The sequence below is a fragment of the Buttiauxella sp. JUb87 genome (assembly GCF_004361975.1).
Classification (GTDB): Bacteria; Pseudomonadota; Gammaproteobacteria; order Enterobacterales; family Enterobacteriaceae; genus Buttiauxella; species Buttiauxella ferragutiae.
On the sequence record NZ_SNVY01000012.1, the window covers coordinates 1 to 57,671 of the forward strand.

The window sequence follows — 57,671 nt, forward strand, 5'->3', positions numbered from 1 at the left end:
GGCGGCCACATCTGTCGCTAAAATACAAAACGCCCGATGAAGTTCATCGGGCGTTGTAAGGCCGAAAAGTGTCAACCTATAGCAGGACTAGTCATGCTTTTCAAATTCGCAATGTACTGCCCTTCACGAAGACCAGCGAGAAAGACTAGCCTTCCCCTCACTTTTATTTTTTATGCGCTCTGGATGCCCTGCAGAGAGCCTTTTTGTAGCGCTTCTTTATAATGCTTGCGGCAAACCGACACATAACGTTCATTGCCACCAATAACCACTTGCTCACCCTGGTTATATGGACGGCCTTCCTGATCAAGTCGCAACACCATACTGGCTTTGCGACCACAGAAACAAATAGTTTTTAATTCTACTAGCTTATCTGACCACGCTAATAAATAGCGGCTTCCGCCAAATAATTCGCCCTGAAAATCAGTACGTAATCCATAACACAGTACGGGAATATCTAATTCATCCACCACGTCTGATAACGCTAGTACTTGATCGCGTGTCAGGAACTGGCATTCATCCACCAGAACACAATGCACGGCATCACGCTGATGCTCTTCACTTATTTCATTGAATAATTGGGTTGAGCCATTGTAGAGCTTAGCGGGCGACGATAATCCAATACGTGAACTCACCTTCCCAGAGCCAAACCGGTTGTCAATTTCTGCGGTATACACCAGCGTACGCATCCCGCGCTCTTGATAGTTGTATGAGGATTGCAGTAATGCCGTGGATTTACCCGCATTCATTGCGGAATAGTAAAAGTAGAGTTGTGCCATTGGTCAGCTAGCCTGAGTTAAAATGTAAATATTATTAACACGGATTATATCATAAGCCGTTACAGAGTTATCGTTGCCTGAGGTTTGTAAGAAAAAATTCTGTATTGTTCTTCTGATATATAAGTAGTAGAGCAAAATGGTTGTTATGCACCTGATGTTTGAAGTTCGTCACGCTGCACTTAACTTACGGAGTTTTCAGCATTTTCATTGCTATACGATGGAACTCATTGAATCCCTAATAATAATTATCTATTAAGAATATCCACTGTTTTGGACAATAATACCAAAGGTTGATATTTCACCATTAATGCGGTCACACCTCAATTTAGAGCCTCAACAACCCCTGTTACTATCAGGGTTGTTGTTGAAAAAGTGAGTTATCCACGTTTTGTTTTCCCGCCGTATGAAGCAAAATTTAAGTTAATGTTCTTTTATAAATCGACAAAATATTATGGAATTTTGAATTCCTTACATTCCCGCCTATTGCAGAAGTTAATTTAAGCCTCTATTATTAGCCCATCAAGCCAACCATCAATATAAGATTGAGATTACTAAAATGAGCGAAGCACTTAAAATTCTGAACAACATCCGTACTCTTCGTGCACAAGCTAGAGAATGTACTCTGGAAACGCTGGAAGAAATGCTGGAAAAATTAGAAGTTGTTGTTAACGAACGTCGCGAAGAAGATAATGCTGCTGCTGCAGAAATTGAAGAGCGTACTCGTAAACTGCAACAATACCGTGAAATGCTGATCGCTGACGGCATTGATCCTAACGAATTACTGAATAGCATGGCTGCTGTTAAATCTGCAGGCAAAGCAAAACGCGCTGCGCGCCCAGCTAAATATCAGTACATCGACGAAAACGGCGAAAGCAAAACCTGGACTGGCCAGGGCCGTACTCCAGCAGTAATCAAAAAAGCAATGGAAGAACAAGGCAAGAAACTGGAAGACTTCCTGATTGCCTAATTTTCGCTTTTAGTGCTGCTTATTAAATCCCGCTTCGGCGGGATTTTTATTTGTGTGTAATGTTTTTTTAAATTATGCCGAAAGCAGTATCCACAAAAAAGGAAGCCTGAGCTTCCTTTTTCATTTTACAAACTAATCACGGTGTCAGCTGACTTTATAGAATGCCTTATACCAGTCTACAAAGTTCTGTACGCCATCGTTTACTGATGTCTGTGGCTTGAAGCCGATAACATCATACAGCGCCTGTGTATCCGCACTGGTCTCCAGCACGTCACCAGGCTGCATAGGAAGCATGTTCTTGTGCGCAACTTTACCCAGTGAGGTTTCCAGGGCCGTAATATAATCCATCAGCGTCACTGGGTTGCTATTACCGATGTTATATACACGATACGGCGCTGAGCTAGTTGCTGGCGTTCCCTCTTCTACCGTCCATTGTGCATCAGCTTGTGGAATGACGTCCTGTAAACGCACAATCGCCTCAGCAATATCATCGATATAAGTAAAATCACGACGCATTTGTCCGTGATTGTAAACATCAATACTCTTCCCTTCGACAATCGCACGAGTAAATTTAAATAACGCCATATCCGGGCGCCCCCACGGACCATAAACGGTAAAGAAACGCAAACCCGTCGTTGGCAATCCATATAAGTGCGAGTAGGTATGTGACATCAACTCGTTGGCTTTTTTAGTTGCCGCATATAAAGAAATTGGATGATCGACACTGTCATCCGTGGAGAACGGGAGTTTACGATTCAGGCCATATACTGAGCTTGAAGACGCATATAACAGATGCCCGACTTTATTATGGCGACAACCTTCGAGCACATTTAAATGCCCTACCAGATTTGAATCCGCATAAGCGTGAGGGTTATCGATTGAATAACGAACACCTGCTTGCGCAGCAAGATGAATCACACGATCGAATTTCTCAGTGGCAAATAATTGCGCCATACCATTACGATCGGCGAGGTCAATTTTTTCGAAACGGAATGATGAATGAGGAGCAAGGCGATCAAGACGAGCTTGTTTGAGATTGACGTCATAATAGTCGTTCAGGTTATCGATACCGATAACCTGGTGACCGGCGTTGAGCAGACGTTCACTAACATGGAATCCAATAAAGCCTGCGGCGCCGGTAACCAGAAATTTCATACAACCCTCATTTATTATGCAATATTGATGGACGCTCCGCGGCCGATTGCATAATAAACAAAGCCGCGCTTGCTGAGTCTCTCAGGATCATACAGGTTACGGCCGTCAAAGATAACCGGTTGCTTTAGTGATTTCTTAATTGCATCGAAATCAGGTGCACGGAAACTTTGCCACTCTGTACAAATAACCAGAGCATCTGCATCTTGTAATGCAGCTTCTTTGGTACCCATCAATTTCAGGTCTGAACGATGTCCGTAAATGCGCTGGGTTTCATCCATTGCTTCCGGGTCATACGCCTGCACCTGAGCACCGCGTTCCCAAAGCGCTTCCATCAGGACGCGGCTTGAGGCTTCACGCATATCGTCAGTATTCGGTTTGAAAGAGAGCCCCCACAGCGCGAAGGTCTTGCCTTTCAGGTCTTCACCAAAGTGACGAGAAATAAACTCAGGGAGTTTTAACTTCTGGTCGTGGTTTACCTCTTCTACTGCTTGCAGAATACGTGGCGTATAGCCAATCTGCTGAGCAGTACGAATCAGTGCCTGCACATCTTTAGGGAAGCAGGACCCACCATAACCGCAGCCAGGATAGATAAAGCTGTAACCGATGCGCGAGTCAGAACCGATACCCATACGCACTTTCTCGATATCCGCACCCAGACGTTCTGCCAGGTTAGAGATTTCGTTCATAAAGCTGATTTTAGTCGCCAGCATGCAGTTGGCTGCGTACTTGGTCAACTCGGCGCTACGGATATCCATCAGGATCATACGGTCATGATTGCGGTTGAACGGTTCATACAGTTCACGCAATAAATCGACCACATCATCGTTATCAGTACCGATAACAATACGCTCAGGGCGCATACAGTCAGAAACTGCGGCACCTTCCTTCAGGAATTCAGGGTTAGAAACTACATCGAATGGAATTTCTACGCCACGCGCTTTCAGTGTTTCTTCCATTACGCTGCGCACTCTGTCTGCGGTTCCGACTGGAACGGTAGACTTATCGAGCACAACTTTATGGGAAGTCATGTGCTGCGCGATGGTACGCGCCACAGCAGTGACATATTTCAGGTCAGCAGAGCCGTCTTCATCAGGCGGCGTGCCAACAGCAATAAATTGCATTTCACCATGATGAACCCCCATTTCAGCATCGGTGCTGAACTGCAAACGGCCTTCTTCATAGTTTTTCTTAACCAGTGGCGTTAAGCCAGGTTCAAAAATCGGGATCACGCCGTTTTTCAGATTTTCAACTTTCTTCGCATCGACATCTATGCACATCACTTCGTGACCGACTTCTGCAAGCACCGCAGCCTGCACAAGTCCAACATAGCCGATACCAAATACAGTAACTTTCATCTTTCTATCCTGCGTTGAAATGAATTACTTTTTCGCGCCAACAATCTCTTCTAACCAGGCTTTAAAATCTGGCCCCAGAGAACTATGACGGATACCGTATTCCACAAACGCCTGCATGTAGCCGAGTTTATTACCGCAGTCATGGCTAACGCCTTTCATGTGGTAGGCTTCAACAGTCTGTTTTTCCATCAACATAGCGATGGAGTCAGTCAGCTGAATTTCATCGCCAGCACCCGGAGGCGTTTTGGACAGCAGCGGCCAGATATCTGCCGTCAGGACATAACGCCCCACTACAGCAAGATTGGATGGCGCAACATTTGCTTTCGGCTTCTCAACGATACCCACCATTGGCACGCTATCGCCTGCGTTCAATTCAACGCCTTTGCAGTCAACAACACCATAAGCCGTCACATCTTCTACGGGCTCAACCATGATTTGGCTGTGGCCTGTAGCATCAAAACGTTTGATCATTTCAGCCAGGTTATCCTGGGAAAGATCAGATTCGAACTCATCAAGGATCACATCAGGCAGGATTACCGCAACTGGCTCATCACCCACAACCGGGTGAGCACACAACACGGCGTGACCAAGGCCTTTTGCCAGACCCTGTCGAACCTGCATAATCGTGACATGTGGAGGGCAGATAGCCTGAACTTCTTCCAACAACTGGCGCTTAACGCGTTTTTCCAGCATCGCTTCCAGTTCGAAACTGGTATCGAAATGGTTTTCGATGGAGTTTTTCGAAGAGTGAGTCACCAGAACAATTTCAGTAATACCTGCGGCGATACATTCGTTGACCACATACTGAATTAAAGGTTTATCAACCAAAGGCAACATCTCTTTAGGAATAGCCTTAGTAGCCGGTAACATACGCGTGCCTAATCCCGCGACAGGGATTACTGCTTTTCTTACTTTTGAATTAAGGGCAGCCATTGAAAAATCTCCTGGACTGTTCAAGTTTTCACTTGCAAGTCAATTAAAAAACGCCTCGAGTATATCAGCTTAAAAATGAAATCTACGGCTGTTTACCCGATGCGTTGGTAATTTAAGATAAATACGAATGAGTTAATTGCGATATTAACACCCACGCTGTCAGGGGAGAAAAACTAAATGTTTTCAGTCGTCCAGATGCTCATTCCGCAGACAACATCAGGCGTAATCGCCCGCCCGTACCCCAAACCTGGCACTGCCAGGATTCGCAGCGCTGGCTGATTTGGTTGAGGTAAGTATTGCCCAGGGTTCCTAACGGCACACCGTTGCTGACCTGGATTTGATGCTCGCCGGTATTTAAGGTGGCATTCAGCCCCGCCGAGACCAAAATCAGATTTTTGAGCTCGCTATGATAATAGCCCACCATCAACGGGAATTGGCCGGTCAAATTCGCCTGGCGTAATAACTGGTTCACTTGTTTAAGTAAATTCCCTAACTCTGGTAAGCGCTGGCGTTGCTGGGAAAGATGCTCTTGCAGTAAGCCATTAAATAACGCGCGTAATAACAACGCGGCTAATACACCGTTATCCCCGGCGCGGGTCACATCAAGACAATAAAATGCCAGATCGTTTTCTGAAAGCGGCGCGATATCCAGCACAAGCCCAGGCTGATTAAGGGTGATCAGTTGACGGTAATTGATGCGGCAGTGCGACATCACTTGTTGCACGGGAGGTTGCAACTCTTGCAATAATTTGGATGCTGCCTGCGGGTCGCTAACCAGCGCGTCCCAGTCTTTAAATAATCGCTCTTCTTCTTCGACACGAGAATTGAACATGTTGGGATAGAGGCAGGCGAACACCGTTTCACGCAGGCGGTTGAGATCTTTAATCGGTTTGAGCAAGACATCCTGCACACCAAAGCGTAATGCTTTGGCGATATCTGACATATTTTCGGTGGCCGAAATGACCAGTATCGGCGTTTGAATCCCTTCATTACGCAAATGCTCTACCAGTTTTAGCCCGTTCATGCGCGGCATAGCCAGATCGCAAATCAACAAATCAGGGGCTAAATGGCTCATTTTCTCCAGCGCATCAATGCCATCTGTGGCAACCGTAATTATCGCCCCTAAAGAGGTAAGGTAATTATCCAGCAAAGAGCGGAAAACGGGCTCATCCTCAACAATGAGGATGAGCTTTCCATCGAGTGGCTGTGTCATGTGCGCTCCCCTGACTGGCAATAATTAAATAGTGGCATGGTATGGCCTTGGTCGCCTGTCAGAATTGCCAGAAGTCATGTAAATCAGAAAATTCATTCATGGGTACGAACCAGTGGCAGCAACTCATCTATCTTTTTTTCAACCGCCAGGCTCCCGGCACTGATCGCCTCAGCGGCACGGTGGAAATCCAGAGTTGAAATCTGCGGGCAGAAAGGTTGCAGCAAAATATCTGGTGGGTCGCCCGCCATACGGTTGCGTTTCAGGCGGTTTTCCAACACTTGAATGGAAGTGGTCATGATTTCCATCGCCGTTGGCGTAGTACTGGCTCGTCGGGTGGTGATTTTACCCAGTTGCTCACGCAACCGTCCGCGCCAGCTATCAGGTTGCACCTGGTTGTCTGCCAATGGCGTCGTCATATTGACGGAAAGTAAATCTTGCTGCATCAGATGCGCGTCGTGCTGTAGATCGACTGCGATAACGATATCGGCCCCTAACGCTCGGGTTAGCGACACTGGCACAGGGTTGACCACCGCACCATCCACCAGCCAATAACCGTTGTATCCAACAGGCGACAACAACCCAGGCATGCTACAAGACGCACGAACCGCCTGATGCAGATCACCATCCGTGAACCATAGCTCGCGGCCAGTACTTAAATTGGTGGCAACGGAACCGAAGCGCAGCGCGCAGTCTTCAATATTTTCTTCGGTGATTATCTTGCGAATGTTATTGAACACTCTTTCGCCACGCAACAAACCGCCACGGCGCCAGGAAAGATCCATCAGTCGCAGAACATCCCAATAGCCGAACGAGCGCACCCAGCGTTCCATCATAGGCAAGCGATTACTGGCATAAGCGGCACCGACCAGTGCCCCTACGGAGCAACCTGCAACGATATCAATCTGAATGCCTGCACGTTTTAACGCATTAATGACACCAATATGCGCCCATCCTTTTGCTGCTCCCGACCCTAACGCCAGGCCGATCTTTACCTGTCTCATTCCGCCTCGGTCTTTGTTCCCCGGTATATCATCCGTGACGAAGTCGCCACTGCTCAGTTAACATATCAACCCCGCGTATTTACGCCGACTCTTTTTTTGTAACCAAGGAGATGCTGTGTCGCAACTTTGCCCATGTGGTAGCGGTCTGGAGTATAGCTTATGTTGCCAGCCTTACCTACGCGCAGACCGGTATGCGCCAACCCCGTCACAGCTTATGCGCTCACGTTATACCGCCTATGTGATGCAGGAAGCAGATTATTTGGTAACAAGCTGGTATCCGCAGACACGCAGCCCGACACTGAAAAGCGATATTTCGGGTAGTTTTGCAACGACACATTGGCTGGGTTTGACGGTGTATGAAACCGCTGACGGACGTGATGAGAACGAAGGTTTCGTCGCTTTCGTGGCGCGTTTTGAAGAGCAAGGCGTAGAAAGTGCCATCATCGAACGTTCGCGTTTCTTAAAGGAAAACGGTCAGTGGTACTATGCTGATGGGATGCGCCCACAGTTTGGCCGTAATGACCCCTGCCCTTGCGGCTCCGGGAAAAAATTTAAAAAGTGCTGTGGCCGATAACGAGCCGTGGCAGACATTGAAGCAAATACACGCACAACAGGACTTACCAAGCGATGCAAGCATTACAACGAAAAGTACTACGCACCATCTGCCCTGACGCAAAAGGGTTAATCGCCAAGATCACCAATATTTGTTACAAACACGAGCTAAACATTGTTCAGAACAATGAGTTTGTTGACCATCGCACCGGTCGCTTCTTTATGCGTACCGAGCTTGAAGGTATTTTCAACGACAACACCCTGTTGGCCGATTTAGATAGCGCATTGCCTGAAGGTTCGGTGCGTGAGTTAACGCCTGCTGGCCGTCGCCGCGTTGTCATTCTGGTGACCAAAGAAGCGCACTGCCTGGGCGATCTATTAATGAAAGCCAACTACGGCGGCCTGGATGTCGAAATTGCCGCGGTTATCGGCAATCACGAAACGCTGCGCACTCTGGTAGAACGTTTTGATATTCCGTTTGAGCTGGTGAGCCATGAAGGGCTGACTCGTGAAGATCACGATAAGCAGATGGCAGATGCCATTGAAGCGCACAAACCGGATTACGTGGTACTGGCAAAATATATGCGCGTATTGACGCCAGAATTTGTTTCACGCTTCCCGAACCAGATTATCAATATCCACCATTCGTTCCTGCCGGCGTTTATCGGCGCTCGTCCTTATCACCAGGCATACGAACGTGGCGTGAAGATCATCGGTGCCACCGCGCACTATGTGAATGACAATCTGGATGAAGGCCCAATCATCATGCAGGATGTAATTCACGTCGATCACACCTACACCGCAGAAGATATGATGCGCGCCGGGCGTGATGTTGAGAAAAACGTTTTAAGCCGCGCGTTATACCAGGTACTGGCGCAACGCGTGTTTGTTTATGGCAATCGCACCATCATTCTCTAGCTGTTGGCGTATGAATTGTTTAGCTTTACAACGTTACGTGTAAAAAAACGGCAAACGATTCATTTTCTTACAGTGAATGCTTTACAGCGGCGCTTCATTTGATATGATGCGCCCCGCTTCCAGACAAAGGACGCGAGCAAGAAAGCCAACAAAATGTAATACCCCTGGCGGGGTTCCCGAGCGGCCAAAGGGAGCAGACTGTAAATCTGCCGTCATCGACTTCGAAGGTTCGAATCCTTCCCCCGCCACCATCTTCAAGCTTCAAAAGCACGGCCTGTAATAGCAAACACCCCTGGCGGGGTTCCCGAGCGGCCAAAGGGAGCAGACTGTAAATCTGCCGTCATCGACTTCGAAGGTTCGAATCCTTCCCCCGCCACCATCTCTTTAGTACCTTCCTAAATTATCCAAATCGCACCATACTCAGCATTTCTTGTTGGATGACGCTTCGCTTATCCAACCTACAAAACTCAGCACTTCTTGTTGGATGACGCTTCGCTTATCCAACCTACAAAACCAAAATTCAAAACCAAAACCAAAACCAAAACCGAACCGTAGGTCGGATAAGCGCAGCGTCATCCGACACAGCCACGCCAACAAAAGCACAAAAAAATACCCGGCCTAAGCCAGGTATCTTCAAATTAAACAACAAAACTTAGCGACGAGCGCGAACCACCTGATACTTACGCGTCAAATACTCCACCGGCGCGCTCCATACATGCACCAGACGGGTGAATGGGAATAACAGGAACAGCGTCATACCCAATACCAAATGCACGCGGAAGATAAACGCCACGCCATCAAGGTGCTCAGATGCACCGCCCTGGAACGTCACCACTGCCTGCGCCCAGCCGACCAGTTTCATCATCTCGCTGCCATCCATATGTTGGGCAGAGAATGGAATGGTCAACAAGCCCAGTGCGCACTGAATCATCAATAGGCTAAGGATCAGTATATCCGCCGTCGTTGATGTCGCACGAATCCGCGGGTTAAACAGACGACGCTTAAGCAGCAACAAACCACCCACCAGCGTCATCACGCCACATGCACCACCGGCAATCATCGCCATTTTCTGCTTCACATCGATAGGCAGGAAAGACTCATACATCCAGTGCGGCGTTAACATCCCCAGTAAGTGACCAGCGAAAATCCCCAGAATCCCGATATGGAACAGGTTGGACGCCAGGTTCATCCCTTTGCGATCCAGCATCTGACTGGAACCGGCTTTCCAGGTGTACTGGCCGTAGTCGTAACGCAACCAACTGCCGAGCAGGAATACCGTGCCGCAAATGTACGGATAGATGTCGTAGAAGAACACATTGAGAAATTGCATGATTACTGTCCTCCGATATTCAGATACTGCGGAGCGACAGCCCCGGCAAAACGACGCTGATGGCTGCTGATTTCAGACTCGCCGCACCCTGCGTCAGCCACAAATTTCACCTGTTCTTCTTCCCAGACGGCGTCCAGTGCTTGCGGCGTATCATCACGTGCTTCATCAACGATTTGCTGGCTAACGCTTTCCACCGCCACATCGCTTTGCGAGATAGCCAACAGCACATCAAACAGCGCCGCATAATCGCTTTCACGCTGTTTCAGGCGTGCTGCCAGCAGAGCCAGAATCGGCGCCACATCCTGCAAACCGCCACGCGCCTCGCTTTCTTCCCGCTGCGACAGATATTCCAGATACAGCGGCAGATGGTCCGGCAGCTCACGGCTGTCAATTTCCATACCCGCCTGCTGATACTGGTTCATCAGGTTGACCATCGCCTGGCCACGGTCACGAGATTCGCCGTGAACATGTTCAAACAACAGCAATGAAGTGGCGCGCCCACGGTCAAACAGCTGGCTGTAACTGGCCTGCGCATCCAGCAAATCACGGCTGCACAGCGTCGTAATAAAGCCGTTGAGTTGAGCAGCCTGTTGCAAATTAAGCGCCTCGCCCTCGGCTAAAGCATCGCGTAGCTCTTGTTGATGCTGCCAAAGAGCATCATCCGGGTACTCAAGCAAACGGGAAATGATCAGCAGCTCAATCATGGTTTTGGCTCCGTTTTGCTCGACACATCAATCGCGTCGATACGTTTGCTGTTGAACAGGTTGAATTTGCTATCAGAACCGTGGCAACCGTCGCCAAAACTGAAGCCGCAGCCTTTGCTTTCAGGGAACGCATCCGCCGCCAGCTCGCGGTGGCTTGATGGCACCACGAAACGATCTTCGTAGTTAGCAATCGCCAGGTAGCGATACATTTCCTGCGCCTGCGCTTGCGTCAGCCCAACTTCTTCCAGTGCACGGGTATCGATAACGCCTTCGACCGTTTCAGCACGTTTGTAATGGCGCATCGCCATCATGCGTTTCAGCGCACGCAGCACCGGCGCGGTGTCGCCCGCCGTCAGCAAGTTCGCCAAGTATTCAACAGGAATACGCAGGCTTTCAACGTCAGGCAGAATGCCGGTATGCGGCAGTTCACCCGCGTCAGCCGCAGACTGAATTGGCGACAACGGCGGCACATACCAAACCATCGGCAGCGTGCGATATTCCGGATGCAGCGGCAGCGCCAGCTTCCAGTCGATCGCCATTTTGTACACTGGCGACTGCTGCGCGGCATCAATCACACTCTGCGGCACGCCATCTTTCAGCGCCTGTTCGATAACCGCCGGGTCGTTCGGGTTGAGGAAAATACTCAACTGGCGCTCGTAGAGATCTTTTTCGTTCTCGGTACTGGCGGCCTGTTCAATGGCATCGGCGTCATACAACACCACGCCGAGGTAACGAATACGTCCCACACAGGTTTCCGAACAGACTGTCGGCATCCCCGCTTCAATACGCGGATAACAGAAAATGCACTTCTCTGATTTGCCGGTTTTCCAGTTGAAGTAGATCTTTTTGTACGGGCAACCGGTGATACACATCCGCCAGCCGCGGCATTTGTCCTGGTCAATCAGCACAATGCCGTCTTCTTCACGCTTATAAATCGCCCCGCTTGGGCAAGTCGCGACACAGGCTGGATTCAGGCAGTGTTCGCACAAGCGCGGCAAATACATCATGAAGGTGTTTTCGAACTGGCCGTACATCGCCTTCTGCATGTTCTGGAAGTTCTGATCTTTGGCGCGTTTTTCAAATTCGCCACCGAGGATCTCTTCCCAGTTCGGGCCCGCTTCGATTTTATTCATCCGCTGGCCGGTAATCAGCGAGCGCGGGCGCGCAATCGGCTGGTGCTTGCCTTCCGGTGCGTTATGCAGATGCTGATAGTCGTAATCAAACGGCTCGTAATAATCGTCGATGCCCGGCAGATGCGGGTTAGCAAAGATTTTACCCAGCAACATGGCGCGGTTACCCATGCGTGGTTGCAGTTTGCCGTTGATTTTACGGATCCAACCGCCCTTCCATTTTTCCTGGTTTTCCCAGTCGTTCGGGTAGCCAATCCCCGGTTTGGTTTCGACGTTGTTAAACCACGCGTACTCCATCCCTTCGCGGCTGGTCCAGACGTTTTTGCAGGTCACAGAACAGGTGTGACAGCCGATGCACTTATCAAGATTCAGCACCATGCCGACTTGTGAACGAATTTTCATTTTACGCTCTCCTGTTTCTGGTCGTTGCCTTCACCGTCTAACCAGTTAATGTCTTTCATCTTGCGCACCACCACGAACTCATCACGATTGGAACCGACGGTGCCGTAGTAGTTAAAGCCGTAAGCCAGTTGCGCGTAACCGCCAATCATGTGCGTCGGTTTCGGGCTAATACGGGTGACCGAGTTATGAATCCCGCCACGCTGGCCGGTAATTTCAGAACCAGGCAAGTTCACAATGCGTTCCTGCGCGTGATACATCATGGTCATGCCTTCAGGCACACGCTGGCTGACCACTGCACGCGCCGTCAGCGCACCGTTTTTGTTGAACACTTCAATCCAGTCGTTATCTTCGATGCCCAAATCTTTGGCGTCGATTTCACTCATCCAGACAATCGGCCCGCCGCGTGACAGCGTCAGCATCAGCAAGTTGTCGCTATAAGTTGAGTGAATGCCCCATTTCTGGTGCGGCGTCAGGAAGTTCAGCGCTTTCTCCGGATTACCGTTGGATTTTTTACCCATCACGCCTTTGACGGAGCGGGTATCAATCGGTGGACGGTACACCAGCAGGCTTTCGCCAAAATCACGCATCCACTGATGATCCTGATACAGCTGCTGGCGGCCAGACAGGGTGCGCCATGGAATCAGCTCGTGAACGTTGGTGTAACCAGCGCTGTAAGAAACGTGTTCATCTTCCAGGCCCGACCAGGTTGGGCTGGAGATAATTTTGCGCGGCTGTGCCTGAATATCGCGGAAGCGAATCTTTTCATCTTCTTTATTGAGCGCCAGATGCGTATGGTCACGACCGGTAAATTCACTGAGCGCCGCCCAGGCTTTCACGGCTACCTGGCCGTTGGTTTCGGGTGCCAGGGTGAGGATCATTTCTGCGGCGTCGATAGCCGTGTTGAGAGTCGGCTGGCCTTTTGCCGGGCCTTCCGTTTTGGTGTAATTGAGCTTACGCAGCAGATCCATTTCAGACTGCGTGTTCCACGCGATACCTTTCCCGCCGTTGCCGATGGTTTCCATCAACGGACCAACCGAGGTGAAACGCTCGTAGGTCGCCGGGTAATCGCGTTCAACCGTCACCAGATGCGGTGCGGTTTTACCTGGAATCAGGTCGCATTCACCTTTTTTCCAGTCCATCACGCCAAACGGCTGCGCCAGTTCTGCTGCGGAATCATGCTGAATTGGCAGCGTTACCACGTCGGTTTCTTTGCCCAAATGGCCGACACACACTTCAGAGAATTTCTTAGCGATGGCTTTATAGATTTCCCAGTCGCTTTTTGAATCCCAGGCTGGGTCAACGGCTGCAGAAAGCGGGTGAATAAACGGATGCATATCCGAAGTATTCATATCGTCTTTCTCATACCAGGTGGCCGTTGGCAGCACGATATCGGAATACAAACAGGTGCTCGACAAACGGAAGTCCAGCGTTACAACCAGATCCAGTTTTCCATCGAGGCCGTTATCCACCCACTCGACTTCTTCCGGCATCACGCCGCCTTCTTTACCGAGGTCTTTGCCCTGAATACCGTTTTCGGTACCCAGCAGGTATTTGAGCATGTACTCGTGGCCCTTACCGGAAGAACCCAGCAGGTTTGAACGCCAGACGAACAAGTTGCGCGGATGGTTATTGCCGGCATCCGGTTGCTCGGCGGCAAAACGAATATCGCCACTTTTCAGCTGCTGAACGGTGTAATCCGCCGGGCTCATGCCTGCCGCTTTCGCCTGCTGTGCAATATGCAGCGGGTTAGTGTTGAGCTGAGGTGCTGACGGCAACCAGCCCATGCGTTCAGCACGCACGTTGAAGTCAATCAAATGGCCGCTATAACGGGATTTATCTGCCAGCGGAGAGAGCAGTTCTTCTGCGGTCAACGATTCATAGCGCCACTGGCTGGAGTGGTTGTAGAAGAATGACGTGCTGTTCATATGGCGCGGTGGGCGCTGCCAGTCGAGGGCGAACGCCAGCGGAGTCCAGCCGGTTTGTGGGCGCAGTTTTTCCTGGCCAACGTAGTGTGCCCAGCCGCCACCGCTTTGGCCGACGCAACCGCAGAAGATCAGCATGTTGATCAGGCCACGGTAGTTCATGTCCATGTGGAACCAGTGGTTCATACCGGCACCGACGATAATCATCGAGCGGCCATGGGTTTTATCTGCGTTGTCAGCAAACTCACGTGCGATGCGGATAATGTTCTGGCGAGAAACGCCGGTGATTTGCTCAGCCCACGCTGGGGTATACGCTTTAACATCGTCATAGCTTGCTGCGCAATTCGAGTCGTCCAGACCACGATCGAGGCCATAGTTGGCCAGCGTCAGGTCATAAACGGTGGTCACTAACGCGCTTGAACCATCAGCCAGTTGAAGTCGTTTAACCGGCAGTTTGTGCATCAGTACGTTATCGAGCTTCACGTTGCTGAAGTGTTCGGTGCTTTCACCACCAAAGTATGGGAAACCGACATCCGCCACTTCGTCGTGGCTACCCAACAGGCTCAGGCGCAGTTCAGCTTCTTCACCGCTGGTGCCATCGCGCTGCTCAAGGTTCCACTTGCCCTTCTCGCCCCAGCGGTAACCAATCGAACCATTCGGTGCCAGCAGTTCGCCGTTCCGGCTATCGATGGCCACGGTTTTCCACTGCGGGTTATTTTCCTGGCCGAGGCCATCCACCAGGTCAGATGCGCGCAGCATACGGCCTGCAGCGTAGAAACCGTCACGCTCTTCGAGCATCACCAGCATTGGCATGTCGGTGTAACGGCGAACGTAATCGGTGAAGTATTGGCTTGGGTTATCGAGGTGGAATTCACGCAACATCACGTGGCCCATCGCCAGCGCCATCGCCGCATCGGTACCTTGTTTCGGTGCCAGCCACTGGTCGCACAGTTTGGCGATTTCGGCGTAATCCGGCGTCACCGCCACAGTTTTGGTGCCTTTGTAACGCACTTCGGTAAAGAAGTGGGCATCAGGTGTACGCGTCTGCGGGACGTTAGAACCCCAGGCGATAATGTAGCTGGAGTTGTACCAGTCGGCAGATTCCGGGACGTCGGTTTGCTCGCCCCAGGTCATTGGTGAAGCCGGTGGTAAATCGCAGTACCAGTCGTAGAAGCTCAGACAGGTGCCGCCAATCAGTGAAAGATAGCGCGCGCCAGAAGCGTACGACACCATCGACATCGCTGGAATCGGTGAGAAACCCGCGATACGGTCAGGGCCGAAGGTTTTGGCAGTAAAGACGTTGGCGGCAGCAATCAGCTCATTCACCTCCTGCCAGCTCGAGCGCACAAAACCACCGCGACCACGGGCTTGTTTATAGCTTTTGGCTTTTTCCGCGTCGTTGATGATGGAAGCCCAGGCGTCGACCGGGTCAGCATGAAGGGTTTTGGCTTCACGCCACAGTTTGATCAGGCGCTTGCGCATCAAAGGATATTTCAGGCGGTTGGCGCTGTAGAGATACCAGGAGTAGCTTGCACCGCGTGGGCAGCCGCGTGGCTCATGGTTTGGCATATCAGGGCGGGTACGCGGGTAGTCGGTTTGCTGAGTTTCCCAGGTCACCAGGCCGCTTTTGACGTAGATCTTCCAGCTACAGGAGCCTGTGCAGTTTACACCGTGAGTGGAGCGAACCACTTTGTCGTGCTGCCAACGCTGGCGATAACCTTCTTCCCAATCACGGTTGGTATCGAGCAGTTGGCCATGTCCATCGGCAAAAGTTTCGCCCTTCTGTTTGAAGTAACGAAACCGGTCAAGAAATTTGCTCATCGGGGTTCTCCTGATGTGGAGCCTGGAGGCTCTTCTGGTAAGGTCGACATTGCTAAGACTGCTGGCACGGTAACCCGCGCATAGGTGGGGAGAATTGATGAGGATCAACTGGGGTTGAGCAGTTTCCAGGCAAGAACAGCCGATATACCACCAAAGTGGCAAGCACCAAACAGAAAGTAAGTCATTAATAAAAAAGATTATTTATCGGTATTTACGGCTAAAAAGGAGTTGAAAATTGAGCGACTGGGTATTAAGGGGTAATCACTGGGGCTTGCAGCAAGGCAAGCCCCAAATATTCATCAGACAGATTCGACAAGTTCAGACTGGCGAGTCGCACGGATGTTTCTCATCAGCAGGCCAGAAACGATAATACCTGCGCAAGCGAATACCGCCATCAAACCAAACACAATCTGGTAGCCGATAAGCCCAGCATTGTGGTCCAGAATGTAACCATACAGGCTGTAGCAGAACATCGCTGGGGCATAACCAATAAAGCTGCCCAGCGCCATCGCCGCACCGGTGTTCTTTTCACTGATGCCCGCCTCGCCGATAGGGGCAAAGAACACGGCACGTTGGGTAAAGATCACTGCGCCAAACAGCAATGTACAAGCCATACCCAAATAAACAGGCATATGTTCATGTGGTAATAAAATCAGGCCGACTAATGCAATGGCACTAACAATAAAGGTATAGAACAGATACTTGCTTGGTGATTTTAAAACTTTATCGGCAATTAAACCGCCAATTGGGCCACCGACCATTTTCAGGCAATATTGGTTAATAATCCCGTAAGCACCCACCAGGGCAATCGGTAATGCGTAGATATTTCTTAAGAATGGAATAAAGAAAGTCAGGCCGCAATACACCGCATACACAAAGAATACGCTGAAAGCAATTAACCAAACGGTCTTATTTTTTAATACGCTACCCATACCTGGTTTATCTGCTTTTTCCCCAGAACATTCTTGCTTCACCACTTGTTCTTCCGGGCTTTCTTTCAGCACAAACATAATGACCACGCCGACGACAATCGCGATAGCGGAATAGAATATAATAGCCGCTCTAAAACCAAAGTAGTCGCTACCGAACCAGGTAAACACTGCCAGTGCACTGAAGGCAATAATAGTATCAACAATGCCTCGTCCGGTTTCGAAGAAGCCAAACAAGCGCCCTTGCTGGGTGTTGTCACCGAGTAAACTGACGGACTTTAGTAGCACCGGCCAGTTGAGCATGTCGCAGGTCACACCAAACAGCGCCCAAACAAACAGTATCCCCCAATAGCCCGGCATGGTGGATAAGTAAATACCTAACAGACCGGTGGCGATCAGTGAAAACGACATGGTAAACCGGCGTGGCAGACGGTCAGAAAAATAAATAGACAGGAAGAAACCAATCGTCGTGACAATCGAGTTGACCGACATCGCGTTACCAATTTCACCGTTGGTGAGATGAAAATACTCCTGCATAGGAACATAAAATGCATCTTTCAATGAAGGCAATTTATATATTGTTCCACCGCACAGAACCAAAAGACTAAATATAGTCCATCTTTTTTTAGTTAGCATAAGACACCCCACCCTGAATTAGCGGCATTCATTATTTTTGAGAATATAGCCATCTCACACAATGTGAGAAATCTGGCTTTAAATGATTTTAATTATTTATTTAAAACAGCTAGCGCATCTTTATTCAAGTCAGCAACAATATTGCGGACATGACTTATTTGATTCATTGCATCATCAATTTCTTTATTCAGCCTTTCAGCCAGCCCCGATGTGGGTAAAGGAGTTTCACTCATCTCACGTAATGGGATCCATGGGTTGCTGTCTTCATCGGTAAAACGAAATGCGGGCGCGTAATAATCCACTTCTTCTTCCAGACCGAATGCCGTGACCTGGGGTTTATCCTCACCCAAACAGATTAATTGCAGCAGCAACTCTTTAAACGGCAATTCTCCTTGCCCGGAAATACATGCGGTATGTCCGCGCCCGGTACCTTCGTGATTAATCAGCGCATCTTTGATATGTACCTGGGTGGTTTCTTTTCCCATCACCGCCAACGCTTCAAGTGGCTCTTCATTGGCATTAATCATGTTGGCAAAATCAAACAGCAGGGAAAGCTGCGGGAAGTCGGCCTGTTGCACCAGGTGCACCAATTCGTGACTTTGCAGATCTTCGTGTTGCTCAAGGGTAAAGGTCAGGCCGCTGTGTTGGTATTGCGCTTTAATGTACTGAATATCCTTCGCAATAATGTCCATTACCTCAGACAACGAACCTTCATAGCGAGGGTAAAACCGCACTGAGGTGGCACCCGATTTCAGCGCAATATTGACCGCTTCATCAATCGTCCGCGCATCCGACGCACTGGTTTCGATATGCACATCCAGCCCTAGCTGGCGCGCTTTCGCCGCAAAACGCTCGAGCCGCTCACCGCTGGCATGCCTTAGCGACTGGCTTTCACCATCAACAACATGAATCTTCACCCCTTTCAGTTGCTGTTGGCTGGCAATATCCAGCAAATCTTCCGGCAGGATCTTCTCCATACGCATGTTTAAATGAAACGCATAGGCATGCAGATAAAGCGGCAGATTCGCGGCGCGCTCGACAATTTTTGTAGCTTGGATGCTATCCATGGTAACTCCTATAAATCGATATAAAACTCTACAGATTCAAAACGCCAATATTCAATATCAACCTGAATAACGTGCCCGGCTTCGTCGGCACGGTATTTTTCAACACGGATAGCCGGTGTACCGGGCGTGCCGCCCATACCTTTGCAGGCACCCGCCGAAAGCCGTGTTGGTTTAAACGCTAAGTGCTGCGTGTGCGAGCTTTTGCCGAAGGCTTCTTGCCACACATCAACAAATGAACGGTCGCCTAATTTGTCGATAAAACCGGGTGCAAACTGCGCATTGATAAAGGTTTCATGATAGAAAACTTTATGATTATCAAGGGCTCCCCATCCACAAATCTGGTAGATTTCATCACCCTCTTTGACGTTCAACAACGCCAAAATTTCCGGCTCAGCACTATAAACACGCTCTTTCTCCAGGAATCCCCAGGATGGCAAACGGCCCTGTTCAAGTGCGGCCTGCTTAAAACTGGTGGACGTGTTCGGGGTGTATTTGAAACACGGTAAGGCAACGAACCAGCCGCGACGATCTTTACGGAAGATCTTTTCTTCCCCTTCGAGAAACAACAGCGCCTGCCGCAGTGTCATGCGCTTGATGCCCAGTAACTCTTCCAGTTCACGTTCAGAAGGTAATTTACTGCCCGGCTGTACCACACCTTTGCTCAGCCAGTCGTTGAGCATCTCTTTTGCGGCTTCTACTGTGGAACGGCTTTTCATGCTTTAACCCATTTGGTTTAAACCAGATTTACGGCAAAGGTACTCTTTGCCTGCGAAAGTGACAATGGTACCAGGGGTAGTAGTTATTCTAAATGTGAGGTTTCTCTCAGAATAAGGCAGGATCAGGGGGGTATTTCAGGCAAAAAAAAGCGCGACCGAAGCCGCGCAAGGGATAACCAAATGGTTAAAAATGGACTATTTACGCGATGATTTGCGGCCATAAACGGCCCAGGTAATCACCACACAAACAATGTAGAACACCAGGAAAACTTTCATTGCCCCCGCCGGAGAACCGGTTAGAGCAAGGGATGTACCAAATGCTTTCGGGATAAAGAAGCCGCCAACAGCACCAATCGCCGAGATAAAGCCCAGTGCCGCCGCCGTATCGGTTGCCGCTTCGCGCAGCGCTCTTTCTTCAGTGCCGCCCTGCGCTTTCACACGATCCATGGTCAACTTACGGAAGATAACGGAGATCATCTGGAAGGTGGAACCACTCCCCAAACCCGCCGTCAGGAACAACATCAGGAATACCCCGAAGAAGGCGATAAAGTTACCGCCGACACCATTGTGTGGCAGCGTGGTAAACAGCAACGCACTGAAAATCGCCATAAATACAAAGTTAATCAGCGACACTTTGGTGCCACCAAAACGGTCGGAAATTGCGCCACCCGCAGAACGCGCCAGCGCACCGAACAGCGGGCCAAAGAAGGCGAAGTGCAGAATGTTGACATCCGGGAACTGGGTTTTTGCCAGCATCGCAAAACCGGCAGAAAAACCGATAAACGAACCGAAAGTCGCCAGATAGAGCACGCCCATGATCCACAAGTGCGCGCGTTTAAGCACCGGCAACTGTTCTTTCAACGAGGCTTTCGAGGTGGCGAGGTCGTGCATACCAAACCACGCGGCGAGAGTGAAAATCGCCAGCAATGGCACCCACACCCAGGCGGCGTTTTCGAGGAACAGCATGGTGCCATCCGCTTGCTCAACGCCAGTTCCACCGAATACTGCAAACATCGACAGCGAAATCACCAGCGGCGCAACAAGCTGCATCACGCTCACGCCCAGGTTCCCCAGACCGCCGTTAATACCCAGTGCACCACCCTGTTTTGCTTTCGGGAAGAAGAAACTGATATTCGCCATGCTGGAAGCAAAGTTTGCCCCCGCAAAACCGCAAAGCAGCGCGATGATGATGAACACGCTAAATGGCGTTGCTGGGTTTTGCACCGCAAAACCTAACCACACGCAAGGAATGATCAAAATCCCGGTACTGAACGCCGTCCAGCGGCGGCCACCGAATACCGGCACCATAAAGGAGTAAGGCACGCGCAACAAAGCCCCGGAAACTGACGGCAGCGCGGTCAGCATAAACAGCTGGTCAGTAGTGAAGTTGAAACCCACCTTATTCAGGTTTACCGCCACCGCACTAAACAGCATCCACACGCAGAATGCTAACAACAAACAAGGTACGGAAATCCATAAATTGCGGCTGGCAATGCCGTGACCCCTGCTTTGCCAAAACGCCGGTTCTTCTGGTCGCCACTCGGTAATAAGCGATCCCGTTTTTTGGCTACTATCGGGAGACTGGGACATAAACACCTCAAAAAAAGTGAGAGTAATTGCCGCCACATTAGGGGCTAATCAGGAATAGAAATTGATGTGAATCAAGGGATAAACCATCTAAACAACGTTCAAAAACTCACCGTCATTCTTTATGGGTAAGCACTGAAAATGAAAATAGTGTGGTTTTTCACATGGCTGAAAGCAGGTGTCAGTCACCCGCTATCTCGCTATGCCACCCCTGGCAATTAGTGGGTAATCCTTAAGGGGTATGGGTATACTCCAGGGGATGTCTGAGAATACCCGCACTCTCTATCCTGACTCCGGAGTTCACCTTTCGATGCTAAAACGCCTGCTGTCCCCTCTCACCTTGTTTAACCAACTGGCATTGATAGTGCTGTTGTTGGCGTTGCTCGGTGTTGCGGGAATGAGCCTGGCGGGTTGGCTGGCACAAGGTATTCAGGGCAACGCGCACGCTATCAACAAAGCCGGGTCGATGCGCATGCAGAGCTATCGTCTGCTGGCCGCCATTCCGCTCACCGAACAGGACAGCGCCCTGCTCGACGAGATGGAAAAAACCACCTGGAGCAACGATTTAGCACAAGCCGCACAGCAGGATGGGCAACAAGACAAATTAGCTGCACTGCAACATTACTGGCGCGAGGTGCTAGAACCCGCACTGCGTCGTGCCCAGAATGCCGACCAGGTCAAACCGCATGTCGCGGGTTTCGTCGGGCGCATAGACCAACTGGTCACCACCTTTGATCACACCACCGAACTGCGCCTGCAGCGAATTATTCAGCTACAAATGGGCATGGCCGCATTAATGGGTTTGCTGATCATTTTCACCGTCATCTGGTTACGCAAACGCCTGCTACGCCCGTGGCAAAAATTATTGACTATGGCTCAGGCGATTGGCCAGCGTGACTTCACCCATCGCGTGCAGGTGCGCGGGCGAAATGAGATGGCAACGCTGGGCATCGCCTTAAACAGTATGTCGGCGGAACTGGCAGAAAGTTACGCCAGCCTTGAGCAGCGCGTGCGCGAGAAAACCGCCGGGCTTGAGCAAAAGAATCAGATGTTATCGTTTCTCTATCAGGCTAATCGCCGCCTGCACTCGCAGGCTCCGCTGTGCCAGCGCCTGTCTCCGGTACTCAGCGAACTACAGCATTTGACGCCGCTGCGGAATCTCGAATTGCGGGTGTATGAGTATGAAGATGAAGAGAATTACGAAGAATACACCTACCAGCCAGACAGCAGTTGCGAAGCCAGCGGCTGCAATCTTTGCCCACGCGAACCGGCACCGCAGCCTTGCGAATCCACGCCGCAAAAGTGGCGATTAACCGACAACCACATTCAATATGGCCTGGTGCTGGCGCAATTACCGATCGGCTGCAGTCTGACGCACGACCAGCAGCAATTAGTGCTGACCCTGATGGAACAACTGACGGCCACTCTCGCGCTGGAAAGGCAATATGAACGCCAACAGCAACTGGTGGTGATGGAAGAGCGTTCCGCCATTGCCCGTGAACTGCACGACTCCATCGCCCAATCGCTATCCTGCCTGAAGATGCAGGTCAGCTGTTTGCAAATGCAGGGGGCCACGCTGCCGCCTGAGATGCAGACCTTACTCAGCCAGATGCGCAGCGAACTGAATACTTCATGGCGACAGTTGCGCGAACTGCTGACCACTTTCCGCCTGCAGTTAATCGAGCCTGGACTGCGTCCGGCACTTGAAGAGAGTTGCCGCGAGTTTAGTGAAAAACTGGGTTTCCCGGTGGTTCTTGATTATCAAGTACCGCCGCGTCTGGTGCCCTCACATCAGGCGATTCATCTGGTGCAAATCACCCGTGAAGCGTTGAATAACTGCCTCAAACACGCCCGCGCCACCGCGTGTGGGGTAAGCGTGATACATCGCGAGAATCAAATGACCTTAACCATATGGGATAACGGTCGTGGTATCCCCGACAACGGCGAGCGGCGCAATCATTACGGACTGATCATTATGCGTGACCGCGCGCAGAGTCTGAAAGGTGACTGCCAGGTACTGGCGCGCCCAAATGGCGGTACCCAGATCGTCGTCAGTTTTATCCCCGAAATAGCCACAGGAGCCAATCATGAGTCACCCTGAAGCCTCAACCATTTTGCTCATCGACGATCATCCGATGCTGCGTACTGGTGTTAAACAATTGATCAGTATGGCGCCGGAGTTAGCCGTCGTGGGTGAAGCGGGCAATGGTGCGCAAGGCGTGCTACTGGCGGAGGAACTCGACCCGGATCTGATTCTGCTGGATTTGAATATGCCGGGTATGAACGGTCTGGAAACGCTGGACTGCCTGCGTGAAAAGCCGCTTTCTGGCCGCATCGTGGTGTTTAGCGTGTCGAACCATGAAGAAGATGTGGTGACGGCGCTGAAAAGAGGCGCAGATGGTTATTTGTTGAAAGACATGGAACCGGAAGATTTGCTGAAAGCCTTGCAACAAGCCGCCGCCGGTGAAATGGTACTGAGTGAAGCGTTAACGCCAGTGCTGGCTGCCAGTTTGCGCGCCAACCGCGCCACCTCTGACCGTGATGTGAATCTGCTTACGCCGCGCGAGCGCGACATTCTCAAACTTATCGCCCAGGGCTTGCCGAACAAGATGATCGCACGCCGTCTGGACATCACCGAAAGTACGGTGAAGGTTCACGTTAAGCATTTGTTGAAGAAGATGAAGCTTAAATCCCGCGTTGAAGCGGCGGTCTGGGTGCATCAGGATCGTATTTTCTGATGGTTTGAATGATGGAAAAGAATGGTGGATGACGCTGCGCTTATCCACCCTACAAAATCCCGTCATCCGACATAACCTACTATTCGGGCAACAACTCATATCTGGGGTCACCAACCGGGTTGACAATCAACGGCTCCGCCAGCTGCAGCGTAATCCAGTTAGAGGTCACTTTCTGGCCTTTATCATCCTCGATAACTACCGAAAGACGGAACTCATTGGGCCCTTGCTCGCTCCATGCTGGCATAATCATGCTCCAGCCGCTGGTGTCACGATTATCTGCAGGTGGCGTCAAACTCAGCGCCTGGGTGTCACCCTGCCAGATTACGCTGCGGATACCATGACTGGCGCGGATTTGCAGCTTCAGTGCCACAGTCTCACCAGGCTGTAATTCCCAGGGGGGTGTCGCCAAAAAGACCGCCAGCGTTTTACGTTGACGATATTCCATCACCGGCAGCGAATTACGTTCCACGTTGTCGTAGCGGCTACCGCGCAGCGAACTGGTGGTGGCGACCTCAGCCGCAGAAATCTGCTTACTCACCGGCACACCAAAACGATAATTCACTTTCAGGCCAAGGTTATCCTGCGAGACACCACTTTCCCCCTGCTTATGCTGGGCGGTCAGCGTCAATAACGGGATGGGGGTATAATTCAGCCCCATCGTCACCGCCACCGGGTTGCGATAACCGGTGCCGCTATCAAACAGGTCAACGCTGTTACCAAAATACTTCTCAAAGCTCAGGCTAGTATTGATGTGCCGGTAAAACGGTAACCAGGCCTGTGCGGTCACGTCGTAACCCCGTGCCAGGCGCTGCTCCATCGTTTCACTTTCGCCTTCTTGCCAGTTTTTTAGCGGTTGATAGAAATTTGTCGAAAGACGTAAATATTCGCCCCACGCTTCGGCACCAAACCCTGCGCGCTGCGAATGGGTGGAAAGCTGATTGTCGTAAAACGCGTTGTAGCCCAATAGCCAGTCACCGGCAACCCAACGTTGCCCGGCCCCAAGGTTGCCGATGGTGCCATCATCGCGCTGGGTAAACCCCACCTGGCTCCAGGTCAAATAACGGCTGTTATCTTCCCACGGGCTAAACAGCGAGGCGTTGCTGCCATTCCAGTTACCGTGTTCATCCACCCGCAAATTGATACTGGCTTTACCCCACGGCGATAACAGCGATTCCGCTTCGTTGGTCACTTTGCTGGTTAACACATCGCGCAACCGGGCAAAAGCGAACATCCGCGCCTGATCGCCCGCATCCAGCCCATCATCCACCATGCTCGCTTCACCGAATTTCTTCGCCATGGCGGCGATTTCCCGCGCCGTGGCATCGCTTTCCGGCGCCATGCCTAAGTCCGGTAACTGTTCGGTAGTTTGGTCAAAAGGATTTTCGGCTTGTTCGATAAAGGTCTGCCGGGTACTGGCAGCCCCTCCAGCGCTGAGGAGTGCATAAGACAGGGTAAAAAATGGAACGGCTTTTCTAAACATCTGGAAATTATAACATCTCAACCCTGCAATTCACGCCCAAACTGGTAAACACAGATTACTCTGGGTTTTATAAGGTATGATTTGCGTTCACCCAGGAAGGAGGAAATATGCAGAAGATTGTGATGATTGCCAACGGGGCTGCTTATGGCAGCGAATCTCTGTTCAACAGCCTGCGTCTGGCGATTGCGCTATGCGACCAGCAGCCACAGCCGCAAGTGAAATTGTTTTTAATGTCTGATGCGGTCACCGCCGGTTTGCGCGGCCAAAAACCGGCTGAGGGCTATAACATCCAGCAAATGCTGGAGATTTTAACGGCGCAGAATGTACCAGTGAAATTATGCAAAACCTGCACCGACGGGCGTGGTATCACGGCTCTGCCATTGGTAGATGGCGTAGAGATTGGCACGCTAGTGGAATTGGCGGAGTGGACGCTGAGCGCCGATAAAGTATTAACCTTCTGATAGCCAATTTATTCCGGCCCTCAGCAGAAGGCCGGAATGATCTTTCAGGCAAATCCAGGCTGTAGCCCTTCGTCATCTTTCGGTTGGAGCCATGCTCTGACTTTATTCACCAACTCATCCAGACAATCATCTTGCATCCCGCGCTTCATCAGTTCTTGTTCCAGCGAAAACAGATATTGCGCATTTGTGCCCAATGGGCCGCTGGCGGCGGCAATCAGTGGGGCAATGATTTCAGCACGGGTATCAGCTTCGTAGAGTGGATGGCGCGGGTCCATGATAAACACCAGAGCATTCACCACGCGGCCATCATCCAGTTCCAGTTTGCACCAGGTGGGTAAGTAACAGCCGGTGATCATTTCTCGCTTCCAGACCAGCGTCAGTTCGTCTTCAAGCATCGCTTCAGGCAGACGGTACGCAAGACCGGTGGTGCGCCCGCCCTCTTTTAGCGCCAGCATGCGTCCCGGTTGGCAAGCGGTGCCGCGCCCGGCGGTTAAACGTAAACAAAATGCACGATGCCAGCCAACAAGCGTGCCTGCGGCTGACTCTTCATATTCGAATGCCGGGTTCCACATCAGGGAACCATAGCCAAAAATCCATACAGGACTGTTATCGGGACGACAAGCCAGCGTTGCAGCAAGAGAAGCCAGACGCTGTTCAGGGGTCCACAACAACGATTCCTCAATGGAACCAAAAGCTGTCTTACAATCCGCTTTCATTAAGAAATCACGCGTTAACACGATACACCTCCGCCACTGCATACTTCCTTGTCACGTCAGATGCGCCTTCCGGGCTTTTTAAAACTGCTTACTATTAGTAACAGTCTATAAGAAAACATATGCAATCTGCGGGACTCTGGCAAGTTTGACAAGGATCACAAAACAGCAAAAATGTCATATTAACTTGCCATACTGAAAGGTGTGGCAGCGTTTGGATAGCAATATCAATAGATTAAGTGTTGGATAAGGTTTTCTTATGTCATTTATCATCACTACCTTCCAGTTAATTGCTTTACATGAATGTATATCCACTTGTTTTGTATTGACTAAAATCACCAAACATTGATTTTCATTCATCAGTAATACTATAGCTATGAAAGCGGTAAAACTGAGTAAATTTCCGCAGAAATCCAACATTGTTTGCTATTTTAATGGGGTTTTAATGTCTGACTATAATGAAGAAATGGCTTAGCACCTCTGGATATGGAGAAGTATTTTGACGAAAACACAACATGAGGCGGTGAAAACCCGTCATAAGGAGAGTTCCCTCATTTTCCCGGTATTAGCGCTGGTGGTACTGGTTTTATGGGGAGGAAGCCAGTCAATGTCGGCGGTAGTGGGTATCAACATTCTGGCGCTGGTGGGTATTTTAAGTAGCGCCTTTAGCGTGGTACGCCATGCAGACGTTTTGGCGCACCGTTTAGGTGAACCTTACGGTTCCCTGATTCTGAGTCTTTCTGTAGTTATTCTTGAAGTCAGCCTGATTTCCGCATTAATGGCAACCGGTGATGCTGCGCCGACACTGATGCGTGACACGCTCTATTCCATCATCATGATTGTGACTGGCGGGCTGGTGGGTTTCTCATTGCTGTTGGGTGGCCGTAAATTCGCCACGCAATATATGAATTTGTTCGGCATCAAACAGTATTTAATCGCGCTGTTTCCGCTGGCTGTCATCGTCCTGGTGTTACCGACCGCGCTGCCAGCAGGCAACTTTAGCACCGGCCAGGCGTTAATGGCGGCCGCGATTTCAGCGGCGATGTATGGCGTGTTCTTGTTAATTCAGACCCGTACGCACCAAAGCCTGTTCGTTTACGAGCATGAAGATGAGTCTGACGACGACGACCCGCATCATGGTAAGCCATCTGCGCATAGCAGCACCTGGCATTCCATTTGGTTAATCGTGCATCTGGTAGCGGTAATTGCAGTCACTAAAATGAATGCCGGCCCGCTGGAGTCACTGCTAACGACACTGAATGCACCTGCGCAATTTACTGGCTTCCTGGTGGCATTATTGATTCTCTCGCCTGAAGGCCTGGGGGCGTTGAAAGCCGTATTGAGTAACCAGGTTCAGCGAGCCATGAATCTGTTCTTTGGCTCGGTACTGGCGACGATTTCACTGACAGTCCCTGCGGTGACGCTGATTGCGATGTTGACGGGCAACGACTTGACGTTTGGTTTAGGGATGCCTGAGTTAGTCGTGATGCTAACTTCATTAGTGTTATGCCAGATTTCGTTTTCAACCGGGCGCACCAATGTGCTCAACGGCACCGCACACCTTGCGCTGTTTGCCGCTTATTTGATGACCATTTTTGCCTGACGAATTTGCGTCATAAAAAAAGCTCTTATCGTGAGATAAGAGCTTTTTATTTTGGTGGATGACGCTCGCGCTTATCCACCCTACCACGTCAAAAAGTCTGATTTTTGTAGGGCGGATAAGTGCAACGTCATCCGCCATTAGTCCTGACTTACTTGCTGGTATCCAGTGGTTCGAAATTCTTCACCAGATCGTCAATCGCTTTGATTTGCTTGAGGAATGGCTCGAGCTTCGCCAGCGGCAATGCAGATGGGCCATCACAACGTGCGTTATCTGGGTCCGGGTGCGCTTCGATAAACAGACCTGCAAGGCCAGTCGCCATACCGGCACGAGCCAGTTCAGTCACCTGCGCACGACGGCCGCCCGACGCTGAACCAAACGGGTCGCGGCATTGCAGAGCATGTGTCACGTCGAAAATAACCGGTGAACCGTTAGAAACCTGCTTCATTACGCTAAAACCGAGCATGTCGACAACCAGGTTGTCGTAACCGAAGTTCGCGCCACGGTCACACAGGATAATCTGGTCGTTACCGCCTTCGTGGAATTTATCAACGATGTTACCCATTTGACCAGGGCTGACGAACTGAGGCTTCTTGACGTTGATCACCGCACCGGTTTTCGCCATCGCTTCTACCAGATCGGTCTGGCGGGCGAGGAACGCAGGCAGCTGAATCACATCAACTACATCGGCAACAGGTTGTGCCTGGCTTGCTTCATGAACGTCAGTGATGATTTTCACGCCGAAGGTTTGCTTCAGTTCCTGGAAAATCTTCATCCCTTCTTCGAGGCCTGGGCCACGATAAGAGTTGATGGATGAACGGTTGGCTTTATCGAAGGACGCTTTGAACACGTATGGAATGCCCAGTTTCTGGGTCACGGTGACGTAATGCTCACAAATACGCATTGCAAGGTCGCGTGATTCCAGTACGTTCATGCCGCCAAACAGCACAAACGGCAGGTCGTTTGCGACGTTGATGTCACCAATCTTAACCACTTTTTGTTCCATCTTTATCTCGCCTTGTTGGGAAACATTTAAAAATTTAGCATCAGTGCAAAGTGACCTGTTTTTGCGAAATCGAATTAATTTGCGCTTTGATCATCTCGCTAATCGGGTCTTCCGGGCACTGCTCGACAAAATAGCTGAGATCGGTAAGAGCCACGTGTTCGCAATCAAGCTGCGCATAAATTAAGCCACGATCGCGAATTTCATACGGGTCTTCCGGATTAAACTGGAGCAACGTTTCACTGGTACGCAGTGCCAGTTCCATTTGACGTTCTTCCATCAGCGCAGATTTAAGGGTGTCGAGTAATTTACGCACCACTTCCGCGTTATCAGCTTCATCTAAATCTTCATCGAACAGTTCAGCTGTTGGCCCGACATTACCTTTCAACCACACTTCCAGCGTATGTTCGTTGAGCGTATCGCCGTTAAATGGGTTGATCAGCCACATTTCGCCGTCCATCCAGTCGCCACGCAAAATTAGCTGCGTGGGGAAAATTACAGGATTTAACGGGATATCAAGGCGCTCGGCAATCCATAACAGAATCGCCCCCAAAGACACCGCACTTCCCTGGCGTTTTGTCAGCACTTTATCAAGCCACAATGCATCGGATAAACGGTAAACGCCGCTGGAGTCTTTAAAACCCCAACTGCCATAAAACAGCTCGACTAATTTTTCGAGTTGCACATCCTGGTGCTGACCTTCGCAGATCTCTTCCCGCGCCAGGCTTGCCAGGCTTTCCAGTTGTGCACGCACTTCTTCTGCCGGGAAATCATCACGGATCAACTGCGAGACTAAAATCATGCCCTCGCACAACGGCGCCTGATTGAATTCGAAATCGGCTAACGACCTCATGACTTACCCCAGTAATGGTATTTTGGTAGTGGCGAGTTTAATGATGATGTAAAGCACCACCAGCGCCAGCAAAAAGGCAAATAGCCGGATCTGCTGACTGCGCGGGCGTTTGCCCAGCACGATAAACCCTAAAACGATATAGATAATAACGCCAAATAGCTTCTCAGTCAGCCATGCACCTTGCGGCGTGAAGGGATAGAAATGCGTAATCATCACCAGTGCAGCACCGCTGACCAGCAATAGCGTATCATTCACATGCGGCACAATGCGCACCCAGCGCTTGTTCGACATGGCTGAATCGCGGTATTGCCACCAGTAGCGTAAAACGAACAAACTCACGGAAATGATAACCGTCAGAATATGAAAATGCTTGAGCGCGAAGTAAGTTGCCATTTTGCTCAGTTCCTTATCTTTAGAAAAAGCGTCCTGTTGTCAGACGGTCATTGCCACCGTAATCCTGACAGCTTTGTATCTCGGTATATCCGGCGTCGCTAAACAGTTCACGAACTTGTGCTGCCTGTTGCCAACCGTGTTCGAGCAATAACCAACCGCCCGATTCAAGGAAGTTGCGCGATGTTTCCACCAGCGTGCGTAAATCGGCCAAACCGTGGTTATCAGCCACCAGCGCACTGCGAGGTTCAAAGCGAACATCACCCTGTAAAAGGTGCGGATCTTCCTCATCAATATAGGGTGGATTACTGACAATCACGGCAAAACGCTGCGTATTGAGCGCACTAAACCAGTTGCTTTGCAAGACCTCAACGTTGGTTATTCCAAGGCGACTCGCATTATCGCGCGCAAGTTCAACCGCATCAGGTATCAAGTCCAGTGCGACAACGTCACAATCCGGGCGCTCGCTGGCAATCGCCAACGCAATCGCCCCGGTACCGGTGCCTAAGTCCAGCACGGAACACGCGGTGGCAGGCATTCTGGCGAGGGCTTGTTCGACAAGGCATTCGGTATCAGGGCGCGGAATAAGCGTCACCGGCGATACGCGCAAAGGCAGCGACCAAAACTCACGCTCGCCAACCAAATGCGCGATAGGCTCGCCCTTCACACGTCTTGCCAGCAAAACAGCAAGTTGTTGCTGTTGCTCGGCTGCCAGCTCGGTTTCACCAAAAGCGAGGATGAAGGTTCGTGCTTTACCGGTGACAAAACCCAGCAGGATTTCCGCGTCGCGACGCGGACTTTCACTTTCCTGAAGCTGGGCAATTGCCTGTTGTAACCAGTGTTTAAAATCCATTAATCCTGCTCAGACAGCGCCGCTAACTGGTCTGCCTGGAACTCCTGCACAATAGGTTCGATCAATGCGTCGAGTTTCCCTTCCATCACTTCATCCAGACGGTATAACGTCACGTTGATGCGATGGTCGGTTACACGGCCTTGCGGGAAGTTATAAGTACGGTTGCGGTCTGAACGATCGCCACTGCCCAGCAAATTGCGGCGCGTTGAAGCTTCTTCCTGTTGGCGTTTTGCTATTTCAGCGGCACGAATACGCGAACCCAATACCGAAAGCGCTTTGGCTTTGTTTTTATGCTGGGAACGTTCGTCCTGGCATTCCACTACGATCCCGGTCGGTAAGTGGGTAATACGAATTGCAGAGTCGGTGGTGTTAACGTGCTGACCGCCCGCGCCCGAGGAACGGAAGGTGTCGATACGCAAATCACCTGGGTTGATATCTGGCAATTCCGCTTCAGGAATTTCTGGCATCACCGCGACGGTACAAGCGGAAGTATGGATACGCCCCTGAGATTCAGTTGCCGGAACACGCTGCACGCGATGACCGCCGGACTCAAACTTCAAACGGCCGTAAACACCTTCACCACTGATTTTGGCGATTACTTCTTTAAAGCCACCATGTTCACCGTCGTTGGCGCTCAGTATTTCAACTTTCCAGCGACGTGCTTCTGCGTAACGGCTGTACATACGGAACAGATCACCGGCAAAAATAGCCGCTTCATCACCGCCGGTCCCGGCACGAACTTCCACAAAAGCGTTGCGTTCGTCATCAGGATCTTTTGGCAGCAGCAAGACTTGCAGTTGTTGTTCTAATTCTTCGCTGTCGCTTTTCGCCTGGTTTAATTCTTCTTGCGCCATTTCGCGCATTTCCGGGTCATCGAGCATGCTTTGTGCGGTTTCAATATCTTCCTGCACTTGACGCCATTTCAGGAAGCAACTGGAAACGTCACTTAACTGGGCATATTCACGTGACAAAGCACGGAAACGATCCTGGTCGGCAATTGTGGCAGCATCCCCAAGCAGTGCCTGAACTTCTTCATGGCGCTCTTGCAGAGCTTCTAGTTTGGCAACGATAGAAGACTTCATGGGCGGTGTTTCACCTTGTAATAAGAGTTTATTTGCTAATCCAGCCCGAGGCTGTTGCGCAGAATCTGCAGGCGTTCGTCATCCCCGTCACGGGCAGCCTGCGTGAGCGATTTGGTTGGAGCGTGGATCAGGCGGTTGGTTAATTTCCATGCCAAATCCTGAAGGACTGTTTCGGCATCGGCACCCTGCTGGAGCGCGGCGATAGCCTTAGCAGCCAGGTCATCACGAACCTGTTCTGCTTGTGTGCGGTATTCACGGATAGTTTCCGTTGCGCTTTGGGCACGCAACCAGGCCATGAACTCACCACTTTCCTGTGCGACAATCGTTTCAGCTTCAACGGCGGCAGCCTTGCGCTGCGCGAGGTTGCTTTGAATTATCGCCTGAAGGTCGTCAACGCTATACAGATAGGCGTTCGCCAGTTTGCCTACTTCCGGCTCAACATCGCGCGGGACGGCGATGTCGACTAACAGTAACGGCTGGTTGCGGCGAGCTTTTAACGCGCGTTCGACCATGCCTTTACCAATGATTGGCAGTGGGCTGGCGGTGGAACTAATAATAATGTCAGCTTCCTGCAAGCGAGAATCAATGTCACTCAGGCTTATTACCTCGGCACCGACTTCATCAGCCAGCACCTGAGCGCGTTCACGCGTGCGGTTGGCAATAATCATCTTCTGAACGTTGTGTTCACGTAAATGACGCGCCGCCAGTTCAATGGTTTCACCCGCACCAACCAGCAACACGGTGACAGTCGATAAGGATTCGAAAATTTGTCGTGCCAGGGTGCAGGCCGCGAACGCAACGGATACGGCACTCGCGCCGATTTCGGTTTCGGTGCGAACACGCTTGGCAACGGAGAAGGACTTCTGGAACATGCGCTCCAGTTCGCTGGAAAGCGAATGCCCTTTTTGTGAGTCGGCAAAGGCCTTTTTAACCTGCCCGAGGATTTGTGGCTCGCCGAGAACCAGCGAATCAAGACCACTTGCGACACGCATTAAATGGGTGACTGCGTCGTTGTCGTGATGCCAGTACAGGCTTTTACGCACTTCCTCTTCGTTGAGGTTGTGGTAATTACATAGCCAGCGCACGAGCTGCTCGTGCAGGTCTTCCTGTTCTTCGACGCTCAGATACAGCTCAGTCCGGTTACACGTCGACAACACCACCCCACCTTGCACCATCGGCTGTTCGAGCAGGCTGTTCAATGCCTGGTCGAGCGTGTCCGGCGAAAACGTAACACGTTCTCGCAACGAGACTGGAGCTGTTTTATGGTTGATGCCAAGCGCTAAAAGGGTCATTGAGCGGTCTGAGTAATACCGATGTTGATAAGGATTAACTCGGCGCATCATACAGGATGCGTGCAGTCAATAAAAGGGAGCCACTCCTTGTGGGGTATCACTACAATTAATGATTTAAGACAACATGACCATAGACGACCTGACTATGCGCCGCTAGCATAAACAGTTAACAACTAAAATTAATGAGAAGGAACCGTTGCCTCTATGTCTATGACGAAAGCCCGTCTGCTGCGCCTTGCGCCACTGGCAAGCCTTATTTTGACTGCTTGTGTCACGCCAAAACCAAGCGGTCCAGGCAAAAGTCCTGACTCTCCTCAGTGGTTACAACACCAGCAACAAGTACAAAAAATCACCCAATATCAAACACGTGGTGCTTTTGCTTATCTCTCCGATAGTCAAAAAGTTTATGCACGCTATAACTGGCAACAAACCTCGCCGGATCGCTATCGCTTATTATTGACTAACCCGTTAGGCAGCACCGAGCTTGAGCTCAATGCGCAGCCTGGTGTCGTGCAACTGACTGACCGCAATGGCAAAAAGTACGTCGCCGATAATGCAGAAGAGATGGTGGGTAAATTGACGGGAATGCCTATTCCGCTCAATAGCCTGCGTCAATGGATCCTCGGCCTGCCGGGTGAGGCCACTGACTATAAAATTGATGCTCAATATCGCCTGAGTGAAATCAACTACACCCAGGACGGCAAAACCTGGAAAGTGGTGTATAGCGATTATGACGACAGTGTGCAGCCTGCTCTGCCGTCAAATATGGAACTGCGCGAAGGCTCACAGCGTATCAAACTCAAAATGGATAACTGGACAGTCAAATAATGAGAAAACGTTGGCCATCCCCAGCAAAACTGAATTTATTTTTGTATATCACCGGTCGTCGTGAAGACGGATACCATAATTTACAAACTTTATTTCAGTTCCTTGATTATGGCGACACCCTCAGCATTGAGCCGACAAATGATGGTCAAATTCGCTTAGCTACTCCGATTGAAGGGGTGCCGGATGAAGAGAATTTAATTGTCCGCGCGGCTCGATTATTGCAAGACACCGCCCTGCTGATGGGCACGTTGCCGCAGGGTGCTGGGGCAGAAATCAGCGTTGAAAAACGATTGCCAATGGGCGGCGGTTTAGGTGGCGGGTCATCAAATGCAGCAACAGTGTTGGTGGCGCTAAACCATGTGTGGAACACCGGCCTGACTGAAGATCAACTGGCGGCGTTGGGTATCACTCTCGGCGCCGACGTCCCCGTATTCGTGCGTGGATTTGCCGCTTTTGCCGAAGGTGTTGGTGAGAAGCTCACCCCCGTCTCTCCACCGGAAAAGTGGTACCTGGTTGCACATCCTGGCGTCAGCATTCCCACGCCTGTCATTTTCAAAGATCCAGAGCTACCACGAAATACCCCGATCAGATCAATTGACACGTTATTAAACTGTGAATTTGGTAATGATTGTGAGGTTATCGCAAGAAAACGTTTTCGTAAGGTTGATGAGCTGCTTTCCTGGCTGTTAGAATACGCGCCGTCGCGCCTGACCGGCACCGGCGCTTGTGTGTTTGCTGAATTTGACACCGAGAACGCTGCCCGCCAGGTGCTTAAGCAAGCCCCGGAATGGCTGCATGGGTTTGTTGCGCGAGGCGTTAATGTCTCCCCGCTGCATCAGGCCATATCCGGGCAAGCTGAGTATTGGTGACAACGTCACCTTGTTTCAGACGTTGCATCAAGCTCTTTATACACCGCCTGGATGGCGCTACCCCGCCCGCATAAGCTGCGGTAGTTCCATCCGCCACTGGACGCATGCCTGAGGTTTTTCTCGTGCCTGATATGAAGCTTTTTGCTGGTAACGCCACCCCGGAACTAGCACAACGTATTGCCAACCGCCTGTACACCTCCCTTGGTGACGCCGCCGTCGGTCGTTTTAGCGACGGAGAAGTAAGCGTACAAATCAACGAAAATGTACGCGGTGGTGATATTTTCATCATCCAGTCCACCTGTGCACCAACTAATGACAACCTTATGGAATTGGTTGTTATGGTCGACGCCCTGCGCCGTGCTTCTGCAGGTCGTATCACCGCTGTTATCCCTTACTTTGGTTATGCTCGTCAGGATCGCCGTGTGCGTTCCGCCCGTGTGCCAATCACCGCGAAAGTGGTTGCTGACTTCCTCTCAAGTGTTGGGGTTGACCGTGTTCTCACCGTGGACTTGCACGCAGAACAGATTCAGGGCTTCTTCGATGTTCCTGTAGATAACGTTTTCGGTAGCCCAATCCTGCTAGAAGATATGCTGCAAATCGGCCTGGAAAACCCAATCGTGGTTTCTCCAGATATCGGTGGCGTTGTGCGTGCTCGTGCTATCGCAAAACTGCTTAACGATACCGACATGGCTATCATCGACAAACGTCGTCCTCGCGCTAACGTTTCCCAGGTTATGCATATCATCGGTGATGTATCTGGCCGTGATTGTGTACTGGTTGACGATATGATCGATACCGGCGGCACTCTGTGCAAAGCAGCTGAAGCACTGAAAGAGCGTGGTGCTAAACGTGTGTTTGCTTACGCAACTCACCCGATTTTCTCCGGCAATGCGGTTCACAACCTGCGTAACTCCGTGATCGACGAAGTTATCGTATGTGACACCATCCCACTGTCTGATGAAATCAAAGCACTGCCTAACGTCCGCACCCTGACTCTGTCTGGCATGTTGGCTGAAGCTATTCGCCGTATCAGCAATGAAGAATCAATCTCTGCGATGTTCGAGCACTAATCGAACTCGTTTAAAAAAACCCGCTGCGGCGGGTTTTTTCTTTTGTAGTATGTATTTATTAAACCAATGCCTCCTTCACCTGCCATATCCCTCATAAATGACAGATGATGCGCTCACGGATGGAATCAAAGTGAAAAACGTATCTTCTTCTATATTACCTTTCCGCGCTCTGGTAGACGCTTGTTGGCGAGAGAAATACACGGTTTCTCGTTTTAGCCGCGATGTTATTGCTGGTATTACCGTAGGGATTATTGCTATTCCCCTGGCGATGGCGTTAGCGATTGGCAGCGGTGTCGCCCCGCAGTATGGCCTGTATACTTCAGCGATTGCCGGGATTGTGATTGCCCTAAGCGGCGGTTCACGTTTCAGTGTTTCCGGCCCAACAGCGGCGTTTGTGGTGATCCTCTATCCGGTGGCGCAACAGTTCGGCCTTGCGGGTTTACTCATCGCCACATTGATGTCCGGCGTGTTTCTTATTTTGTTTGGTTTGGCGCGGTTTGGCCGCCTGATTGAATACATCCCGCTTTCCGTAACACTCGGTTTTACCTCCGGGATTGGGATTACCATCGCCACTATGCAGGTAAAAGATTTCTTTGGCCTGACGCTGGAACACGTGCCGGAACACTACCTGAATAAAGTGGCGGCGCTGGCGATGGCGATGCCAACAATTAATCTCGGCGATGCGGCAATTGGCATCGTGACACTCGGCGTGTTGATTCTCTGGCCGCGTTTTGGCATTCGTTTACCCGGCCACTTACCGGCACTGCTGGCAGGCTGTGCCACCATGGCAGCGGTACATGCAGCAGGCTTCGATGTGGCAACTATCGGTTCACGCTTCCACTATGTATTGGCTGACGGCACCCAGGGCAATGGCATTCCACAACTGTTGCCACAACTGATACTGCCGTGGAATATTCCCAACTCAAACTTCACGCTGAGCTGGGATTCTTTAAGTGCCCTGCTCCCGGCAGCCTTTTCGATGGCGATGCTCGGCGCAATTGAATCGCTGCTGTGCGCCGTGGTGTTAGATGGTATGACGGGCACCAAACATAACGCCAACAGCGAACTTATCGGCCAGGGGATGGGCAATATCATTGCGCCATTCTTTGGTGGGATTACTGCCACCGCCGCCATTGCCCGGTCAGCCGCCAACGTGCGCGCTGGCGCAACATCACCGATGGCTGCCGTGATTCACGCATTGCTGGTGATTATGGCGTTATTGGTGCTGGCCCCGCTGCTTTCCTGGTTGCCGCTTTCCGCAATGGCCGCCCTGCTGCTAATGGTGGCGTGGAATATGAGTGAAGCGCATAAAGTGGTCAGCCTGCTGCGCCGTGCGCCGAAAGACGACATCATCGTCATGCTTATCTGCATGTCGTTAACGGTGCTGTTCGATATGGTTATCGCGATTAGCGTGGGGATTGTGCTGGCCTCTTTACTGTTTATGCGTCGCATTGCCCGCATGACCCGTCTGGCACCGGTAAACATTCCTACACCAGAAGGTGTGCTGGCATTACGCGTCACCGGGCCGCTATTCTTCGCCGCCGCCGAGGGATTATTTAATGATCTCGCCCAGCGCGTTGAGCAAAACCATCTGATTATTTTGCAATGGGATGCCGTTCCGGTACTGGATGCCGGTGGACTGGATGCGTTTCAACGTTTTGTGGAAAAACTGCCGGAAGGTTGCGAATTGCGGGTAACTAACCTGGAGTTTCAGCCGCTTAAAACGCTGGCTCGTGCGGGTGTTAAGCCCATTGCGGGTCGCCTTGCTTTCTTCCCGGATATTCAGGCTGCATTGGCTGAGTAAAGTTTTTGCCAAAAAAAAACGGTTCTGCGACAGAACCGTTTTCATTTTCTAAATTTAGTTAACTATGTTTATGGCTGTCATCGCGGCGGCAACGTTTATCAAAGTGGCGCACCCACCAGTAACGGTCACCGACTTGTTCGTGCCCACCGACACGCGCACCAGCCAGCCAAAGCACCGCACCAACAAAAATGCTTAACACAGCACCGTGGGCGAAATATTGCGGGAAATTGAATTGAGGGAGTTGGTTTAAAATTGAGTAACCAACACCACCCACCATGACGACAAGCCCCAAGCCCATGAAAATGTTGCCGAGTAATGAAGCGTTTTTGCGTTTCATATATCACCTCCGGGTGTACCTGGGTCGGCGGGGGAAATCCCCATTCCTTGTGTGTAAAGTATAGACAACACCGCTTCGAATTATGTGCGTGGGCGATCACAATTACGAATGAAAGCCTACATATATTTACAAATAACTCGCTGAATAGCATGAAATTCTAATTGTTTAGATGATGAACTATTCAACACTTGAATAGGGATTGCATTGCTTCTTTGTCATCGAGTCCTGGGCACAGTAAACTACGCGGCTCTTGTCTGTTTTCAGGATATTAAACGTGAGCATTAAATTAATTGTTGGCCTGGCAAATCCAGGTGCGGAATATGCTGCAACCCGCCATAACGCAGGAGCCTGGTATGTGGATCTGCTTGCACAGCGCCATAATCAGTCGCTCAAAGAAGAAAGCAAATTCTTCGGTTACACAGCGCGCATAAACCTTGCCGGTGAAGATGTTCGCCTGTTGGTGCCAACCACGTTTATGAACCTCAGTGGTAAAGCTGTTGGGGCGATGGCGACATTTTTCCGCATCGCGCCTGATGAAATTCTTGTTGCGCACGATGAGTTAGATCTACCGCCAGGTGTTGCAAAATTCAAACTCGGCGGCGGCCACGGTGGCCACAATGGCCTGAAAGACATCATCAGCAAACTGGGCAATAACCCTAACTTTCACCGCTTACGCGTCGGAATCGGCCATCCTGGTGATAAAAACAAAGTTGTCGGCTTTGTGCTGGGCAAACCTCCCCTTAGCGAACAGAAGCTGATTGATGATGCAGTAGACGAAGCGGCACGTTGCACTGAGGTATGGCTGAAGGAAGGTTTAACCAAAGCCACCAATCGCCTGCACGCCTTTAAAGCGCAATAAACGTTCTCGCGGCTTTCAGCAAGGATTTCTGCGCCCGTTATATGCCGTTTGGGTGTATAATGTGGAAAGTTATGATCATTTTATCAATGAGACAACATCAACTCATTGAATATCAAGTAATTAAGGTGAATTAAACCATGGGATTCAAATGCGGTATCGTCGGCTTGCCGAACGTTGGTAAATCAACCCTGTTCAACGCGCTCACCAAAGCGGGAATCGAAGCTGCAAACTTCCCGTTCTGTACCATTGAGCCGAACACTGGTGTGGTACCAATGCCGGACCCACGTCTGGATAAACTGGCCGAAATCGTAAAACCACAGCGCATTCTGCCAACTACCATGGAGTTCGTTGATATCGCCGGTCTGGTGAAAGGCGCATCCAAAGGTGAAGGCCTGGGTAACCAGTTCCTGACCAACATTCGCGAAACCGAAGCCATCGGCCACGTAGTGCGTTGTTTTGAAAACGACAACATCATTCACGTGAATAACAAAGTTGATCCAGCCGATGACATCGAAGTCATTAACACTGAGCTGGCGCTTTCAGATCTGGATACTTGCGAACGTGCCATCCACCGCGTGCAGAAGAAAGCAAAAGGCGGCGATAAAGACGCAAAAGCTGAACTGGCTGCGCTGGAAAAATGTCTGCCACAGCTTGAGAACGCGGGTATGTTGCGTGCGCTTCCTCTGACCGAAGAAGACAAAGCGGCTATCAAATACCTGAGCTTCCTGACGCTGAAACCAACGATGTATATCGCGAACGTCAATGAAGACGGTTACGAAAACAACCCATACCTCGACAAAGTGCGCGAAATCGCCGCTGCTGAAGGTTCTGTAGTTGTTGCTGTCTGTGCCGCCGTTGAGTCTGATATTGCTGAACTTGACGATGCTGACCGTGACGAGTTCATGGCAGAAATGGGCCTGGAAGAACCTGGCCTGAACCGCGTTATCCGCGCGGGCTATGAGTTATTAAACCTGCAAACTTACTTCACCGCTGGCGTGAAAGAAGTACGTGCATGGACTATCCCAGTTGGCGCTACAGCTCCACAAGCTGCGGGTAAAATCCACACTGACTTCGAAAAAGGCTTTATCCGTGCTCAGACTATTGCCTTCGAAGACTTCATCACCTACAAAGGTGAGCAAGGCGCGAAAGAAGCTGGCAAAATGCGTGCTGAAGGCAAAGACTACATCGTTAAAGATGGCGATGTAATGAACTTCTTGTTCAACGTCTAATTCCCTTTCAGCCCACAGCATTTTTATGCTCAGGGCTGGAAGATGAAACAATTAAAAGTCCACGCTATTGCGTGGGCTTTTTTTATCGTCTGAATATATCCATTATCACTAATAATGAAACTTATCCACTGTCCATTTTTATACAGTAATTATTTATTTTGATGAGGAATAAAGTGTATATTTTTGGACATCGACCACAATAATATTTATCGTTGACGCAGTAAATAGCCAGATTTATAATCCCGTCCCTCTCATGTAAACATTACCTGTTATCCAAACCATTTATTTCATAAGTGTAACGCGTAAGTACTTTTTTCTAACATTACCAGAGCCGTAATTTTAGAGTCAGATATATAAAGAACATTAAAATTATCAACTTATAACTTTCCTCCAGAGTCTTCTTTAATCACTTAATAAGAGCACGTACAGAACAATGGTTGATAAAGAGCTCATTCGTCATGAAGTTGTGCCGCCGGCAAGGAAGGTGCCCAACAACCACGGGGAGTACCACTGGTATCATTCGATTACCGGGAAGGTAGCCATTTACCTGATGCTTGGGGTCTTGATTGCCTATAGCGTTGGTTCTGGTGCTGGATTTTTTGAAGTGAAGCGCATTTCTCAAACACAGTGGTTTAAGCAGGCTGCGACTAATTCGCAAATTACCAGCTATATTATTCGTAATATCTACACTTCCGTTGCTGTTAAATCCAATAGCGAAGGACAGGTTGTCAGCATTGAATCAGAAAGACCGCTATGGGATGACGAAAGCGTAATCCAGACAGGTTTCAATCCAGCCGATATGCTGACTCTGGTTTCAACGCAAACTCATAATCCAACGTGGTTATTGTATTACGATGATAAACACGGCTTTATTGATACCCAAACGCAACAACAAGTCACGATAACTGATGATAATAAAGGCCCAGGCTTTGCACTCAAGGAATATTACCGTGGATTTGCCACTGTCGGCTGCAAAGAGTATTTCGTCGGCTCGATTCCAATTGTTAATTTGTCAGGCAAGTTACTCGGTGCTGTGGTCACCAGTATCGGTGAACGTGACGCACTGTTGGAGATCCATAATCAATTATTGAATCACACTTTACTGATACTGGTTCTAATCCTCGGCGCGACAGTTGTTGTGGTTAATTGGCTGGTGCGTAATCTTTTTCGCCCCGTTCCCCGTCTTATCCAGGCAGTATCATCGATAGCCGATGAAAAAACCGATCAGGTTACACCGTTCCAGTCTCAGGAGGATGAAATAGGTGAGCTCGCCAGGGCGATTGAAAAGTTGCGGGTCGCTATGGTTGAGCGCGGCTATTTGCAACGCATGCAGGAGATGGCACTAAAAATGGAATACATGGCGCACCATGATTATCTGACCTTACTACCTAATAGAGTTGCCTATCGAAATTCCATCGACGGACGACTGGTCAAAGTGAAAACCGAAGGCACCCTTTTTAATCTCCTGTTAATCGATTTGGATAATTTTAAACCTGTTAATGACACCTACGGCCATGTCGTGGGAGACGAGTTGCTCGTCGAATCAGCGACAAGATTGTCCACCCTGGTCAGCAGTGGAGATACGGCTATCCGCTTAGGTGGGGACGAATTTGCCATTCTTCAGCAGGTTAATTGCAACCAGATCTCAGAAGCCGAGGCGTTAGCCAATAAAGTGTTACATGCACTTAACGCTCCCTTTAACTGCAGTGGGCATACTTTTGCCATCAGTAGCAGTATCGGGATTTCTTGCGCACCGCAGCACGGCCAAACCCGCGAGGATTTATTTGCGCATGCCGATCTCGCGCTTTACACCTCCAAAAACTTCGGCCGCAACTGCTTTCATTTCTACGCTAACGGCATGACCATGAACCACGAAGCAATGACTGTAGCGGGAAACTATTTTGACCCGGCGCCAGGCAATGCCCGAGTGACGACAGAGTCGGGGCAAGAGAAAATAGAAAAGCCATGAAGAATCGAGTCTCTCATTTAAATTATTCATTATCCTCACTGGCTCTGATACTGACGCTTAGCTTCAGCCTGCTGGCATCTTCTGCCAGCAGAGCAGATGAGCTTGTTTCAAGTATCGAGAAAACCAGCGCGATTACGCTGAGCTATGAAACAGATGTTTTCCCCTTCTCCTATGTTGCAGATAACAAACCACACGGATACTCCATTGATATCTGCTATAAACTGGTCGACATGATCAGGCAGGAACTTCATCTGCCATTGTTGAAGATTAATTGGGTTCCAGTCACCACTGCTACTCAATTTTTAACCATCAAAAATAAAACGATCGATATGGGATGTATTCCCACGATCTACACCGCCGAGCGCCAACAAACCGTGACGTTTTCCGAACCCTATTTCTTTTCGGCAACTCGTTTTGTCTCGCGTAAGGAAGATGATATTTCGGGCATTACCGAACTTAATGGGCATACGGTGATGGTAAAAAGTGGCACCGTGTTCGTCAGGCACATCCAGGATGCTAATGCTTTGTATCAGCTATCCCTTAACATTGACCTTGATACCGACAATGTTAAAGCCTTCTCTGAACTTGAAAGCGGCAGAACGCCAGCAATTATCTCCAGTGAGGTTTTATTACTTGGGCAAATAGCGCTTTCAGCCAATCCCGAGGCGTTTACCCTATCAGATGACTTGCTAAGCCCGCGCCTGCCCATCGGAATGCCGATGCAGAAAGGTAACCCCCAATTTGCGGAGTTGATTAATCACGCGATGAAGCGCCTGATGTTGAGCACTGAATTCATTACTATTTATAACAAATGGTTTATGCAGCCAATCATGCCTGAAGGTATTACGCTCAACTTGCCATTATCACCTGAGTTGCAGCAATCAACGCTTTCGAAACAATTTTATTCTTATTAAAAGGTTTTCACCGGGGCACCCCGGGGAATTTAGCCAACAATAAAAAGTTAAAAAAATGAAAAAAATGAGTTTTCTTACATATAGCCTAAGTTTTTTATTCGTCTGCTATACAGGACTGGTTCATGCCAACTCAAACCTCTCCACTTTGCAGAATATTTCTGCACGGAAAATGATTAATATTGGCTATCGTGATGCAGCCCCCTACTCTTATAAAACCAGCGATGGGCATGTTATTGGATATGTCATTGACTTATGCAGAGATGTTACCGAATCTTTGAAAAAGGAACTGCATATTAGCAATCTGGCGGTTAATTATGTTCCGGTGCCCCTTACGATGCGCACCACAATGCTAAACCATAATATTATTGATATGGACTGTTCGGTGAACACTGATACGGTGAAACGTGCAAGCCTCGTTCTTTTCTCTCGCCATTATTTATCTGTGAGTACACGTGCGGGGATGCAGGCAGGGAATTCTGTTCACACCTATAACGATTTAGCGGGGAAAACAATCAGTGTGGCAAGAGGCTCATCTGACTTAGTGAATCTTAATCAGCTTAACCGTCTGCAAAAGCTTAATATTTTGATCCTTTCTCAACCAACAATGAAAGAGTCATTTGATATGATGAGCAATCATAAATGTTTTGCTGCTGCCATGAATGAAGTGTCATTAAGAGAACTTATTGAAAATAGTGGGGATTCATCACAATATGCTGTTTCAGATGGGGTTTTTGGTCCTGCCCAGAACCTCGGTATTATGCTACGTCATGACGATACTGAGTTTAAAAAAATTATTGATAAGACGCTTTTAACTCGATTTGAACGCCCAGATTTCAAACAGTTCTATGAACAATGGTTTAATCATACCTTACCAGGAAAAAATATTAATCTTCATATCCCATTGACATCGTCCATGTATAAATATTTAACTCAAAAAGAGTCATGATTATTCAATCATATTTCTGAATATCAGAGATAAAAAAGGGAGAAAGCTTACTTTCTCCCCCAATACAGTTACCATGAATTGATGTTAATTACATCAATTGCAGAATCATGCAGAAAGACATACCGCACAATACACCATATAACAAGTTATTCTGTGCTGTTTTGCGTACGCGTTTTTGAGAATGGATGGTGACGTCTTCCAGTCTTTTACGTACGCTGCGCGAAACCTGAACATGGTGTGATATTACATCTTTTGAACAATGTCGGAATCTAGCAATATCATCCCGAATAAACTCATCGACAACACCCTTGTTAGCTTTGAGTTCGCGGACAATTCCTTCAAGCATTTTCTCCATGCCTTTTACCCGCAGGACAACATCTTCTTCCATTTCCAGTGACAACATAATCAAAATCCGTGATTAATAATAACACTCAGAGGTAAATCATTTACCTCCTATCCATTGTTCAATAATAATGTAGCTAAGAAATAACCTAATCAAGCACATAAAGATTAATAAAACTTAAGTTGAAAATATTTCAAGTGAATTGGCGCTAAATTGCTCATCCGTGAATAACAATTGAAAGCTTACCGTGTAAAGGGCTATTTCTGAATAGTAACGAGATTTGCCAGCGTGGGAAGTTCGTTGTCCAGTAAGGGGCTTTTAATGCCCATAATTTGTTTTCAAAAAAATATTACATTCTGCAAATAATTTTTAAGACCCATTCATCATATAGAGAAAGCTGAAGCGTTTTTCCGGATGTAAACCCATTGCCAAAAACAGGACACCACTCTTTTTTCCTTACCAGTCTCGGCAATATTTTATTAACGCATTGATAACACTTCGCTGTATTTCTGCGCATTCCGATTTTGAAACAGTGTTTTTAATTCCTTTCGCTGCAAGTTACCTCTATAATATGCGAGGTCCTGACTTGAATGGTTTCAGCACATTGAACTGTCTTATTACATTAGAAAGCAATCCACATCACCGGCAGGCTGAACCGCAAGCACACTTTCCTCTGCACGCTTTATTTCTGTCACCTATCCTTACCAGGTGGCACTTGAACAATACCAGCTTTAGTTTGCGCTCCGGCGCCCGTATCGACCGGAACCGAATTTTCACAATCCTTCTCAACTTACAGATAAGACTGTCATGAAAAAGACTAAAATTGTTTGCACCATCGGTCCAAAAACCGAATCCGAAGAAATGCTGAGCAACATGCTTGATGCTGGCATGAACGTAATGCGTCTGAACTTCTCCCACGGTGACTACGAAGAACACGGTCAGCGTATCAAGAACCTGCGCAACGTAATGGAAAAAACCGGTAAGAAAGCAGCGATCCTGCTGGACACCAAAGGTCCTGAAATCCGTACTATCAAACTGGAAGGCGGCAACGACGTCTCCCTGAAAGCGGGTCAAACCTTTACTTTCACCACTGACAAAACTGTTGTGGGTAACAGCGATATCGTTGCTGTCACTTACGAAGGTTTCACCAGTGACCTGAGCGTGGGTAACACCGTACTGGTAGACGATGGTCTGATCGGTATGGAAGTCACTGCAATTGAAGGTAAAAACGTTGTTTGTAAAGTACTGAACAACGGCGACCTGGGCGAAAACAAAGGCGTTAACCTGCCAGGTGTTTCCATCGCTCTGCCAGCTCTGGCTGAAAAAGACAAACAAGATCTGATCTTCGGTTGCGAACAAGGCGTTGATTTCGTTGCTGCGTCCTTCATCCGTAAACGTTCTGACGTCGTTGAAATCCGCGAGCATTTAAAAGCTCATGGCGGCGAAAACATCCAGATCATCTCTAAAATCGAAAACCAGGAAGGCCTGAACAACTTCGACGAAATCCTCGAAGCTTCAGACGGTATCATGGTTGCTCGTGGTGACCTGGGCGTTGAAATCCCGGTTGAAGAAGTTATCTTCGCTCAGAAGATGATGATCGAGAAATGTGTTCGCGCTCGTAAAGTTGTTATCACTGCAACTCAGATGCTCGACTCCATGATCAAAAACCCACGCCCTACCCGTGCAGAAGCTGGTGACGTTGCTAACGCCATCATCGACGGTACCGACGCAGTAATGCTGTCTGGTGAGTCTGCTAAAGGTAAATACCCACTGGAAGCCGTGACCATCATGGCTACTATCTGTGAGCGTACTGACCGCGTGATGACCAGCCGTCTGGATAACAACCATGACAGCCGTAAACTGCGCATTACTGAAGCAGTTTGCCGTGGTGCGGTTGAAACTGCAGAAAACCTGGAAGCGCCAGTCATTGTGGTCGCAACCCAGGGCGGTAAATCAGCGAAAGCTGTGCGTAAATACTTCCCTAACGCAACTATTCTGGCGCTGACCACCAATGAAGTGACTGCTCGTCAGTTAGTTCTGAGCAAAGGTGTGATTCCTCAGTTGGTTAAAGAAATCGCTTCTACTGATGATTTCTACCGTCTGGGTAAAGAAGTTGCGCTGGAAAGCGGCCTGGCTCGCAAAGGCGACATCGTAGTGATGGTTTCTGGTGCTCTGGTACCAAGTGGCACAACCAATACTGCGTCTGTTCACGTACTGTAAATTTACTGTGAACGAATAATTTGCTTAAAAAGCGCCTTCGGGCGCTTTTTTTATTCGGCTTAGAAGCCATTTCTGATTAAAAAGCAAATCGGCCTGCTCTATTTAAGTCGTGTTTTACTAAGATGAATCCGATTAAAATCCTCTGTTTTTTCTATTTTTTTTAGGTTTTAGCCCCGGTTCGGTGTTTCTTTGAGCGAACGATCAAATTTAAGTGCATTCCCATCAAAAATTTATTCTCAAGATAAAAAACTTTGTGTAATACTTGTAACGCTACATGGAGATTAACTCAATCTAGAGGGTATTAATAATGAATCGTACTAAACTGGTACTGGGCGCGGTAATCCTGGCTTCTACTATGCTGGCAGGTTGTTCTTCTAACGCTAAAATCGATCAACTGTCTTCTGACGTTCAGACTCTGAACGCTAAAGTTGATCAGCTGAGCAACGACGTGAACGCAATGCGTTCTGACGTTCAAGCTGCTAAAGACGACGCAGCACGCGCTAACCAGCGTCTGGACAACCAAGCTCACTCTTACCGTAAGTAAGAGTACTTGTATTAAAATGGCGCACATTGTGCGCCATTTTTTTTGCCTGAATATCCTGCACTCAAAACGCCTCTAATTCATCACCACGCTACTCTGCCCGCTAACCATGCTCCCAGTACTGTTTGTCGCAGGCGCGCTGCCTGTGGTCGTTCTGACGCTCTGTATCGGGGTAATGTTGACGGGTTGTGATGGAACACCTTGCGCAGCATTCACTAATACCGGATAACCCGCTCGCCTCGCGATGGCACTATCTACCTGCGCTTTGTCACTCATCGGGTTGTCGATAAACGAACCAAACGAGGCTGAAATAGCAATCGGCACGGTTTGTGGATTCTCCCAGTCATTACGCGACAACGGCTGATGCACTTCCACATAACGCCTGCCATCAGGTTCGATGCTGAATTTCACCGGCTCGTTGATGATTTGAACCCGTGTCCCCCACGCTACCTGACTAAACAACGCTTTAATATCCGGCGCACGCATACGCATACAACCCGAACTCACGCGTAAGCCAATACTGTTACGGGCATTAGTGCCGTGAATCAAAAACTCGCCGCCGCCCTGCTCCAGGCGCAGTGCATAACGCCCAAGTGGGTTATTAGGCCCTGCTGGCACCACTGCGGGCAGCGTAATACCTTGTGCGGCTGAACGTGCACGAATATTCGCGGTTGGCGTCCAGGTCGGATTAGGGATTTTTTGACTGACGCGAGTCACCATCACGGGTGTTTCACGCCCAAGCTGACCAATACCGAGCGGATAAACCTCAACCCGGTTCTGCCCTGGCGGATAGTAATACAACCGCAACTCGGCCAAATTGATAACAATCCCCTCACGCGGGGCATCTGGCAGAATCATTTGCGACGGTATGGTTAATTCACTGCCCGGTTTCGGTAAGAAAGGGTCAACGGTATTGTTTGCCTCGATTAACAGTAACACTCCGGTATTATATTTCGCAGCAACTGCCTCAAGGTTTTTACCATCACCAGGAACAATATAGGTTTGATTCTCGCCGATTATTCGGCTGCCCGGAGGGGGCAATAAATAGTCAACGGCCCAGGCCGACTGGCTTGCCGCCAGAGCACTGATAAGAATTAATGTAATTTGAGAGAACGCGCGCTTCATACTGGATTCCTGTATTCACCGGCTGGAATGCCGGAATGCTGAAAACCGTACGAGGTAATAAAATTACCTCGCGTTTACAGGATGAAAGCTGTTCTTTGAGTTTAGCTAAGATTAGAAGCTTTGGTACGGATTGCGCGGATCATTGCTTCAAGCCCCTGGGAACGAGAAGGTGTAAGGTGCTGAGCCAACTCAAGTTTCTCAAACCATGGGCGAACATCAAACGCAACAATATCCTGCGCAGTCATCTGTTGGTAGAGAATAAACACGATAGCAATCAGCCCTTTGACTATCGCGGCGTCGCTGTCGCCCTCAAGCTTCATCACACCATCAGGCTGTTGCTGCATCACAATCCACACCTGGCTCTGGCAACCCTGAATGGTGTTTTCCGCTTTGCGCTCACTTTCAGGGAACTCGGGCAGACGCCCGCCAAGTTCAATGATGTAGAGATACTTATCTTCCCAGTTGCTGCAGCGGCTGAAATTCTTCAATAACTTTTCTTTGTCGGGCATGGTGGCCATGGCTTTCTCCCTGTTAGCCCAATAGACGATGGATACGCTGTAACCCCGTCACCAGGCGATCCACCTCTTCTTCAGTGTTATACATGGCGAACGAAGCGCGACACATCGCCGGAACCTGGTAGAACGCCATTAACGGCATGGCGCAATGGTGCCCGGTACGCACCGCAATGCCATAGTTATCGAGAAAACTCCCCACGTCGTAGGCATGATGTTTACCCAAATTAAACGCGATCACCCCAAGACGTTGATCCGGGCCGTAAATCGTCAGGTCTGGAACCGCTTTTAGCGCCTGCTGCGCATAACGCATCAGCGATTGCTCGTACTCGCTCACCTCAGTTAAGTTTAGGCTATCGACATAACGTAACGCGGCGCCCAGTCCGATGATGCCTGCGGTATTTGGCGTCCCCGCTTCGAAGCGCCACGGTGCCGCGGCGTAGGTCGTGCCTGCGGTCAGGCTCACACTGGCGATCATCGACCCGCCGCCTTCCCACGGTGGCATGTTTTGCAGGATTTCTTCACGGGCATACAACACGCCAATACCCGTTGGACCGTAAATTTTATGCCCCGAGAAAAGATAGAAATCGCAATCCAAATCTTGCACATCGATAGTGTGGTGCATGATGGCCTGAGCCCCATCCACCAGCACTTTCACACCAGCCTGATGCGCTGTGGCGATCATTTCTCGCACCGGGTTTTCAGTGCCCAGTACGTTAGAAACCTGGGTAATCGCCAGCAGTTTGGTGTGTTCGTCAATCAGCGTAGGGAACACATCCAGTTGCAACGTGCCGTCCTGATTCAGCGGAATCACACGCAGTGTTGCACCGGTATGCTCACAGAGGATTTGCCACGGCACGATATTCGCGTGGTGCTCCATGGTGGAAATAATGATGTTATCTCCGGCCTGGATATTGGCACGCCCCCAGCTGTTGGCGACCAGGTTAATCCCTTCGGTGGTGCCGCGAACAAAAACGATTTCTTCCGGCGATTGCGCATTAATAAAACGCGAAACCTGGTTGCGTACGTTTTCCATTAACTGTGTCGCTTCCGCGCTCAGCGTATGGATCCCGCGATGTACCGCAGCGTAACCGTGGCTGTAAAAATCCAGTTCAGCATCAATGACCGCCTGCGGTTTTTGCGCGCTGGCGGCACTGTCTAAATAGACCAGCGGCTGCCCGTTAACCTCCCGGCTTAAAATTGGAAAATCAGCACGCACCCGTTCTATGGAAAAACTCATGCCTCGCCCCCTGCAAACCGTTGGCCGATCCGCGCCAACACTTGCTGTTTTAATGCTTCGTCACGAATGCTTTCCGTAAGCTCTGCGGCGAAGGCATAGATAATCATCTGAAGTGCAGCCTGCTCTTTAATGCCACGCGAACGCAGGTAGAACATCTGTTCATCGTCGATACGGCCGATGGTGGCACCGTGGCTGCATTTCACATCGTCGGCGTAAATTTCCAGTTGCGGCTTGGTGTCCACTTCCGCAAGACGCCCAAGCAACAGGTTGTTGTTGGTCATCTGCCCGTCAGTTTTAATCGCATGCTGCGCCACTTTGATCATGCCGTTAAACACCGCCCGGCCTTTATCGCGCACGATGGTTTTATGCAGCTGACGGCTGTTGCAGTAGCCTTTGTTGTGTTCAAGCCAGGTTCGCGTGTCGCACACTTCGTTGTTAATCGGCAACGCCAGGCTGTTCATGCGCAACTGCGTATTTTCGCCATTGAGCTGCGAACTGGTGTTATGGCGCAACACCGCGGCACCCAACAAGAAGCTGTTGCTGTCAACGGTGGCATCCTGGCCTATCACTAAATCGTTATGGGCAAAGTGGTAGCTTTGCGCGTTCTCAAACGCCAGCTTGTAGTGGTGCAACTGGCTGTTTGCCGCTGCATCGACGGTCAAGCGTGCGCCGGTGAAATGCGCCTGATCATTCAGACTGACGTAATGCTCGATAACCGTCGCTTTAGCACCCTCACCAAGAGATAAATGGTGGCGATAGTGCGCAGTATTCATTTCACCCAATTCACTGCCACGGCTGATGTGCATCAATAACAACGCCTTAGCGGGGCTATGATTTCGCGCAACACGGATATGCGTCACGCTTTCGGCGAGGCTTTCAGTGAGATGCAGAAACACTTCACCCTGCACGGCTGCTGGCAAAGAATCACGCTTTTCATCAACGATAACGTCAAAACCGCTATTGGTGAGATCGTCACTTAGCTCAGCGTTAAAGCGCCCATCGACAAACACCAGTCGCCACGCATCTATTGGCAGCACCAGCTCGTCGCGTTGCACAGCTTTAAAAACTTCAGGTGCGGGCAAGATAAACTGATTATTCAGTAGCCCTTCAAGTGGCGTATATTTCCAGTTTTCATGTTTGCGCGTTGGCAGACCCAGACGCAGCATTTGCTGCATATGTTCCTGCGCTTCTTTGCTTCGTTTATCGCCCTGGCTTTCAAACAGGTGGTGCCACTGTTGCAGAGCGTTGCTGTTACTGCTGTTCGGTAAGCCAGCCATAACCCTGCTCCTCCAGTTGTTTCACCAGACTGAAATCTCCCGATTTCACAATCCTGCCCTGATACAACACATGAACAAAATCAGGCTTGATGTAATCAAGAATACGCTGGTAGTGCGTAACGATGATGAATGAACGGTTGCCATCACGCAGGGAGTTAACACCTTCAGCGACAATTTTCAGCGCATCAATATCCAGCCCGGAATCTGACTCATCAAGAATGCACAGTTCCGGTTCAAGCACCGCCATTTGCAGAATATCGTTACGTTTTTTCTCACCGCCAGAAAAACCCACGTTCACTGAACGGCTCAGCAAATCTTCCGGCATTTTCAGCAGTTTGATCTTCTCTTCCATCAAATCCTGAAAATCAAAACGGTCGAGTTCTTCAAGGCCGCGATACTCTCGCACCGCATTCAGCGCGGTTTGCAGGAAGAACTGGTTGCTGACTCCCGGAATTTCTACCGGATACTGAAACGCCATAAAAATGCCTTCTCCGGCACGGTCTTCCGGCGATAACTCAAGTAAGTCTTTGCCTTTAAAATGGACTTCGCCACCGGTCACTTCATAGTCTTCACGCCCGGCAAGCGTTGCGGAAAGCGTGCTTTTCCCGGAGCCGTTCGGCCCCATGATGGCGTGTACTTCGCCCGGTTTCACTTCAAGGCTCAAACCGCGCAGGATCTCTTTGTCCTCAACGCTTACCTGTAAATCTTTAATGCTCAGCATAATTTTCCCTTAATCCTTAACCGACGCTATGTTCCAGACTGATCGCTAATAGTTTTTGTGCTTCCACCGCGAATTCGAGCGGCAATTCTGAGAACACGTCTTTACAGAACCCGTTGACGATCATCGAAATTGCATCGTCCTGGGCTATCCCGCGTTGCAGGCAATAGAACAACTGATCTTCCCCGATGCGCGAGGTGGTCGCTTCGTGCTCAAGCTGGGCGGTGTTGTTGCGGCATTCAACATACGGGAAAGTATGCGCGCCGCTGTCCGGCCCAATAAGCATGGAATCGCACTGTGTGAAGTTACGGGCGTTGGTCGCCGTCGGCATGATTTTCACTAAACCGCGATAACTGTTCTGGCTGTGTCCGGCCGAGATCCCTTTCGAGATAATCGTCGAGCGGGTGTTTTTGCCGATGTGAATCATCTTGGTGCCAGTGTCGGCCTGCTGATTCCCGGCGGTCAGGGCGACAGAGAAAAACTCGCCAATAGAGTTATCGCCACGAAGAATGACACTTGGATATTTCCAGGTAATAGCAGAACCGGTTTCGGATTGCGTCCAGGACATTTTGCTATTCGCCCCTTCGCACAGGGCACGCTTGGTCACGAAGTTAAGAATACCGCCGGTGTTGCCGTCGCCCGGGAACCAGTTCTGCACGGTCGAGTATTTCACTTCAGCATCTTTATGGATGATGACTTCCACCACCGCTGCGTGAAGCTGATAGCTGTCGCGCACAGGTGCTGAACACCCTTCGATATAACTGACGTAGCTGCCTTCATCAGCGACTAAAATGGTACGTTCGAACTGCCCAGTTTTCTCGGCGTTAATACGGAAATAGGTAGAAAGCTCCATCGGGCAACGTACGCCTTTCGGCACATAAATAAACGTGCCGTCGGAGGCAACCGCCGCGTTAAGTGCGGCAAAGAAGTTGTCGTTACTCGGAACCACGGTGCCGAGATACTTTTGCACCAGCTCAGGGAATTCGTGAATCGCCTCGCCAAAGGAGCAGAAAATAATCCCCTGTTCAGAGAGTTTTTCACGGTAAGTGGTGGCAACAGAAACGGAGTCAAAAATCGCATCCATGGCGATATTCGAGCCTTCATGCACCGGAACACCTAGCTGTTTAAATGCCTCTTCTACTTCACCGGTCAGATAGGCGTTGCTGCCGGGTTTCTGAACCGCACCCGGTTGAGACTCACAGTTATCGTCGCAACTCCCGCACGACGGCGCGGAGTAATAGCTGTAATCCTGATAGTTAAGTTTTTCGTAATTGGCCTTCAGCCAGTGCGGCTCTTCCATTTCAAGCCAGGCACGATATGCGCTCAGGCGAAATTCCAGCATCCACTCAGGCTCATTACGCCGCGCAGAAATTGCCCGCACCACATCTTCGTTGATGCCATGCGCCATTTCGTCGGTTTTTAACTGGGTGAAAAAACCTTCTTTATAAGAATGGCTGCCCGCCCAGGTTTGCACTTCTTCAGACGTTTCAGTGTTACGTGACATAATCCCGCCTACACCCCAAAGCTTTCACCACAGCCACATTCGTGCTGGGCTTTCGGGTTGTTGAATTTGAATATTTCGTTTAATCCTTCGCGCACATAATCGACTTGCGTCCCGTCGATAAACGGCATCGCTGAAAGTGGCACCCACAGCTTTGCGCCGTCTGTTTCAAAAAGGAGATCGTCGGGTTTTGGTTCTTTTACGGTGTCCAGTACATAGCCAAACCCTGCACAACCTGTCTGTTTAATCCCCAAACGCACACCCAAAAATCCAGGTTGCTGGCTTGCCAGTTTGCGAATATGTGAGCACGCATCAGGGGTCAACGTCAGTCCCTTCCAGGCAAATTCACTGGGATCGAAGCTACCGGTTTGCACATCCATAGTTCACCTCTTAATGTTTTGGCGCCTAAAGGCCTACACCCCATGTTAATGATAACTATTATCAATACAACATCCTGATAACAGGGGTATTCGAAAAATGCTGCATTTTTAGGCGTCTTAACTAAGGATAGACCCTACTGAAAGTCTTGCAGGTGGTGAAAAGAGCTATTTAAGCCACTGAATTGAGAAGGATTTAAATGCCGGGCGAATGATTAGGTGATAGAAAGTAAAAGATGTATAGAGAATACCGATTTATGCGATAGGTAACCTAAAATGTCTGAAAACAACGATTTACTGCAACATCAACAATTTAACTATTTCTGCTTAATCTGGTGACGTGAAAATAGCCTCAACACTTCCTGTTGCAAGATCCAGACAGGTGGCCTATGGGCATTTAACCCGAGACTGCATGTTCACTGATTCAGTTCGGACACTGCCAGCGCTGCAACTTCTAATGCTATGGATGCTGTTTCGTTGCTCTCGAGTGACCATGTTGTTGAGAGTCCGCACCACGCAATGATCCATTTGAGTAGACGCTCTCTATCAAGGCCCGCCATTTCGCTAACCAGATTCAGTCGTTGTTTAAATATTCCTGGGACAGTAGCAACCCGGGGTATGGGATTGCCAAGATCCGGATTGGTAAAAATATTGGCAAAGTCGAAACCTCGTTCTCCGATGATTCCTTTTGGATCAATGGCCAGCCAGCCTGAGGCACCGAAATCAAGAACGTTCTCATGATGTAAGTCGCCATGTAATACGACCAACTCTTGTGGAGTCGATAACAACTCTTCTGCTATTTCAGCGCTACGCGACAGGATGCCTCCATACAGCTGGGCTGCTGATTGAAGAGGACAAAACCACTCAGCCAGAGTCGGAAGTTGTGGTAAAGGCCGTTTTGGGGTGGTGTGAAGTCTGTTTGCTGTAAAGCATAAAATCCGACACGCCTCAGCATCCTGACCTTCCCGGGACATAGAGGAGAGTGATGCCTCCCCCATTGCGCGTGCGAGAAGAATGGCTTCATTTTCATATGCAATAACCTGTGCTGCGCCATTTCCTTCCCACCATGACATTAGAGCATTACCGGATTGCTCATCCGCATCATCTGTGATTTTAAGCATGGCTTTCATACCTCCTGTTATTGTCTCAACAGGCAAGAGTTTGGAGGTATGGGTTGTGTACGGCGTACCATCTGGAATGAGGTTCCAGCGATCTAACCAGAGTGTGAACCCGCTAATGTCCATAATATTTTTCCTTACTTCCTTATCGTGAAAGTCACTGAATGCGACAGGCATGTGAACAATTCTAACTCATAGCTTGAGTAAATTTTTCTCAACTTAAATCTGATGGTTAGGTCATTCATGCAACTGTATTTAAAAATAAGAAAACATAAGATTGTTAAGGTTATAACCTCGTCATATTTTCAAAGTGTGTATTTCCCCTAAAGGAATAAGCATCATGATTAAGCGTCGCACCCTCAAAACTGCATTTGCGGCGGTTATTTCTCTGACTGTCCTTGCCGCCCCCGTTTATGCAAACCCGGGCAACGGCAATGGTGGCGGTAATCACGGTAACAGTGGTAATAGCGGTAACCATGGCAATAGTGCTAAAAGCGGGGCCAGGGTAACGGAAAGTCGAATGAGGATCATGGCAAGCGGTGGGTAATGATTTGGTGCTTATTGCTTTAAGCATGGCCATTGTGACCTCCGTCATTAACGGTGTGTTCGATTAACATATTCCCCTGTCCGTGAGCCTCGCATCTGCGGGGCTTTTTTATGCCCAGCGACAATATCCCCTGTTCTTCATTTTGTTAAATACCGTGACCATTAGCCCGGTAATTGTACTGAGTCCTTCATACGCTTAATATATATGAGAAAGTGGCTTTAACGAGCAAGAAAAATCCGTTCGTTAATTTTAATTTTGTTGGTAATTATATTCTACGGAAGGATATTCAATGCGCTATACACCTTTTATAATTGTGCCTTTATTAAGTGCCTGTAGTTTCAGTTTTATGAAGTTTGATAATGATCCGTTAGTACAAGCGACGTACGCGACTAATGCGACAAAAAGCTCCGTTATTGCAGCGGGTGGGAAACCAGACAGTGAGATGAATGTTCCAGAAATCAATGGGACTTGCATCAATTACACGCTAAAAAAAGATGCTGAGACAATGCCTTTTTATGTGGCATTCGATGAGAATGGAAACCGCAAACATTATGGCTATATCTCCTGCCAACAGGCGAGAGCCAAAGGAGTATTTAGCCAGTAAGTCATCATAAAAGATCATTCCTCTTCTCACTCTATACAGTCAGAGGAGGGATGTGTGAATTTCTCTAAATATTAGTAACCTGCAGCCTTATTAGCCGCTTTTATACGCTTATTCCTGCTGTCTTTTTCATGGCTATCTTTAGCCTGCATTATGCCACCAGCAGCATCTACCCAGTCATTAGCTGTACAACCGGATAATACCACGCCCAACATAAGTGCAAGTACATACTTCATTATAGCTCCATAAACTCATATCTGTATAAATAACGTCCGTGTAATACTTAAAGTATTTGACGCTTACGCCGTTATTTTGACAAAAAAAGAGTTCATGGGCAAGGTGCGCTGGATTCAAGGCTGTTTTATATAGCGCGTGAGATACAACTTATAGCTGAAATAATTTAAGTTGCAGGCTATATAATAGACCTGCAACTTAAACAAAATGGATGGATTATTAAGCGGAAGTATTGAGCAGTGATTTATTTGCTTCGAGCGCGTCAACCGCACATTGCTGATCCAAATGCCCGCCAGGTGCGCCGCCAATACCAATAGCGCCAATAGTCTGGTTATCGACTTTGACAGGAACTCCACCGCCCAATAATAAGAAGCCAGGGATATCACGCATATTCTGCGCACCGGCGTTATCCTGTGCACTCTTCATAACATCACCGGTGGCATTTTTGGTAGTCAGCGCGGTGTATGCTTTCATACGGCTGGCTTCTACAGTATGCGGACCTGCGTTATCCATGCGTTTAACAATTTTCACCACACCCGCGCGGTCAACAACCGTTACCGCCACGTTGTAGTTTTTAGCGCTACAGGCCTGGATTGCGCTCTGTGCGAGCTTATCGGCAAACTCGAGTGAGAGGTTCTTTTCGCTCAGCACGTTGCTGGCGAATGCAGGCATTGCTGCGGCACCACTGAACAGAACAGCCGCTAACAAGATTGATTTTTTCATGGTTTCTTCCCTCAACTCGGAGTGATTAATTTACAGGAGTTAAGGTAACCAACCGTGCGATGCGAAACCATTCGGGCGAATACCTGGTAAACCAGGTAATTTTACGTAGTTCCTTTTAAACCACCGTAGATTTTAATCAGCTTCGCCAGTGAGTTTATTTCTAGCCGGGCAAACAAACTCGCGCGGTGCG

General features: G+C 49.5%; 54 protein-coding genes, 2 tRNA genes and 1 pseudogene (1 of these 57 running past the window's edge). 22 read left to right on the top strand and 35 right to left on the bottom strand.

Annotation, left to right across the window (positions count from 1 at the left end; translation table 11 throughout):
* Window positions 1-170: 170 nt before the first annotated feature.
* Entirely contained in the window at window positions 171-776 is a 606-nt protein-coding gene (gene tdk, locus EC843_RS22325) for a thymidine kinase (RefSeq protein WP_064547328.1), read from the bottom strand.
* 556 nt (window positions 777-1,332) lie between these two features.
* On the opposite strand from tdk, the gene hns reads away from it, so the two are divergent.
* A complete protein-coding gene (gene hns / locus EC843_RS22330; protein WP_034494985.1) occupies window positions 1,333-1,743 on the top strand; it encodes a histone-like nucleoid-structuring protein H-NS in 411 nt (136 codons plus the stop codon).
* A 144-nt stretch (window positions 1,744-1,887) separates the two neighbouring features.
* On the opposite strand, the gene EC843_RS22335 is transcribed toward hns, so the two are convergent.
* The 5 genes from EC843_RS22335 to rssA form a co-directional block, all read right to left on the bottom strand.
* Window positions 1,888-2,898 (bottom strand): NAD-dependent epimerase, encoded by a 1,011-nt coding sequence (locus EC843_RS22335; RefSeq protein WP_064547330.1) that lies wholly within the window; start codon window positions 2,896-2,898, stop codon window positions 1,888-1,890.
* Between the two features lie 14 nt (window positions 2,899-2,912).
* Window positions 2,913-4,253, bottom strand: coding sequence for a UDP-glucose/GDP-mannose dehydrogenase family protein (locus tag EC843_RS22340; protein ID WP_064547332.1), 1,341 nt, complete (start codon window positions 4,251-4,253; stop codon window positions 2,913-2,915).
* 24 nt (window positions 4,254-4,277) lie between these two features.
* A complete protein-coding gene (gene galU, locus EC843_RS22345; protein WP_064547333.1) occupies window positions 4,278-5,186 on the bottom strand; it encodes a UTP--glucose-1-phosphate uridylyltransferase GalU in 909 nt (302 codons plus the stop codon).
* A 199-nt stretch (window positions 5,187-5,385) separates the two neighbouring features.
* Window positions 5,386-6,399, bottom strand: a complete 1,014-nt coding sequence (gene rssB, locus EC843_RS22350; RefSeq protein WP_064547335.1) for a two-component system response regulator RssB — start codon at window positions 6,397-6,399, stop codon at window positions 5,386-5,388.
* Window positions 6,400-6,491: 92 nt separating this feature from the next.
* Entirely contained in the window at window positions 6,492-7,400 is a 909-nt protein-coding gene (rssA, locus tag EC843_RS22355; protein WP_064547337.1) for a patatin-like phospholipase RssA, read from the bottom strand.
* Window positions 7,401-7,515: 115 nt separating this feature from the next.
* Between rssA and EC843_RS22360 the strand changes: the two genes are divergently transcribed.
* The 4 genes from EC843_RS22360 to EC843_RS22375 all read left to right on the top strand — a co-directional run bounded on the left by EC843_RS22360 (window position 7,516) and on the right by EC843_RS22375 (window position 9,249).
* Window positions 7,516-7,974 (top strand): YchJ family protein, encoded by a 459-nt coding sequence (locus tag EC843_RS22360; protein ID WP_064547339.1) that lies wholly within the window; start codon window positions 7,516-7,518, stop codon window positions 7,972-7,974.
* 53 nt (window positions 7,975-8,027) lie between these two features.
* Window positions 8,028-8,870, top strand: a complete 843-nt coding sequence (purU, locus tag EC843_RS22365; RefSeq protein WP_064547341.1) for a formyltetrahydrofolate deformylase — start codon at window positions 8,028-8,030, stop codon at window positions 8,868-8,870.
* Between the two features lie 166 nt (window positions 8,871-9,036).
* Window positions 9,037-9,121 (top strand) — tRNA-Tyr (locus EC843_RS22370).
* Window positions 9,122-9,164: 43 nt separating this feature from the next.
* Window positions 9,165-9,249: transfer RNA gene (locus tag EC843_RS22375), tRNA-Tyr, on the top strand.
* Window positions 9,250-9,522: 273 nt separating this feature from the next.
* Here the strand turns inward: EC843_RS22375 and narI are convergent.
* The 8 genes from narI to narU form a co-directional block, all read right to left on the bottom strand.
* Window positions 9,523-10,200 (bottom strand): respiratory nitrate reductase subunit gamma, encoded by a 678-nt coding sequence (gene narI, locus EC843_RS22380; protein WP_064547343.1) that lies wholly within the window; start codon window positions 10,198-10,200, stop codon window positions 9,523-9,525.
* A gap of 2 nt (window positions 10,201-10,202) precedes the next feature.
* Window positions 10,203-10,904: a nitrate reductase molybdenum cofactor assembly chaperone gene (gene narJ, locus EC843_RS22385; RefSeq protein ID WP_133523073.1), complete on the bottom strand. Its 702-nt coding sequence runs from the start codon at window positions 10,902-10,904 to the stop codon at window positions 10,203-10,205.
* Window positions 10,901-12,436 carry a nitrate reductase subunit beta gene (gene narH / locus EC843_RS22390; RefSeq protein ID WP_133523074.1) on the bottom strand — a complete coding sequence of 512 codons (1,536 nt, stop codon included), beginning with the start codon at window positions 12,434-12,436 and terminating at the stop codon, window positions 10,901-10,903. The genes narJ and narH overlap by 4 nt, the downstream gene beginning before the upstream one ends.
* Window positions 12,433-16,179 carry a nitrate reductase subunit alpha gene (locus EC843_RS22395; RefSeq protein ID WP_133523075.1) on the bottom strand — a complete coding sequence of 1,249 codons (3,747 nt, stop codon included), beginning with the start codon at window positions 16,177-16,179 and terminating at the stop codon, window positions 12,433-12,435. The genes narH and EC843_RS22395 overlap by 4 nt, the downstream gene beginning before the upstream one ends.
* A 299-nt stretch (window positions 16,180-16,478) precedes the next feature.
* Entirely contained in the window at window positions 16,479-17,744 is a 1,266-nt protein-coding gene (locus EC843_RS22400) for an MFS transporter (protein WP_133523076.1), read from the bottom strand.
* A 92-nt stretch (window positions 17,745-17,836) separates the two neighbouring features.
* Window positions 17,837-18,811, bottom strand: coding sequence for a TIM barrel protein (locus EC843_RS22405; protein WP_064547353.1), 975 nt, complete (start codon window positions 18,809-18,811; stop codon window positions 17,837-17,839).
* Between the two features lie 8 nt (window positions 18,812-18,819).
* Entirely contained in the window at window positions 18,820-19,527 is a 708-nt protein-coding gene (locus EC843_RS22410; protein WP_064547355.1) for a GntR family transcriptional regulator, read from the bottom strand.
* A 195-nt stretch (window positions 19,528-19,722) separates the two neighbouring features.
* Window positions 19,723-21,117 (bottom strand): nitrate/nitrite transporter NarU, encoded by a 1,395-nt coding sequence (narU, locus tag EC843_RS22415; RefSeq protein WP_064547357.1) that lies wholly within the window; start codon window positions 21,115-21,117, stop codon window positions 19,723-19,725.
* 307 nt (window positions 21,118-21,424) lie between these two features.
* On the opposite strand from narU, the gene narX reads away from it, so the two are divergent.
* Window positions 21,425-23,215 (top strand): nitrate/nitrite two-component system sensor histidine kinase NarX, encoded by a 1,791-nt coding sequence (narX, locus tag EC843_RS22420; protein WP_133523110.1) that lies wholly within the window; start codon window positions 21,425-21,427, stop codon window positions 23,213-23,215.
* A complete protein-coding gene (gene narL / locus EC843_RS22425) occupies window positions 23,202-23,852 on the top strand; it encodes a two-component system response regulator NarL (protein ID WP_064547361.1) in 651 nt (216 codons plus the stop codon). The genes narX and narL overlap by 14 nt, the downstream gene beginning before the upstream one ends.
* 79 nt (window positions 23,853-23,931) lie before the next feature.
* On the opposite strand, the gene EC843_RS22430 is transcribed toward narL, so the two are convergent.
* A complete protein-coding gene (locus EC843_RS22430; protein ID WP_121815552.1) occupies window positions 23,932-25,332 on the bottom strand; it encodes a YchO/YchP family invasin in 1,401 nt (466 codons plus the stop codon).
* A 107-nt stretch (window positions 25,333-25,439) separates the two neighbouring features.
* Between EC843_RS22430 and EC843_RS22435 the strand changes: the two genes are divergently transcribed.
* The gene (locus tag EC843_RS22435) at window positions 25,440-25,793 is read left to right on the top strand and encodes a DsrE/DsrF/TusD sulfur relay family protein (RefSeq protein ID WP_121815551.1); all 354 of its coding nucleotides are present in this window, start codon (window positions 25,440-25,442) and stop codon (window positions 25,791-25,793) included.
* A 44-nt stretch (window positions 25,794-25,837) separates the two neighbouring features.
* Here the strand turns inward: EC843_RS22435 and EC843_RS22440 are convergent, their stop codons facing one another.
* Entirely contained in the window at window positions 25,838-26,530 is a 693-nt protein-coding gene (locus EC843_RS22440; RefSeq protein WP_133523077.1) for a gamma-glutamylcyclotransferase, read from the bottom strand.
* A gap of 475 nt (window positions 26,531-27,005) precedes the next feature.
* On the opposite strand from EC843_RS22440, the gene chaA reads away from it, so the two are divergent.
* A complete protein-coding gene (gene chaA / locus EC843_RS22445; RefSeq protein ID WP_064547379.1) occupies window positions 27,006-28,109 on the top strand; it encodes a sodium-potassium/proton antiporter ChaA in 1,104 nt (367 codons plus the stop codon).
* 148 nt (window positions 28,110-28,257) lie between these two features.
* Here the strand turns inward: chaA and kdsA are convergent, their stop codons facing one another.
* The 6 genes from kdsA to hemA are packed head-to-tail and all read right to left on the bottom strand — an operon-like array spanning window position 28,258 to window position 33,579.
* Window positions 28,258-29,112, bottom strand: coding sequence for a 3-deoxy-8-phosphooctulonate synthase (gene kdsA / locus EC843_RS22450; RefSeq protein WP_064547392.1), 855 nt, complete (start codon window positions 29,110-29,112; stop codon window positions 28,258-28,260).
* Between the two features lie 40 nt (window positions 29,113-29,152).
* Complete coding sequence (gene sirB1, locus EC843_RS22455) at window positions 29,153-29,962, bottom strand: invasion regulator SirB1 (RefSeq protein ID WP_064547394.1); 810 nt, start codon at window positions 29,960-29,962, stop codon at window positions 29,153-29,155.
* 3 nt (window positions 29,963-29,965) lie between these two features.
* Window positions 29,966-30,355: an invasion regulator SirB2 gene (gene sirB2 / locus EC843_RS22460; RefSeq protein ID WP_064547396.1), complete on the bottom strand. Its 390-nt coding sequence runs from the start codon at window positions 30,353-30,355 to the stop codon at window positions 29,966-29,968.
* A gap of 19 nt (window positions 30,356-30,374) precedes the next feature.
* Window positions 30,375-31,205, bottom strand: a complete 831-nt coding sequence (prmC, locus tag EC843_RS22465; protein ID WP_121815549.1) for a peptide chain release factor N(5)-glutamine methyltransferase — start codon at window positions 31,203-31,205, stop codon at window positions 30,375-30,377.
* The gene (gene prfA, locus EC843_RS22470; protein ID WP_064547400.1) at window positions 31,205-32,287 is read right to left on the bottom strand and encodes a peptide chain release factor 1; all 1,083 of its coding nucleotides are present in this window, start codon (window positions 32,285-32,287) and stop codon (window positions 31,205-31,207) included. The genes prmC and prfA overlap by 1 nt, the downstream gene beginning before the upstream one ends.
* A gap of 35 nt (window positions 32,288-32,322) precedes the next feature.
* The gene (gene hemA / locus EC843_RS22475; protein ID WP_064547617.1) at window positions 32,323-33,579 is read right to left on the bottom strand and encodes a glutamyl-tRNA reductase; all 1,257 of its coding nucleotides are present in this window, start codon (window positions 33,577-33,579) and stop codon (window positions 32,323-32,325) included.
* 204 nt (window positions 33,580-33,783) lie between these two features.
* Here hemA and lolB point away from each other — a divergent pair, with 204 nt between their 5' ends.
* The 4 genes from lolB to dauA all read left to right on the top strand — a co-directional run bounded on the left by lolB (window position 33,784) and on the right by dauA (window position 38,150).
* Entirely contained in the window at window positions 33,784-34,407 is a 624-nt protein-coding gene (gene lolB, locus EC843_RS22480) for a lipoprotein insertase outer membrane protein LolB (RefSeq protein ID WP_064547402.1), read from the top strand.
* A complete protein-coding gene (gene ispE / locus EC843_RS22485; RefSeq protein ID WP_064547404.1) occupies window positions 34,407-35,276 on the top strand; it encodes a 4-(cytidine 5'-diphospho)-2-C-methyl-D-erythritol kinase in 870 nt (289 codons plus the stop codon). The genes lolB and ispE overlap by 1 nt, the downstream gene beginning before the upstream one ends.
* A 122-nt stretch (window positions 35,277-35,398) precedes the next feature.
* Window positions 35,399-36,346, top strand: coding sequence for a ribose-phosphate diphosphokinase (gene prs, locus EC843_RS22490; RefSeq protein WP_008454180.1), 948 nt, complete (start codon window positions 35,399-35,401; stop codon window positions 36,344-36,346).
* 130 nt (window positions 36,347-36,476) lie between these two features.
* On the top strand, window positions 36,477-38,150 hold the full coding sequence (gene dauA, locus EC843_RS22495) for a C4-dicarboxylic acid transporter DauA (RefSeq protein WP_243739178.1): 1,674 nt from the start codon (window positions 36,477-36,479) through the stop codon (window positions 38,148-38,150).
* A 58-nt stretch (window positions 38,151-38,208) separates the two neighbouring features.
* Here dauA and ychH read toward each other — a convergent pair whose 3' ends face one another.
* The gene (ychH, locus tag EC843_RS22500; protein ID WP_064547408.1) at window positions 38,209-38,487 is read right to left on the bottom strand and encodes a stress-induced protein YchH; all 279 of its coding nucleotides are present in this window, start codon (window positions 38,485-38,487) and stop codon (window positions 38,209-38,211) included.
* 274 nt (window positions 38,488-38,761) lie between these two features.
* Here ychH and pth point away from each other — a divergent pair, with 274 nt between their 5' ends.
* From pth to EC843_RS22525, 5 genes are all read left to right on the top strand, one after another.
* Complete coding sequence (gene pth, locus EC843_RS22505) at window positions 38,762-39,346, top strand: aminoacyl-tRNA hydrolase (protein ID WP_064547411.1); 585 nt, start codon at window positions 38,762-38,764, stop codon at window positions 39,344-39,346.
* Between the two features lie 137 nt (window positions 39,347-39,483).
* Window positions 39,484-40,575, top strand: coding sequence for a redox-regulated ATPase YchF (gene ychF, locus EC843_RS22510; RefSeq protein ID WP_064547413.1), 1,092 nt, complete (start codon window positions 39,484-39,486; stop codon window positions 40,573-40,575).
* 433 nt (window positions 40,576-41,008) lie between these two features.
* The gene (locus EC843_RS22515; RefSeq protein ID WP_133523079.1) at window positions 41,009-42,544 is read left to right on the top strand and encodes a diguanylate cyclase; all 1,536 of its coding nucleotides are present in this window, start codon (window positions 41,009-41,011) and stop codon (window positions 42,542-42,544) included.
* Window positions 42,541-43,458 carry an amino acid ABC transporter substrate-binding protein gene (locus EC843_RS22520; RefSeq protein WP_133523080.1) on the top strand — a complete coding sequence of 306 codons (918 nt, stop codon included), beginning with the start codon at window positions 42,541-42,543 and terminating at the stop codon, window positions 43,456-43,458. The genes EC843_RS22515 and EC843_RS22520 overlap by 4 nt, the downstream gene beginning before the upstream one ends.
* A 55-nt stretch (window positions 43,459-43,513) precedes the next feature.
* Window positions 43,514-44,404 (top strand): transporter substrate-binding domain-containing protein, encoded by an 891-nt coding sequence (locus tag EC843_RS22525; protein WP_083963410.1) that lies wholly within the window; start codon window positions 43,514-43,516, stop codon window positions 44,402-44,404.
* 88 nt (window positions 44,405-44,492) lie between these two features.
* On the opposite strand, the gene EC843_RS22530 is transcribed toward EC843_RS22525, so the two are convergent.
* Window positions 44,493-44,807, bottom strand: coding sequence for a hypothetical protein (locus EC843_RS22530; RefSeq protein WP_064547422.1), 315 nt, complete (start codon window positions 44,805-44,807; stop codon window positions 44,493-44,495).
* 747 nt (window positions 44,808-45,554) lie between these two features.
* Between EC843_RS22530 and pykF the strand changes: the two genes are divergently transcribed.
* Both pykF and EC843_RS22540 read left to right on the top strand, forming a co-directional pair.
* Entirely contained in the window at window positions 45,555-46,967 is a 1,413-nt protein-coding gene (gene pykF, locus EC843_RS22535) for a pyruvate kinase PykF (protein WP_133523081.1), read from the top strand.
* A 307-nt stretch (window positions 46,968-47,274) separates the two neighbouring features.
* Entirely contained in the window at window positions 47,275-47,511 is a 237-nt protein-coding gene (locus tag EC843_RS22540) for a major outer membrane lipoprotein (RefSeq protein WP_034455915.1), read from the top strand.
* Between the two features lie 72 nt (window positions 47,512-47,583).
* Here EC843_RS22540 and EC843_RS22545 read toward each other — a convergent pair whose 3' ends face one another.
* From EC843_RS22545 to EC843_RS22580, 8 genes are all read right to left on the bottom strand, one after another.
* Complete coding sequence (locus EC843_RS22545; protein ID WP_133523082.1) at window positions 47,584-48,633, bottom strand: L,D-transpeptidase family protein; 1,050 nt, start codon at window positions 48,631-48,633, stop codon at window positions 47,584-47,586.
* A gap of 101 nt (window positions 48,634-48,734) precedes the next feature.
* Window positions 48,735-49,151 carry a cysteine desulfuration protein SufE gene (gene sufE / locus EC843_RS22550; protein WP_064547428.1) on the bottom strand — a complete coding sequence of 139 codons (417 nt, stop codon included), beginning with the start codon at window positions 49,149-49,151 and terminating at the stop codon, window positions 48,735-48,737.
* A 13-nt stretch (window positions 49,152-49,164) separates the two neighbouring features.
* Window positions 49,165-50,385 carry a cysteine desulfurase SufS gene (gene sufS, locus EC843_RS22555; RefSeq protein ID WP_133523083.1) on the bottom strand — a complete coding sequence of 407 codons (1,221 nt, stop codon included), beginning with the start codon at window positions 50,383-50,385 and terminating at the stop codon, window positions 49,165-49,167.
* Window positions 50,382-51,662 (bottom strand): Fe-S cluster assembly protein SufD, encoded by a 1,281-nt coding sequence (gene sufD / locus EC843_RS22560; RefSeq protein WP_133523084.1) that lies wholly within the window; start codon window positions 51,660-51,662, stop codon window positions 50,382-50,384. The genes sufS and sufD overlap by 4 nt, the downstream gene beginning before the upstream one ends.
* A complete protein-coding gene (gene sufC / locus EC843_RS22565; RefSeq protein ID WP_133523085.1) occupies window positions 51,637-52,383 on the bottom strand; it encodes a Fe-S cluster assembly ATPase SufC in 747 nt (248 codons plus the stop codon). The genes sufD and sufC overlap by 26 nt, the downstream gene beginning before the upstream one ends.
* 16 nt (window positions 52,384-52,399) lie before the next feature.
* Window positions 52,400-53,884: a Fe-S cluster assembly protein SufB gene (gene sufB, locus EC843_RS22570; RefSeq protein WP_133523086.1), complete on the bottom strand. Its 1,485-nt coding sequence runs from the start codon at window positions 53,882-53,884 to the stop codon at window positions 52,400-52,402.
* 8 nt (window positions 53,885-53,892) lie between these two features.
* Window positions 53,893-54,261 (bottom strand): Fe-S cluster assembly scaffold SufA, encoded by a 369-nt coding sequence (gene sufA, locus EC843_RS22575; protein ID WP_133523087.1) that lies wholly within the window; start codon window positions 54,259-54,261, stop codon window positions 53,893-53,895.
* Window positions 54,262-54,674: 413 nt separating this feature from the next.
* On the bottom strand, window positions 54,675-55,502 hold the full coding sequence (locus tag EC843_RS22580) for an aminoglycoside phosphotransferase family protein (RefSeq protein WP_133523088.1): 828 nt from the start codon (window positions 55,500-55,502) through the stop codon (window positions 54,675-54,677).
* A 214-nt stretch (window positions 55,503-55,716) separates the two neighbouring features.
* Between EC843_RS22580 and EC843_RS22585 the strand changes: the two are divergent.
* Both EC843_RS22585 and EC843_RS22590 read left to right on the top strand, forming a co-directional pair.
* A pseudogene (locus EC843_RS22585) lies at window positions 55,717-55,990 on the top strand (hypothetical protein).
* Between the two features lie 222 nt (window positions 55,991-56,212).
* Entirely contained in the window at window positions 56,213-56,527 is a 315-nt protein-coding gene (locus EC843_RS22590) for a hypothetical protein (protein ID WP_051873658.1), read from the top strand.
* Between the two features lie 71 nt (window positions 56,528-56,598).
* Here the strand turns inward: EC843_RS22590 and EC843_RS24610 are convergent, their stop codons facing one another.
* From EC843_RS24610 to EC843_RS22600, 3 genes are all read right to left on the bottom strand, one after another.
* Window positions 56,599-56,760: a hypothetical protein gene (locus tag EC843_RS24610; RefSeq protein ID WP_166642090.1), complete on the bottom strand. Its 162-nt coding sequence runs from the start codon at window positions 56,758-56,760 to the stop codon at window positions 56,599-56,601.
* Between the two features lie 217 nt (window positions 56,761-56,977).
* Entirely contained in the window at window positions 56,978-57,481 is a 504-nt protein-coding gene (locus EC843_RS22595) for a heme-binding protein (protein WP_133523089.1), read from the bottom strand.
* Between the two features lie 101 nt (window positions 57,482-57,582).
* Window positions 57,583-57,671: the end of a response regulator gene (locus tag EC843_RS22600; protein ID WP_121815522.1), read on the bottom strand. 526 nt of this gene lie beyond the right edge of the window; only the last 89 of its 615 coding nucleotides appear in the window; its start codon lies off the right edge, out of view; its stop codon occupies window positions 57,583-57,585.

What these genes read in the sequence shown, in the direction of transcription:
- tdk (WP_064547328.1), bottom strand. Translation starts at nt 776, where the DNA reads ATGGCACAACTCTACTTTTACTATTCCGCAATGAATGCGGGTAAATCC.
- hns (WP_034494985.1), top strand. Translation starts at nt 1,333, where the DNA reads ATGAGCGAAGCACTTAAAATTCTGAACAACATCCGTACTCTTCGTGCA.
- EC843_RS22335 (WP_064547330.1), bottom strand. Translation starts at nt 2,898, where the DNA reads ATGAAATTTCTGGTTACCGGCGCCGCAGGCTTTATTGGATTCCATGTT.
- EC843_RS22340 (WP_064547332.1), bottom strand. Translation starts at nt 4,253, where the DNA reads ATGAAAGTTACTGTATTTGGTATCGGCTATGTTGGACTTGTGCAGGCT.
- galU (WP_064547333.1), bottom strand. Translation starts at nt 5,186, where the DNA reads ATGGCTGCCCTTAATTCAAAAGTAAGAAAAGCAGTAATCCCTGTCGCG.
- rssB (WP_064547335.1), bottom strand. Translation starts at nt 6,399, where the DNA reads ATGACACAGCCACTCGATGGAAAGCTCATCCTCATTGTTGAGGATGAG.
- rssA (WP_064547337.1), bottom strand. Translation starts at nt 7,400, where the DNA reads ATGAGACAGGTAAAGATCGGCCTGGCGTTAGGGTCGGGAGCAGCAAAA.
- purU (WP_064547341.1), top strand. Translation starts at nt 8,028, where the DNA reads ATGCAAGCATTACAACGAAAAGTACTACGCACCATCTGCCCTGACGCA.
- narI (WP_064547343.1), bottom strand. Translation starts at nt 10,200, where the DNA reads ATGCAATTTCTCAATGTGTTCTTCTACGACATCTATCCGTACATTTGC.
- narJ (WP_133523073.1), bottom strand. Translation starts at nt 10,904, where the DNA reads ATGATTGAGCTGCTGATCATTTCCCGTTTGCTTGAGTACCCGGATGAT.
- narH (WP_133523074.1), bottom strand. Translation starts at nt 12,436, where the DNA reads ATGAAAATTCGTTCACAAGTCGGCATGGTGCTGAATCTTGATAAGTGC.
- EC843_RS22395 (WP_133523075.1), bottom strand. Translation starts at nt 16,179, where the DNA reads ATGAGCAAATTTCTTGACCGGTTTCGTTACTTCAAACAGAAGGGCGAA.
- EC843_RS22400 (WP_133523076.1), bottom strand. Translation starts at nt 17,744, where the DNA reads ATGCTAACTAAAAAAAGATGGACTATATTTAGTCTTTTGGTTCTGTGC.
- EC843_RS22405 (WP_064547353.1), bottom strand. Translation starts at nt 18,811, where the DNA reads ATGGATAGCATCCAAGCTACAAAAATTGTCGAGCGCGCCGCGAATCTG.
- EC843_RS22410 (WP_064547355.1), bottom strand. Translation starts at nt 19,527, where the DNA reads ATGAAAAGCCGTTCCACAGTAGAAGCCGCAAAAGAGATGCTCAACGAC.
- narU (WP_064547357.1), bottom strand. Translation starts at nt 21,117, where the DNA reads ATGTCCCAGTCTCCCGATAGTAGCCAAAAAACGGGATCGCTTATTACC.
- narX (WP_133523110.1), top strand. Translation starts at nt 21,425, where the DNA reads ATGCTAAAACGCCTGCTGTCCCCTCTCACCTTGTTTAACCAACTGGCA.
- narL (WP_064547361.1), top strand. Translation starts at nt 23,202, where the DNA reads ATGAGTCACCCTGAAGCCTCAACCATTTTGCTCATCGACGATCATCCG.
- EC843_RS22430 (WP_121815552.1), bottom strand. Translation starts at nt 25,332, where the DNA reads ATGTTTAGAAAAGCCGTTCCATTTTTTACCCTGTCTTATGCACTCCTC.
- EC843_RS22435 (WP_121815551.1), top strand. Translation starts at nt 25,440, where the DNA reads ATGCAGAAGATTGTGATGATTGCCAACGGGGCTGCTTATGGCAGCGAA.
- kdsA (WP_064547392.1), bottom strand. Translation starts at nt 29,112, where the DNA reads ATGGAACAAAAAGTGGTTAAGATTGGTGACATCAACGTCGCAAACGAC.
- sirB1 (WP_064547394.1), bottom strand. Translation starts at nt 29,962, where the DNA reads ATGAGGTCGTTAGCCGATTTCGAATTCAATCAGGCGCCGTTGTGCGAG.
- sirB2 (WP_064547396.1), bottom strand. Translation starts at nt 30,355, where the DNA reads ATGGCAACTTACTTCGCGCTCAAGCATTTTCATATTCTGACGGTTATC.
- prmC (WP_121815549.1), bottom strand. Translation starts at nt 31,205, where the DNA reads ATGGATTTTAAACACTGGTTACAACAGGCAATTGCCCAGCTTCAGGAA.
- prfA (WP_064547400.1), bottom strand. Translation starts at nt 32,287, where the DNA reads ATGAAGTCTTCTATCGTTGCCAAACTAGAAGCTCTGCAAGAGCGCCAT.
- hemA (WP_064547617.1), bottom strand. Translation starts at nt 33,579, where the DNA reads ATGACCCTTTTAGCGCTTGGCATCAACCATAAAACAGCTCCAGTCTCG.
- lolB (WP_064547402.1), top strand. Translation starts at nt 33,784, where the DNA reads ATGTCTATGACGAAAGCCCGTCTGCTGCGCCTTGCGCCACTGGCAAGC.
- ispE (WP_064547404.1), top strand. Translation starts at nt 34,407, where the DNA reads ATGAGAAAACGTTGGCCATCCCCAGCAAAACTGAATTTATTTTTGTAT.
- ychH (WP_064547408.1), bottom strand. Translation starts at nt 38,487, where the DNA reads ATGAAACGCAAAAACGCTTCATTACTCGGCAACATTTTCATGGGCTTG.
- ychF (WP_064547413.1), top strand. Translation starts at nt 39,484, where the DNA reads ATGGGATTCAAATGCGGTATCGTCGGCTTGCCGAACGTTGGTAAATCA.
- EC843_RS22515 (WP_133523079.1), top strand. Translation starts at nt 41,009, where the DNA reads ATGGTTGATAAAGAGCTCATTCGTCATGAAGTTGTGCCGCCGGCAAGG.
- EC843_RS22520 (WP_133523080.1), top strand. Translation starts at nt 42,541, where the DNA reads ATGAAGAATCGAGTCTCTCATTTAAATTATTCATTATCCTCACTGGCT.
- EC843_RS22525 (WP_083963410.1), top strand. Translation starts at nt 43,514, where the DNA reads ATGAAAAAAATGAGTTTTCTTACATATAGCCTAAGTTTTTTATTCGTC.
- EC843_RS22530 (WP_064547422.1), bottom strand. Translation starts at nt 44,807, where the DNA reads ATGTTGTCACTGGAAATGGAAGAAGATGTTGTCCTGCGGGTAAAAGGC.
- pykF (WP_133523081.1), top strand. Translation starts at nt 45,555, where the DNA reads ATGAAAAAGACTAAAATTGTTTGCACCATCGGTCCAAAAACCGAATCC.
- EC843_RS22540 (WP_034455915.1), top strand. Translation starts at nt 47,275, where the DNA reads ATGAATCGTACTAAACTGGTACTGGGCGCGGTAATCCTGGCTTCTACT.
- EC843_RS22545 (WP_133523082.1), bottom strand. Translation starts at nt 48,633, where the DNA reads ATGAAGCGCGCGTTCTCTCAAATTACATTAATTCTTATCAGTGCTCTG.
- sufE (WP_064547428.1), bottom strand. Translation starts at nt 49,151, where the DNA reads ATGGCCACCATGCCCGACAAAGAAAAGTTATTGAAGAATTTCAGCCGC.
- sufS (WP_133523083.1), bottom strand. Translation starts at nt 50,385, where the DNA reads ATGAGTTTTTCCATAGAACGGGTGCGTGCTGATTTTCCAATTTTAAGC.
- sufD (WP_133523084.1), bottom strand. Translation starts at nt 51,662, where the DNA reads ATGGCTGGCTTACCGAACAGCAGTAACAGCAACGCTCTGCAACAGTGG.
- sufC (WP_133523085.1), bottom strand. Translation starts at nt 52,383, where the DNA reads ATGCTGAGCATTAAAGATTTACAGGTAAGCGTTGAGGACAAAGAGATC.
- sufB (WP_133523086.1), bottom strand. Translation starts at nt 53,884, where the DNA reads ATGTCACGTAACACTGAAACGTCTGAAGAAGTGCAAACCTGGGCGGGC.
- sufA (WP_133523087.1), bottom strand. Translation starts at nt 54,261, where the DNA reads ATGGATGTGCAAACCGGTAGCTTCGATCCCAGTGAATTTGCCTGGAAG.
- EC843_RS22580 (WP_133523088.1), bottom strand. Translation starts at nt 55,502, where the DNA reads ATGGACATTAGCGGGTTCACACTCTGGTTAGATCGCTGGAACCTCATT.
- EC843_RS22590 (WP_051873658.1), top strand. Translation starts at nt 56,213, where the DNA reads ATGCGCTATACACCTTTTATAATTGTGCCTTTATTAAGTGCCTGTAGT.
- EC843_RS24610 (WP_166642090.1), bottom strand. Translation starts at nt 56,760, where the DNA reads ATGAAGTATGTACTTGCACTTATGTTGGGCGTGGTATTATCCGGTTGT.
- EC843_RS22595 (WP_133523089.1), bottom strand. Translation starts at nt 57,481, where the DNA reads ATGAAAAAATCAATCTTGTTAGCGGCTGTTCTGTTCAGTGGTGCCGCA.